Below are 52,567 nucleotides of genomic sequence, written 5' to 3'. Positions count from 1 at the left end.
CCCCACTGCTGCCTCCCGTAGGAGTCTGGGCCGTGTCTCAGTCCCAGTGTGGCCGGTCGCCCTCTCAGGCCGGCTACCCGTCGTCGCCTTGGTGAGCCGTTACCTCACCAACAAGCTGATAGGCCGCGGGCTCATCCCTCACCGCCGGAGCTTTTAACCCCCACCCATGCGAGTGGAAGTGTTATCCGGTATTAGACCCCGTTTCCAGGGCTTGTCCCGGAGTGAAGGGCAGATTGCCCACGTGTTACTCACCCGTTCGCCACTAATCCCCACCGAAGTGGTTCATCGTTCGACTTGCATGTGTTAAGCACGCCGCCAGCGTTCGTCCTGAGCCAGGATCAAACTCTCCGTGAATGTTTTCCCGTGATCGGGAGAGCACACACGAGAGCGGAACGGTCGGGCGGAATGGGCCCGGCCGTTCACAGCGTCCTCGCTGTGTTTGTTTCAAAGGAACCTCGTCCCGGCCGAACGGCCGGAGACGGGGTATCAACATATCTGGCGTTGATTTTTGGCACGCTGTTGAGTTCTCAAGGAACGGACGCTTCCTTCGTACTCACCCTCTCGGGCTTTCCTCCGGGCGCTTCCCTTCGGTCTTGCGTTTCCGACTCTATCAGATCTTTCCGATCCGATGTCCCCGGGGTTTCGCCTTCCGGGTTTCCGCTTTCACGTTTCCCTTTCCGGCGGCTCCGACTCTATCAGATCTTTTTCCTTCGATCTGACCCCCGGTCAGCGGGGTTTGTCTTTCCGGCTGTTGGGCCGTTCCGACGAGGTGAGACTCTAGCGGATTCCCGGCTCCCGAGCTAATCGGGGTCCTGCACCCTTTCGAGCGCGGATTCCTCATTTCGCGAATACACATGCCGATGAGACGACGACAGACAGAGGACTGCTGTCGATCAGGTGCGGTACTTGCGGAATGGCTGTCCGGGGCCGACCGGAGTCGGTGCTCACGTCGGACAACTCGGAGAACAGTACAGATCGCGGCAGGACGTGTCAACTCGCTCCCTCAATCACCACCCGGCCCCCGTCTCCAGGGCGTAGCCTGGCCCGCATGACGACGCCTGCGTACAGCCAGTCCTGGTGGGCCGCCTGACAGCGGCCGTCGTACGTATGCGCTCAACGGCCGCCGCCTCGGTGGCCGTTTTCGTTTCTCTCTCCAGGGCTCCGGCCCTCAGGACTCCGGGGCGGCCGGCCGGGGCGGCGGTCCCGACCAGGAGACGGAGACAGGAAGCGATGACACGGGTTTTCAGTGGGATCAAACCGACCGGGCATCTGACGCTGGGGAACTACCTGGGGGCCATGCGGCGGTGGGCCGCGGTCGACCAGCACCGGGCGGACGCGTTGTTCTGCGTCGTCGACCTGCACGCGCTGACCGTGGACCACGATCCGGCACGGGTGCGCAGACTGAGCCGGCAGGCGGCGACACTGCTGCTGGCCACCGGGGTGGATCCGGAACTGTGCACCGTGTTCGTGCAGAGCCATGTCGACGAGCACGCCCGTCTGTCGTACCTACTGGAGTGCGTGGCGACCGACGGCGAGATGCGGCGGATGATCCAGTACAAGGAGAAGGCCGCGCTGGAACGGCGGCGGGGCGGCAGTGTGCGGCTGTCGCTGCTGACGTATCCCGTGCTGATGGCGGCGGACATCCTGGCGTACGGGACGGACGAGGTGCCGGTGGGGGACGACCAGGCGCCGCACGTGGAACTCACGAGGGATCTGGCCGTGCGGTTCAACCAGCGGTACGGGCACACCTTCACCGTGCCCCGGGCCACGCATCCGGCGGTGGCCGCACGGGTGATGAATCTGCAGGACCCCCTGTCGAAGATGGGGAAGAGCGACGATGTCGGGCCGGGGATCGTCTATCTGCTGGACGAGCCGGACGTGGTGCGCAAGAAGGTCATGCGGGCCGTGACCGACAGCGGTACCGACGTCGTGTACGACCGCGGGGCGCGGCCCGGGGTGGCGAATCTGCTGGAGATCCTCGCGGCGTGCTCGGGTGGCGACCCGGAGACGCTCGGCGGTGCGTACGAGTCGTACGGGACGTTGAAGAAGGACACCGCGGAGGCCGTGGTCGAGGTGCTGAGGCCGTTGCGGGAGAAGCACAGGGAACTGTGCGCGGATCCCGGTTATGTGGAGGGGGTGCTGCGGGACGGCGCGGAAAGGGCTCGCGGCAGGGCACGGCCGATCGTGGATGCCGCTTATCGGGCCATCGGTCTGCTCCCGGCGGCTGAGGGGTAGCGCGGGCCGCCTCGCTCGGCAGTAAGCCGTCGGTGAATGGCATCCGCACCTCTGGGAGGCGGGGTGCGGAAGGCGACACGGTCGGGTCATGGACGGTGCGGAGAACGCTGGCCCTGGTGGTCGTCGACGTGCAGCAGGGTTTCGAGGACCTCGGGTTCCGGGGACGGCGCGACCACCCCGGGAGGTCCCGGGTTCCGGTTCCGGGACCCGGGACCTCAGTCCTTGGTGCCGGAGGCCAGTTCGCGGCTGCGGTCGCGGGCGGCTTCGAGGGCGGCGATGAGGGCGGCCCGTACCCCGTGGTTCTCGAGTTCGCGGATGGCATTGATGGTGGTGCCGGCGGGGGACGTGACGTTCTCGCGGAGCCGTACGGGGTGCTCGCCGCTGTCGCGGAGCATGGTCGCGGCGCCGATCGCGGACTGGACGATCAGGTCGTGGGCCTTGTCGCGGGGCAGGCCGAGCAGGATGCCGGCATCCGTCATGGCCTCGACCAGGTAGTAGAAGTACGCCGGGCCGGAGCCGGACAGGGCGGTGCAGGCATCCTGTTGCGACTCCGGGACGCGGAGCGTCTTGCCGACGGAGCCGAAGATCTCCTCGGCGTGGGCGAGGTGTTCCGGGGTGGCGTGGCTGCCGGCGGAGATGACCGACATGGCCTCGTCGACCAGGGCGGGGGTGTTCGTCATGACGCGGACGACCGGGGTGCCGGCGGCGAGGCGGTCCTCGTAGAAGGAGGTGGGGATACCGGCGGCGCCGCTGATGACCAGGCGGTCGGCGGGGACGTGCGGGGCCAGCTCGTCGAGGAGGGTGCCCATGTCCTGCGGTTTGACCGTGAGGATCAGGGTGTCGGCGGTCTTGGCGGCTTCGGGGTTGGAGACCGGAGTGACTCCGTGGCGGGCGCGGAGTTCGTCGGCCCGCTCCTGGCGGCGGGTGGTGACCAGGAGGTCGGCGGGGGCCCAGCCGGCGCGGATCATTCCGCTGAGCAGGGCTTCACCGATCTTGCCGGTGCCGAGGACTGCGACTTTCTGAGCCATGGCGGGGGATGACCTCCGGGGTGCGCGTCGTCCTGGTGCGTCGTCCCGGTCATCCTCGCACTCGGGGGGCGCGGGTGCGGGGCGGTGTCCGGTGGGCGGACGGTGCGCGGACGTGGGTGCCCGGGGCGCGTCAGACCGTCCTGCGGCGGAGGGTTGCCGCGCCGAGGCCGAGCACCAGCAGGGCGCAGCCGGCGACGATCAGGATGTCGCGTACGAAGGCGGTGGTCATGTCCGTGTGCCGGAGGACCTCGTTCATGCCGTCGACGGCGTAGGACATGGGCAGGACGTCGGAGATGGCCTCCAGGACGGGGTGCATGTTCTCACGTGCGGTGAACAGTCCGCACAGCAGGAGCTGAGGGAAGATCACTGCCGGCATGAACTGCACCGCCTGGAATTCCGAGGCCGCGAAGGCCGAGACGAAGAGGCCGAGGGCTGTGCCGAGGAGGGCGTCGAGCAGGGCCACCAGGAGCAGCAGCCACGGGCTGCCGAGGACGTCGAGTCCCAGGACCCAGACCGCCAGCGCGGTGGCCAGGGCGGACTGGACGATCGCGATCGCGCCGAAGGCGAGGGCGTAGCCGGCGATCAGGTCGCCCTTGCCGAGTGGCATGGAGAGGAGGCGTTCGAGGGTGCCGGAGGTGCGCTCGCGCAGGGTGGCGATCGAGGTGACCAGGAACATCGTGATCAGCGGGAAGATCCCGAGGAGCGAGGCGCCGATGGTGTCGAAGGTGCGCGGGCTGCCGTCGAAGACGTAGCGGAGCAGGAGCAGCATCAGGCAGGGGACGAGCAGCATCAGCGCGATCGTGCGCGGGTCGTGGCGGAGCTGGCGCAGGACCCGGGCGGCGGTGGAGAGGGTGCGCGAGGCGTTCAGGGCGCTCGTCGCGGCAGGCGGCGCGGTGGGGGGGAGCGTCGTCGTACGGGGGGTGCTCATCGCGAGGTCTCCTTTGTGCTGCTTGCCGCGACGGCCGCGTCCACCAGGTGCAGGAAGGCCGCTTCGACGGTGTCGGATCCGGTGCCGGTGCGCAGGGCGTCGGGGGTGTCGTCGGCGAGGATCTCGCCCGCGCGCATGAGCAGGAGGCGGTCGCAGCGCTCGGCCTCGTCCATGACGTGGGAGGAGATCAGCAGGCCGGCGTCCCGTTCGGCGGCGAGGGCGTGGAAGAGCTGCCAGAGGTCCCGGCGCAGGACGGGGTCGAGACCGACCGTGGGTTCGTCGAGGACCAGGAGCTCGGGGGTGCCGAGGAGGGCGACGGCGAGGGAGACGCGGCTGCGCTGGCCGCCGGAGAGGGTGCCGGCGAGGGCGTCGGCGTGGGTGGTGAGGTCGACGTCGGCGATGACCCGGGTGACGTTGTCCCGGCGGCGGTCTGCGGCGTTGGAGGTCCGCCCGCGCGAGCGGATGCGGGCGTGGGGGAGGCCGGGGTCGAGGATCGAGGCGAAGTAGTCGAGGTTCTGCCGGACCGTCAGGTCGTCGTAGACCGAGGGGGCCTGGGTGACGTAGCCGACGCGGGTGCGCAGGGTGGGGTGGCCCGCGGGGAGGCCGAGCACGTCCAGTGTGCCGGTGACCTTGGCCTGGGTGCCGACGATGGCCCGCATCAGGGTCGACTTGCCGCAGCCGGAGGGGCCGAGGAGGCCGGTGACCTGCCCGCGGGGGACGGTGAAGTCGAGGCCGCGCAGGACGGTGCGGGGGCCTCGGACGACGGTGAGGTCCTGGGCTCGGACGGCGGGACCGTGCACGTCGGCGCCGTCGCCCGCGCCCGGGTACGGGGGACCGGGGGAGTAATTCATCACATGATGAATAATGCTCTCGGAGGCAGGACACGTCAAGCGGGCCGGTGGACATGCCGAAGGGACCCGCGGGCACGGCGGCGGCGGGCGCGTGGCGGTGCCGCGTGGTGGCGAGAAGGTGGTGGAGGCGGGCGGCGTGGAGCGCACCGGGAGCGGCGACCTGTGCGGCCCGCCCCGCCGACGCGCGGTTACGGGCGGCGGCGCTTCCGGGGGTTGCCGGAGCGGCGGGACGTCCGGTTCTCGTACTGGGTGCGGGCCGTCTCGTACTCCTCGCGGTGCAGCCTCTCGCCGGGAGCCTCGGCGAGGGAGCGGAAGAAGTAGGCGAGGAGGGAGCCGACGAAGCCGATGGTGAGCAGGCCACGGAGGGACCGCAGGCGGTCCGGGTCGGGGCGCCGCTTGAACGCCTCCCAGGTGTGCCCGAACGCGAGGGCGCTGCAGACCGTGAACATCACGACCACGAGAAGGGTGACGAAACCGCCGACCTCGGCGATCCGGAGGCCCTGGTAGGCGATGCGCAGAACGAGGCAGGCGGCGCCCGCGGCGGCGAGCGAACCGACGGAGACGCCGATGCGGCGGGCCGGGTAGCCGTTGTCGTGGTCGACCCAGGTCGTCCCGAAGAAGCGGATGGGCTCGGGGCGGGGGCCGACGGGGGTTCCCGAGGAGCCCGCGGGGTGGTCCGGGGTGCCGTTCTCTGCGCTCACGCTCCGATTATGGCTCCGGCACCCGCACGGGCTCCGGGCAGGATCAGGTGGGATCAGGCGGGATCAGCCGCAGCGCGGGGCCACGTAGCCGTCGCTGCCGGTCTTCACGTAGGCGTCCGAGACGTACTGGCCGCTGCCGATGTTGCACCAGATGTTCGACGTGCCGTAAGGGCCGGTGACGGTCGTGCCCGGACTCTGGCAGAAGATCGGCACCTGCGCGCCCACGGGCAGGGTGCGGACGATGGCATAGTTCGTGCCCGGGCCGCTGCGGACGTTGAGCCGGTAGCCCGGCGCGACCGGGTAGTACTGCACGGCCGCCGCCGCGGCCGACTCCGCCGCTTCGGTGTTCCCTGCTTCTCCGACATGGTCGACATGGTCGACTGTCATGGAAATCCTCCCCCGTTGTGCGCCCCATGCCTGCCATGGGGCCCCGTTGATACCCCGAAAGCCCACCACGCACACATGTACGTTTTCTGAACGCCCGTCCTGGCCTGCCGCCTCGGCCCCGTACGTCTCATCGACTAGGGTCTGTGCGGCGCACACGCGGACGAACAGCACGGGGGTGGTCCCATGGCGCCACAGCGGAACGTCGGAGCGGGCGCGGAAGCGGAACTTCCCGAGTACGCCGGTCACTACCGTCTCGAGTCGTGCCTCGGCTCCGGCGGAATGGGCGTGGTGCATCTGGCCCGGAGTACGTCCGGGCTGAAGCTCGCGGTGAAGGTCGTGCACGCCGAGTTCGCGCGGGACCGCGAGTTCAGGGGACGTTTCCGGCAGGAGGTCGCGGCGGCCCGGCGGGTGAGCGGCGCCTTCACCGCGCCGGTCGTCGACGCCGACCCGGAGGCCGAACGGCCCTGGACGGCCACGCTGTTCATCCCCGGTCCGACGCTCGCCCAGCATGTGAAGCGGAACGGGCCCATGCCCCCACCGCAGTTGCGCAGGCTGATGGCCGGACTCGCGGAGGGACTGCGGGACATCCACCGGGTCGGGGTCGTGCACCGCGATCTGAAACCCAGCAACGTACTGCTCGCCGAGGACGGGCCGAAGGTCATAGATTTCGGCATATCCCGGCCGAAGGACAGTGAACTGCGGACCGAGACCGGGAAACTGATCGGCACTCCGCCCTTCATGGCGCCCGAGCAGTTCCGGCGTCCCCGTGAAGTGGGGCCCCCCGCCGACATCTTCGCGCTCGGCTCGCTCCTGGTTCACGCCGCCACCGGGCGCGGGCCCTTCGACTCCGACAGCCCGTACGTCGTCGCCTGCCAGGTCGTGCACGACGATCCCGATCTGACCGGCGTGCCGGACGGGCTCGCCCCCCTGGTGCTGCGCTGCCTGGCCAAGGAACCCGAGGACCGGCCCTCCCCCGACGCGTTGATGCGGGAGTTGCGGTCCGTCGCGGCCTCGTACGACACCCAGGCCTTCATGACCGCCCAAGCCTTCATACCGGCGCAGCGGACGGACCCGGAAGCGGACCCGGCGGGCGCCGTGGCCGACCGCCGGGAGGTGCCCGACGCGGAGGACGGGGAGGACGCGGAGGACGGGAACGGAAGCAGGGCCGACCCCGACCCCGGCGCCGTGCCCGCCGCCGCACCCGGCCCCGGTCCCGGCCGCCGCGGCAGCCCGTCGGCGGCCCGGCGTTCCGCGCGGCCGCCCCTCAGCAAGCGGGCTCTGGTCGGGGGCGGGGCACTCGCCCTCGCCGTGTTCGGCACGCTCTTCTCCGTCCAGTTGCTCGGCGACGAGCCCCCGGCCCGGCAGAGAACCGCCGGCGCACGGACCACACCGGACTCGTTCCGGGCATGGGAGACGGCGCCGTCGGGCAGGCCGGGCAGCCCGCAGTGCTCGTACGGGGCCGAACGGCTGGTGTGTGCCCAGGCGGGGTCGGTGTTCGCCCTCGACCCCGACGACGGCCGCCTGCTGTGGCGGCATACCACCGCGCGGACGTCGGTGAGCGGGCCGCCGGTCGTGTCGGGCGGGCTCGTGCAGCCCGCCCTGGAGCCGGGCAGCGGCCCGGAGGCACTCGACCCGGCCTCGGGGAAGCCCCGGTGGCGGCAGGACACCGCCGAGTACAACGGCCTGACCGGCGCCGGGGACATGCTGCTGCTCACCGGCGCCGACGGCACGGTCACCGGCATGGACAGCGCCTCGGGCGACGCGCTGTGGACCGGGCGGGTGCCGGGGCACGGCGCCCCGTACTTCCGCACGTTCGCGGGGGATCCGCTGGCCTACGTGGCGAGCACGTCGGACGACGGTTCCAGCACGCGGGTCACGGCGGTCGATCCGCGGTCCGGTGCGGTGCGCTGGGACGCCCGGCTGGAGGGGATGCTGACGCCGGTCGGCATCACGGGTGAGGCGGTCGTCCTCACCTCCGACGACCCGGTCCTCGGCGAGACCCGGGCCCTGGTCCGTTACACACCGGGCAGCGGACAGACGCGCCGGGTGACGCTGCCCGTACCGCTGGCCCAGGGGCACGGCACGGTGCACGGGGACGTCGCCCACCTGACGGGGACCGGCGGCAGGCTGGTGGCCGTCGACATGGCCGCGCTGCGGCAGCGGTGGAGCCTGGAGACGGGTGTCGCCCGCGGGTCCGCGCCGGTCGCGGACGGACGGCACGTCTACTTCACGGCGCCGGACGGCCGGCTGCTCGCCGTGGACGCGCGCGAGGGACGGCTGGCCGGACAGACGGCGCCCCGGATGGGCGACCACCCCGACCGCGTGGCCGCCACTCTGCCGGAACCGGTGATCGCCGACGGCCACGTCCACGCCACCGCCCCCGACGGCACGGTCTTCGCCGTGGACGCCGGCGACCCGGTGGACTGGTAGGACCCACGGAACACGGCGGGGCCCACGGAACACCATGGTTCCGTGGGCCCTGGGGGAACCGGGTGGTTCAGCCCAGCTTCGACACGTCCCGCACCGCGCCCTTGTCGGCGCTGGTGGCCATCGCCGCGTACGCCTTCAGCGCCGCCGAGACCTTGCGCTCACGGTTCTTCGGGGCGTAGGCGCCGTCCAGGGCCTGCTCGCGGCGGGCCAGCTCGGCGTCGTCGACCAGCAGCTCGATCGAGCGGTTCGGGATGTCGATGCGGACGCGGTCCCCGTCCTCGACCAGGGCGATGGTGCCGCCCGAGGCCGCCTCCGGGGAGGCGTGGCCGATGGAGAGGCCGGACGTGCCACCGGAGAACCGGCCGTCGGTGATCAGGGCGCAGGCCTTTCCGAGACCGCGGCTCTTCAGGTAGGACGTCGGGTAGAGCATCTCCTGCATACCGGGGCCGCCCTTGGGGCCCTCGTAGCGGATGACGACGACGTCGCCCTCCTTGACCTGCTTGGTGAGGATCTTCTCGACGGCCTCGTCCTGGGACTCGCAGACGACCGCCGGGCCCTCGAAGGTCCAGATCGACTCGTCGACGCCGGCCGTCTTGACCACGCAGCCGTCCACGGCGAGGTTGCCGCGCAGCACGGCCAGCCCGCCGTCCTCGGAGTACGCGTGCTCGGCGGAGCGGATGCAGCCGCCCTCGGCGTCCTCGTCGAGGGTGTCCCAGCGCTCGGACTGGGAGAACGCCTCGGCGGAGCGCACGCAGCCGGGGGCTGCGTGCCACATCTCCACGGCCTGGGGGGACGGGGAGCCGCCGCGGATGTCCCAGGTCTTCAGCCAGTCGGCCAGGGTGGGGCTGTGGACGGAGTGCACGTCCTCCTGCAGCAGACCCGCGCGGTGCAGTTCGCCGAGCAGGGCGGGGATGCCGCCCGCGCGGTGCACGTCCTCCATGTAGTACGTACGGCTCTTGGCGACGTTCGGCGCGACCTTCGCGAGGCAGGGGACGCGGCGCGAGAGGGCGTCGATCTCGGTCAGGCCGAAGGGCACCTCCGCCTCCTGGGCGGCGGCCAGCAGGTGCAGGATCGTGTTGGTGGAACCGCCCATGGCGATGTCCAGCGCCATCGCGTTCTCGAACGCGGCGACGGTGGCGACGCTGCGGGGCAGGACCGTGTCGTCGTCCTGCTCGTAGTAGCGGCGGGTGATGTCCATGACCGTGCGGGCGGCGTTCTCGTAGAGCGCCTTGCGGGCCGTGTGGGTGGCGAGGACCGAGCCGTTGCCCGGGAGGGACAGGCCGATGGCCTCGGTGAGGCAGTTCATCGAGTTGGCGGTGAACATGCCGGAGCAGGAGCCGCAGGTCGGACAGGCGTTCTCCTCGATGCGCAGGACGTCGGCGTCGGAGATCTTGTCGTTGGCGGCGTCCACCATCGCGTCGATCAGGTCCAGCGTGCGGACCGTGCCGTCGACCAGTGTCGCCCGGCCGGCCTCCATCGGGCCGCCGGAGACGAAGACCGTCGGGATGTTCAGCCGCAGGGCGGCGTTGAGCATGCCCGGGGTGATCTTGTCGCAGTTGGAGATGCAGATCAGGGCGTCCGCGCGGTGGGCCTCGACCATGTACTCCACGCTGTCCGCGATCAGGTCGCGGGAGGGCAGGGAGTACAGCATGCCGCCGTGGCCCATCGCGATGCCGTCGTCGACGGCGATCGTGTTGAACTCGCGCGGGATGCCGCCGGCCGCGACGACCGCCTCGCTGACGATCCGGCCGACCGGCGCGAGGTGGGTGTGGCCGGGGACGAACTCCGTGAAGCTGTTGGCGACGGCGATGATCGGCTTCCGGCCGATGTCCGCACCCGGTACACCGGAGGCGCGCATCAGGGCGCGCGCGCCCGCCATGTTGCGGCCGTGGGTGACTGTGCGGGACCTCAGCTCGGGCATCGTCGCTCGCTCCTTCAGACCTTCTCGGGGTGCCGTGTCAGGGACTTCTGGCTGTCGTCGAGCGTACGCCCGTCATCCACTGGGCGGGACGGGGTGTCCGTCATGCGGGATACGTATCTCAGTGCGAGGGGGGACGCGAGGACTGCGGTACGGGGGTGGGGCACGGTGCGTCAGCGGCCGGTGAGGTGGCCCTGGACCACCGGCGCCACCCGTCCGATGATCTGCTCGGGGTCGGCCGAGGCCAGCGGTTCCACCTTCATCACGTACCGGATCATCGCGATCCCGACCAGCTGGGCGGCGGCGAGCTCGGCCCTCAGCTCCGCGTCCGGCAGGTCCAGCTGCCCCGCGATACGGCGCAGCAGCTGGCCGGCGACCAGGCGACGGAAGACACCGGCGGCGGTCTCGTTGTTCACGGCGGACCGGATGATCGCGAGCAGCGGGGCCCGGGTCACCGGGTTCTCCCACAGCCCGAGGATCATCCGGGTCATCCGCTCCCCGACCTCCTCCAACGGAGCGTCGAGGACCGCCTGGCGGCCCTCGAGCGCCGGGGCGAAGGCGACCTCGACGGCAGCCTCGAACACCTGCTCCTTGGTGCCGAAGTAGTGGTGCACGAGCGCGGAGTCGACCCCGGCCGACTTGGCGATGCCCCGTACGGATGTCTTGTCGTACCCCCGTTCGGAGAACTCCTCGCGGGCCGCGTCCAGGATGCGGTCGCGGGTGCCGGCCGACTCCGTGCGCGGGGGCCGGCCGCGGCGCCGGGGGGCGGTGCCGTTGCGGCCGGGGGACGGGGCAGGGCCTGGCGCGTCCGGGCCGCCGGGAGACACCTCCGGGCCGCCGGGCACCCCGACGCCGGTCATCGGCGCGGCGTCCGCAGCGCCGAGGCCGCCGACGCCAGGTGCAGACGGGTGAACGCCAGCGCCTCCGCCAGGTCGGCCTCGCGCTCGGCGCCGGACATGGCGCGGCGGGTGTTGACCTCGATGACGACGTGTCCGTCGAAGCCGCCGAGGGCGAGGCGCTCCAGCACCTCGGCGCAGGGCTGGTCGCCGCGGCCGGGCACGAGATGCTCGTCCTTGGCCGAGCCCCGGCCGTCGGCGAGGTGGAGGTGACCGAGGCGGTCGCCCATGCGGTCGAGCATCCCGAGGGTGTCGGTGCGGGATGTCGAGGCGTGGCTGAGATCCATCGTGAAGTGGCGGTAGTCGTCCTTGGTGACGTCCCAGCCGGGGGCGTAGGCGAGCATCTCGCGGTCGCGGTAGCGCCACGGGTACATGTTCTCGACGGCGAACCGCACGTCCGTCTCGTCCGCCATCCGCCAGATTCCGTCGACGAAGTCACGGGCGTACTGGCGCTGCCAGCGGAACGGCGGATGGACGACGACCGTGGCGGCGCCGAGCCTCTCGGCGGCGGAACGGGCCCGCTGGAGCTTGGTCCAGGGGTCGGTGGACCACACGCGCTGTGTGATGAGCAGGCAGGGGGCGTGCACGGCGAGGACGGGAATGCGGTGGTAGTCGCTGAGCCGGCGCAGCGCCTCGATGTCCTGGCTGACCGGATCGGTCCACACCATGACCTCGACACCGTCGTACCCGAGGCGTGCGGCGATCTCGAAGGCCGTCGCCGTCGACTCCGGATAGACGGAGGCCGTCGACAGAGCGACCTTCGCATCCGGGATGCGCACCGCTGGATCTGCCACGAGGGACAGCGTACGGGGTGTGTTCGACGGGTGGGACGTGGACGGCGGGCCTCGGCCGGGGTCCGTACGGCGTGGCCGCGGCCACGTGTCCGCAGGGCACGGGGCGCTTCGGCCGTCCGACGGACCCGCGGGCCCGGACGGCCGCCGTGTGATCGAGCCCACCGCCGCACGGCCCGAACCGCCGCACGGCCCGACCCACCACCCGACCCACCGGCGCACACCACCGCACGGCCCACCGGCGCACGGCCCGGCCCACCTGCCACCGGCGAAGGCTCCGGCCCGCCGGCCCCGCGCGGTGGGTGTTCACCTCGCGCCGGTACGCCGCCCCCTCGCACGGAATGGCCCCTACGCGGGCCCCATGTGGTCCAGGCGGCGCAGGATGACGCCCTCGCGCAGCGCCCAGGGGCAGACCTCCACGGACTCCACCCCGAACAGGTCCATCGCGGCCTCCGCGACCAGCGCCCCGGCGACCAGCTGGCCCGCGCGCGCCTCGGAGACACCCGGCAGCTCGGCGCGCTCGGCGGTGGTCATCGCGGACAGCCTCGACACCCACCCCTCCAGTGACTGGCGCTTCAGCTCGCGCGGGACGTACGGGCCCTCGGCGGAGCGGGCGGCTCCCGCGATGCGGGCGAGCTGCTTGAAGGTCTTGGAGGTGGCCACCACGTGGTCCGGCGGGCCGAGGCGGCTGAACTCGCCGACCGTACGGGCGATCTCCGTGCGGACGTGCCGGCGCAGCGCCCGGACGTCGTCCGGCGCCGGCGGGTCGCCGGGCAGCCGGGTGCCCGTGAGACGGCCGGCGCCCAGCGGCAGCGACACCGCGGCGTCGGGTTCCTCGTCCATACCGAAGGCGATCTCCAGTGAGCCACCGCCGATGTCGATGACCAGCAGCTTTCCCGCCGACCAGCCGAACCAGCGGCGGGCGGCGAGGAAGGTCAGCCGGGCCTCCTCCGGGCCGGTGAGGACCTGGAGCTCGACTCCGGTCTCCCTCCGCACGCGTTCCAGGACCTCACCGGCGTTGCGGGCGTCGCGCACCGCCGAGGTCGCGAACGGCAGCAGTTCCTCGACGCCCTTGTCCTCGGCGGCCCGGAGCGCGTCGTGGATGACCCGGACCACCCGGTCCAGACCACCGGGGCCGATCGCGCCGTCGGCGTCCAGCAGCTGGGCGAGGCGCAGCTCCGCCTTGTGGGAGTGCGCGGGCAGTGGACACGCACCGGGGTGCGCGTCCACCACCAGCAGATGCACCGTGTTCGAACCCACGTCGAGGACACCGAGTCTCATGTGCGGAACGCTACTGCCCGTCGCACGGCCGGAACCCCGCTCCGGGGCACTTCGTCCGGTACGGGACAGCGATCCGGGCGACTTACCCTGGACAGGTGCCAAAGACGAAAAAGGCGAAGGCCGGGAAAACGGACAAGAAGACCGAACGGGCCAAGACCGTCCCATCGGTCGGCGGCCCGTCGGGGGTGCCGCCGAACGACGAGAAGGGTCTCGACTTCGCCCGGGCGTGGGTGGAGTTCCCCGATCCGGCGGACGAGGAGCAGGTGTTCCGCTGCGATCTGACGTGGCTGACCTCTCGCTGGAACTGTGTCTTCGGCAGCGGTTGCCAGGGCATCCAGGCGGGTCGTGCGGACGACGGATGCTGCACCCTGGGGGCGCATTTCTCGGACGAGGACGACGAGAAGCGGGTCGCGGCGCATGTGGCGAGGCTGACGCCTGACATCTGGCAGCACCACGCCGAGGGCACCCGGGGCGGCTGGGTCTTCGAGGACGAGGACGGCGACCGCCAGACGCGCCCCTTCGAGGGATCGTGCATCTTCCAGAACCGGCCGGGCTTCGCCGGCGGCATGGGCTGTTCGCTGCACATCCTCGCCGTACGGGAGGGCCGCGAGCCGCTGGAGACCAAGCCGGACGTGTGCTGGCAGCTGCCCGTCCGGCGGACCTACGACTGGATCGACCGGCCCGACGACACGCGCGTACTGCAGGTGTCGATCGGCGAGTACGACCGCCGGGGCTGGGGCCCGGGCGGCCACGACCTGCACTGGTGGTGCACGTCGGCGACCTCGGCGCACGGTGCGGGCGACCCCGTGTACGTGTCCTACCGGGCGGAGCTGACCGAGCTGATGGGCAAGGCCGGTTACGACCGGCTGGCCGAGCTGTGCGAGGAGCGGCTGGCCTCGCAGCTCCCGCTGCTGGCACCGCATCCGGCGGATCCCGCCTGATCCACCCGCCGACGCGCGGGACACGGATCGCCGGTCACGGGCGTGAAGGCCACGCCGGTCACGACGCGGACGGACTCGGACCGTCGCCGCCGTCCCTGTCACCACCGGCGTCGTCCCTCTCGTCCCCGGTGGGCGGGTGCGTCGAGTGCGCCGGGTAGGCGGGGACTGCCGGGACTCCGGGCACCGGTTCCGCCGGCGCCGGGCCGGGCGACGGGGGCGGGTCGCCCGGGGCGGGCTCCGACGGGGGCGGTGCCGCGGGCGTCGGAGCCGGGGACGACGGCACAGGGCCACCCGAGTCTCCGGGGCCCGGGCTCGGGCTGCCCGGGGGACCTGGGTGCACCGTTCCCGGGCTTCCCGGACTGCCGGGACTGCCGGGGCCTTCGGAGTGACCGGGGAGCGGGGAGTCCGGGAAGGACGGGCCGGGGGCGCCGCCGTGGCCGTCGATGGTCACCACGGCGCCGGTGGGCGAGAACGCCACCCGCGCGCTCCAGCGGCCGGACGGCTCGCGCAACCGGTCGACGTGCACCCTGACCGTCAGTGACTGCCCCGCCCGGAGCGTTCCCGACGACCGGTTCAGGTAGAGCCAGGGCACCCCCGTCGACGCGGACCAGCGGACCGGCGCGGCGCCCGCGGTGAGCGTGATCAGTGTCGTGTCGCCGCCGTGACCGGCGGTGACGGCCAGCACGGAGGCACCCCTGTGGCCGACGCCGGTGACCCCGACGACCTCCACGGACACGTCCGCCCTGCCGCTCTCGCCGCTCTCGCCGCTCTCGCCGCTCTTGCCGTCCCTGCCGAAGGGGCCCCCGGGCCGCGTGCCGGCGATGCCGGTGTTCTCGTAGCCGCCCGGGCCGTCGAGGCGGACGGGCGAGTCGTCCTCCCGCGCGGAGGCCGACCGGCCGTCCCGGGCCTCGCCGACAGGGGTGCTCCGGTAGGCGGCGTACAGCGCGAGCACAGGCGCGGCGACGACGGTGGCGACGACGGTCGTGGTGACCGCACGCGCGCGCAGCCGGTCCCGGCGGGCGACGCGGTCCTTGGGGTCCATCGGGAAGCCGCGCCGGTCGAAGCGCGGCGCGCCGCGCCGCGCGCGCGGATGGTGCGCGAGGGCGGTGCGCAGGGCCGCTTCGGGGGCCGGAAGGACGGGCAGGGCGTCGGGGGTGACGCAGTTGCCGGGCCAGCGGCCGGGGATGGCGCGGCCTGCGGTGCGGCGGCAGTGCGGGCAGTCGTCGACGTGCCGGACGAGTTCGCGGCGCAGTGCGCTGCTGAGTACGAGCCGGCTGTCGCCGGTGAGATGTGCCACTCCCCGGCAGGCGCCGGTCTCGACGACGGTGAGCGCCGCGCGGGTGCGCTCGACCTCGCAGGCGGCGGAGGCGAGGAGTTCGCGGGCTGCGCCCGGTGGCATGCCGAGCACGGCGGCGACCTCGTGGGCCCCGAGGTGGTGCCGGACGGCGAGTTCGAGCGCCTCGCGCTGCTCCGGCGTGGTGCCCGCGGCCTCCGGCCAGGCGAGCAGGGACAGTTCACGGCGGCGCTGCTCCCGCACCTCCTCGGAGACGACAGGGGCGGCCGCGGTTCGCGCCGCCCGCCGCCGGCCGGTCCGGCCCACCACGGGGGTGGCCTGACGTCTCTGCCGGGCCTCGGCCAGCTTGCGCAGGCAGGCCCAGCGGGCCAGCGCGTACAGCCACGCCCTGCGGTCCCCGGGCGCCTCCGGGACGTGCCGGCCGCGGCGCTCCGCGAGCGTGAGGGCGTCGGCCAGGGCGGCGGTCGCCGCGTCGTGGTCGCACAGCACCGACAGGCAGTAGGTGAACAGGCCGTCCAGATACGGTTCGTGGCAGGTGGACGGCCGGTGTGCCAGCGCGCGCGCGGCCCCGCGGTCGCGCACCTCCCGGTGCGTCCGGTGTGCGCCGGTCGTGCGGGTCGGGATCTCCGGGCCACTGCTCGTCATTCGGCGACCGTAGGCGGCCGGGGGCGGCCCCTTCCGGAGCCCTGCGCACTTTTAATCCGTACGGGTGAAACGATCCCTCAATCGAGGACGGAAACCCTTCGTTCCACGGGCGGGGCGGGGCGATCGGACCGGTCCCGGGCGCGGCGACCGGGCCGGTCACCGCGCCGGTCACCGGACTCCGGGCGCCGGACTGTCAGTGCCGGGCGCTACGGTTTTGACCATGGCTGCCCGTTCCAAGACCACCAAGGACCGACCGTCCTACCGCTGCACCGAGTGCGGCTGGCAGACGGCGAAGTGGCTCGGCCGCTGCCCCGAGTGCCAGGCCTGGGGGACGGTCGAGGAGTACGGCGTGCCCGCGGTCCGTACGACGGCGCCGGGGCGGGTCACCACCTCCGCCGTGCCCATCGGCCAGATCGACGGCCGGCAGGCCACGGCCCGTTCCACCGGCGTCCCCGAGCTGGACCGGGTGCTCGGCGGCGGGCTGGTCCCCGGCGCGGTGGTGCTCGTCGCGGGCGAGCCGGGTGTCGGCAAGTCCACGCTCCTGCTGGACGTCGCCGCCAAGTCGGCGAGCGACGAGCACCGCACGCTCTATGTCACGGGCGAGGAGTCGGCGAGCCAGGTCCGGCTGCGCGCCGACCGGATCCACGCCATCGACGACCACCTGTATCTCGCCGCCGAGACGGATCTGTCCGCCGTCCTCGGCCATCTGGACGCGGTGAAGCCGTCCCTGCTGATCCTCGACTCGGTGCAGACGGTCGCCTCCCCGGAACTCGACGGCGCGCCGGGCGGCATGGCCCAGGTGCGGGAGGTGGCGGGCGCGCTGATCCGCGCCTCGAAGGAGCGCGGGATGTCCACGCTGCTGGTGGGCCACGTCACCAAGGACGGCGCGATCGCGGGCCCGCGCCTGCTGGAGCACCTGGTGGACGTCGTCCTGCACTTCGAGGGCGACCGGCACGCGCGTCTGCGTCTGGTCCGAGGCGTCAAGAACCGCTACGGCACCACCGACGAGGTGGGCTGCTTCGAACTGCACGACGAGGGCATCACGGGCCTGGCCGACCCCAGCGGGCTGTTCCTGACCCGCCGCGCGGAGCCGGTGCCGGGCACCTGTCTGACGGTGACGCTGGAGGGCCGCCGCCCCCTGGTCGCGGAAGTGCAGGCGCTCACCGTCGACTCGCAGATCCCCTCCCCCCGCCGCACCACGTCCGGGCTGGAGACCTCGCGCGTCTCGATGATGCTCGCCGTGCTGGAACAGCGCGGCCGTATCAGCGCCTTGGGCAAGCGGGACATCTACTCCGCGACGGTCGGCGGGGTGCGGCTCTCCGAGCCGGCGGCGGATCTGGCGATCGCGCTGGCCCTGGCGTCGGCGGCGAGCGACACCCCGTTGCCCAGGAACCTGGTCGCGATCGGCGAGGTCGGTCTCGCGGGCGAGGTCAGGCGGGTGACGGGGGTGCAGCGCAGGCTCTCCGAAGCACACCGTCTGGGCTTCACGCACGCGCTCGTGCCGGGCGATCCGGGCAAGATCCCGTCAGGCATGAAGGTTCTGGAAGTCGCGGACATAGGGGATGCTCTGCGCGTCCTTCCGCGCTCGCGTCGCCGGGACGCCCCACGGGACGAGGAGGACCGCCGGTAGACTTTGCCCTGGTCTCGCCCGTCCGTACGAACCGAGTGCGCGGGGGTCTCCCGTTCGGACCAGGCCGGACAGGGAGCGGGGCATGATCCAAGCGGGAGACCCCGGACAGGGGCGCCCCAGACACCGCGACCGGAGGAGTGCAGTGGCAGCCAACGACCGGGCAGCAACTCCCGGAAAGTCCGGCGGGAGTACCGGCTCCGATCGCCTGATGCGCGCCTCCCTGAGCGCCGTGGCACCCGGTACCGCCCTGCGTGACGGCCTGGAGCGGGTCCTCAGGGGCAACACCGGCGGCCTCATCGTGCTCGGTTCCGACAAGATCGTCGAGACACTGTGCAGCGGCGGTTTCGTCCTGGACGTCGAGTTCACCGCGACCCGGCTGCGCGAGCTGTGCAAGCTCGACGGCGGCATAGTCCTGTCGTCCGACCTGTCGAAGATCCTGCGGGCGGGCGTCCAGCTGGTGCCGGACCCGACGATCCCGACCGAGGAGACGGGCACGCGGCACCGTACCGCCGACCGGGTCTCCAGGCAGGTCGGCTTTCCGGTCGTCTCGGTCTCCCAGTCGATGCGCCTGATCGCGCTCTACGTCGACGGCCACCGCCGCGTCCTGGAGGACTCGGCGGCGATCCTGTCCCGCGCCAACCAGGCACTCGCGACGCTGGAGCGCTACAAGCTCCGACTCGACGAGGTCGCCGGCACGCTGTCGGCACTGGAGATCGAGGACCTGGTGACCGTGCGGGACGTCTCGGCGGTCGCACAGCGGCTGGAGATGGTGCGCCGCATCGCCACCGAAATCGCCGAGTACGTGGTGGAACTGGGCACCGACGGCCGCCTCCTCTCCCTTCAGCTGGACGAGTTGATCGCGGGGGTGGAGCCGGAGCGCGAGCTGGTCGTGCGGGACTACGTGCCCGAGCCCACCGCCAAGCGCGCCCGCACGGTCGACCAGGCCCTGCACGACCTGAACGGCCTCCCCCAGGCGGAACTGCTGGACCTGCCCACGGTCGCCCGGGCCCTGGGCTACACCGGCTCCCCCGAGACCCTGGACTCGGCCGTGTCCCCGCGCGGTTTCCGGCTCCTCGCCAAGGTGCCGAGGCTGCCCGGCGCGATCATCGACCGCCTGGTGGAGCACTTCGGCGGTCTGCAGAAGCTGCTGGCCGCCAGCGTGGACGACCTCCAGGCGGTGGACGGCGTCGGCGAGGCCCGCGCCCGCAGCGTCCGGGAGGGCCTGTCGCGGCTCGCGGAGAGCTCGATCCTGGAACGGTACGTCTAGGGCCTGGGGGGGGCGGAAGCGGCGGCGGCGCCCGGAGGGCGACCGCGCGGGGCCACGGGGTTCCCCCTGCTCGAGCAAAGCCGAGAGCTCGGAGGAGCGTGCTCGGGGCGTGCCGCCCGGAGGCCCTCGTACCGGGCGGGCGTACCCGGGCTTCCGGGCGGTGCGGCGGGAGCGCGTACCGGGCGCCGCGCGGCAGGCACCCCTTCGCCACAGCCCCCTGGGGCCTGTGGCACGGCCTCCGGCCTGCCGGCGGACCGTGCCGGACCGGCCCCGCGACTTCGGCTCGGACGGGTGTCAGGCGCTCTTCAGCACGAAGGAGGTCTGCACCTTCGTGAATCCCGGTGTCTTCGCCTCCACCAGGTACGTCCCCGCCTCGGCCGCCCCGGCCGGCGGCGTCGCGCACTGCGGGGCGCTCGGCTTGCGGTCCCACTTCACGGTGTACGTGATGCTGTCGTCCGCGGGCACCCGGAACACCAGGCGCCCCGCGCCCTTGGGGCAGTCGTCCGACGCCCAGTACGTGTCGTCGGCGGTCGCCTGAGTAATCGTCAGCACCGTGCTCTTCGGACCGAGGTCGACCTTGCAGTCGCTGCCGGAGATGTTCCGCGCGGTCAGTCGGAAAGTGGGCGTCCCGTCGGGCTCGTAGGAGTTGCGGACGCTGCTCAAGCTGAACTTGACGGCGGTCGCCGTGCAGGTGGGGAGCCCGGAGCCGGCCGGCAGCGCGTCGCTCGCACCGACCCCCGCCGTACCGCCCCCGGAACCGCCGCCGCCCCCGGCCTCGCCGTCACCGTCCGCACCCTCCCCGTCCGAACCACCGGAGTCCGGACCACCGGAGTCACCGGGGTCGCCGTTCGCCCCGTCGTCCCCGGTGCCCGTGCCGGACGAGGAGCCGCCCGAGTCCTCGTCACCGGACTCGTCACGGCCGCCCGGCGCCTGGCTGATCGCCGGCCCCGAACTCGACGGTCCCGGGGTGATGGTGGAGGGCGTGGGATTCTTGCCGTTGGCCCCGTTGTCGTGCCCGCCGCCGTCCCCGCCGCCGGAGACGACGACCCAGGTGACCAGCAACGCCAACACGCCCAGCAGGGACAGCAGTACGGCCCTCCTACGCCAGTAGATGGAGGAGGGAAGCGGCCCGACCGGATTGCGCAGAGATCCCACGGCGCAAACTGTACGAGAAATCCGGGCCTTCGCTGGTCCCACCCGCCGCCGAGAGCCCAACTTTTCCGGATCATCATCCCGGAAACCGCCGCTCGTTCCCGCTCTTCGTCAGGCACGACACGCGAGGGTCGCGGAGTGTGATCACGGGGGCGCCCATCTCACGGTCCGTGACCGAGGGATTCGGGGGCACCCCGGCCGCCGCGGGCTCCGCGCTTCGGCATCCCCGCGTTCGCGATCGCGTCCCTTGCAGCTCTGGCCACGGATCGGACCGCCAGGCGGCACGACGGGGTGGCGGTGTCGCCGTTCGCGGCGGTGGTCATGGCAGGATCGAGAGGCCATGACTGCTCTCACGAAGCCCCAGCCCGACGACACCGCCGACCCCTCGTCCGAGCGCGCCCCCGGAGCGGCGCTCCACTCCCCCGTCATCGACTGGTTCGACGAGCACGCCCGGGATCTGCCGTGGCGGCGCCCGGAGGCCGGCGCGTGGGGGGTGATGGTCAGCGAATTCATGCTCCAGCAGACCCCGGTGAACCGGGTCCTGCCCGTCTACGAGCAGTGGCTGGCCCGCTGGCCGCGCCCCGCCGACCTCGCCGCCGAGGCGCCCGGTGAGGCCGTCCGCGCCTGGGGCCGGCTCGGCTACCCGCGTCGTGCGCTGCGGCTGCACGGCGCCGCGGCCGCCATAACGGAACGGCACGGTGGCGACGTACCCGCCGACCACGCGCAGCTCCTGGCGCTGCCCGGCATCGGCGAGTACACGGCCGCCGCCGTGGCGTCGTTCGCGTACGGGCAGCGGCACGCCGTGCTGGACACCAACGTGCGCCGGGTGTTCGCCCGTGCGGTGACCGGTGTCCAGTACCCGCCGAACGCCACCACGGCTGCCGAGCGCCGGCTCGCCCGGGCGCTGCTGCCCGAGGGCGAGTCGACCGCCGCGCGGTGGGCCGCCGCCTCCATGGAGCTGGGGGCCCTGGTGTGCACGGCGAAGAACGAGTCGTGCCATCGCTGCCCCATCGCCGCGCAGTGCGCCTGGCGGCTCGCGGACAAGCCGGCGCACGACGGCCCGCCGCGCCGGGGGCAGACGTACGCCGGCACGGACCGTCAGGTCCGCGGGCGGCTGCTGGCCGTGCTCCGGGAGGCGCACGGCCCCGTACCGCAGGCGGCCCTGGACCGGGTGTGGCAGGAGCCGGTGCAGCGCGCCCGCGCACTGGACGGCCTGGTCGCCGACGGTCTGGTCGAACCGCTGCCCGGCGGGCTCTACCGGCTGCCGCTGACCTGACCGCCACCGCCCCGGCTCCGGCTCCGGCTCCGGCTCCGGCTCCGGCCCGACTGTCCCGCGTTCCCGCCCGGACGGCACACATCTCCCCGTGAGCCGTCCCCCCACCCACCCACCGCTTTACCTCGTTCCTACTTCCGTTACACAACCGACGGACAGCCGAGGGCAGGCCGCAGGCTGCTCCGCACAGTGCCGTGACAACGCCTCCGTACCTTCGTTCCCGTGCCCCGCACGCGACGCAGGACGCAGCGCACAGCGCACCGGGGCGCGACCACCACGGATCACGGCAGTGGACCGGGCCGCACGGGCGGGCCGGTACGGGGAGCGGAAGGCGGTTCACCATGGCGCAGGGCGAGGTGCTCGGGTTCGAGGAGTACGTCCGCACCCGGCAGGACGCGCTGCTGCGCAGCGCACGCCGTCTGGTGCCGGACCCCGTCGACGCGCAGGACCTGCTGCAGACCGCGCTGGCCCGGACGTACGGGCGTTGGGACGGGATCGCCGACAAGCGGCTGGCCGACGCCTACCTGCGCCGCGTCATGATCAACACCCGGACCGAGTGGTGGCGCGCCCGCAAGCTGGAGGAGGTGCCCACCGAGCAGCTCCCGGACGCCTGCGTGGACGACGCCACCGAGCAGCACGCCGACCGCGCCCTCCTGATGGACGTACTGAAGGTGCTCGCCCCGAAGCAGCGCAGCGTGGTGGTGCTGCGACACTGGGAGCAGATGTCCACGGAGGAGACGGCCGCCGCACTCGGCATGTCGGCCGGAACGGTCAAGAGCACGCTGCACCGGGCGCTCGCCCGGCTCCGCGAGGAGCTGGAAGCCCGCGAGCTGGACGCACGCGCGCTGGAGCGTGAGGAGCGGGAGCGTTGCGCGGCCTGACCGGCGCGGGACCCACGCGGTTCCGGAGAACCGCCCAGGCGGCGACCACGGCGACGTCCGTGCTCGTCGCCCTCGCCCTCTTCGTCACCGCCTGCGGTACGGGCGGCACCGGCGCCCGTGACGAGGGCCCCGCGCACGCGGACTCGGTGGTCAGCCCGCTGCCCACCTCCTCGTTCTCCTCCCTGCCCGCGCCCTCCCGGGCGGAGGCCGCGACCGGGGCCGGGGGCCGGGTGGACGCGGTGCGGCTGATCAAGGAGGACCCGGCCGTCTCGGCGGCGGTCAAGCGGGAGCTGGAGCCCTGTGTGGGTGACGAGTACCCCGTCGACGTGAGCTACGGCAACCTCACCGGGGGCACCTCGAACGACGTCGTCGTCAACGTGCTGACCTGCGGAGACGCGGTGGGCGTCGGTTCGTACGTGTACCGCGACCGAGACGGCGCGTACGTGAACGTGTTCCAGACCGAGGAGCCCCCCGTGTACGCGGAGATCGACCGCGGGGACCTGGTGGTGACGATGCAGGTGTACGACCGGGGCGACCCGGTGTCGAGCCCGTCCGGCGAGAACGTGATCACCTACCGCTGGACCGCGGGCCGGTTCACCGAGGAGTTCCGCACCCACAACGACTACGGCACGGTGTCCGGCACGGAGCCGACACCGATGCCGGACAGCTGAGATCCGGGCCCGGCGCCGGCACGTGGGTCCCGCACCAGAGGTGAGGGCGCGCGGCGTGAACCGGCGGGCCGCGTGATCCGATGAAGGGGATGAACCCTCCGCGCGGTCCCCGCGTCCGTCCGGTGGGCGGGGCGGAATCCTTCCACCGGTCCGACACCGCTCAGAGACCGCGCAGAGACCGATCACTGATCACCGAGCACGGGACCTGAGCACCGAGCACGAGAACTGAGCACGAGAACTGAGAGCTGAGATCACCGGGATGGCAGACCAGACCCACGTCCTGTTCGTCGAGGACGACGACGTCATCCGTGAGGCCACCCAACTCGCCCTGGAGCGGGACGGCTTCGCGGTCACCGCGATGCCCGACGGGCTGTCGGGCCTGGAGGCGTTCCGCGCCGACCGGCCGGACATCGCGCTGCTCGACGTCATGGTGCCCGGCCTCGACGGCGTCAGCCTGTGCCGGAGCATCCGCGACGAGTCGATGGTGCCGGTGATCATGTTGTCGGCGCGGGCGGACGCCATCGACGTGGTCCTGGGACTGGAGGCGGGCGCCGACGACTACGTGACCAAACCGTTCGACGGTGCCGTCCTGGTCGCCCGTGTCCGGGCGGTGCTGCGCCGGTTCGACCGGGTGAACGGCAGCCGGGAGGAAGCGGAGGCCGGGGTCCTTGCCCGCGCACTGGCCTTCGGCGAACTGGAGATCGACACCGTGGGCATGGAGGTGCGTCGGGCCGGGAGCCCGGTGGCGCTGACCCCGACCGAGATGCGGCTGCTGCTGGAGTTCTCCTCGGCGCCGGGCACCGTCCTCTCCCGCGACCGGCTGCTCGAACGTGTGTGGGAGTACGGGTGGGGCGGCGACACCCGCGTCGTCGACGTCCATGTGCAGCGGCTGCGCGGGAAGATCGGCCAGGACCGCATCGAGACGGTCCGCGGCTTCGGCTACAAACTGAAGGCCTGAGCACGGACATGCGGCGACACGTCGGACGGCTGGTGCGTGCGGGGCTCGAGCGGGCGGGCGTCCTCACCGGGCTGAGATGGAAACTCAGTGCCGCCATCGCCCTGGTCGGCGTGCTGGTGGCGGTCGCGCTGAGCCTGGTCGTGCACAACGCGGCCCGGGTGTCGATGCTGGACAACGCGCGCGATCTCGCCGACGAGCGCATCATGATCGCCCAGCGCAACTACGAGCTGTCCGGGCGGCTGAACTTCCCCAACACCAAGGTCGACGACCCCGAACTGCCGGCGGAGCTGCGGGCGAAGGTGGAGGAGGGCCGGCGGGCCACCTACGTGGCCGACCGGCCGGGCGGGGCGCCGGACATCTGGGCGGCCGTACCGCTGAAGAACGGCCACGTGATGTCCCTGCACTCAGGCTTCACGGACCGCAGCTCGGACATCCTCAAGGACCTCGACCAGGCCCTGGTGATCGGCTCCATCGCGGTCGTCCTGGGCGGCAGCGCGCTCGGGGTGCTGATCGGCGGGCGCCTGTCCCGCCGGCTGCGCAAGGCGGCGAGCGCCGCCAACCGGGTCGCCAAGGGGGAGACGGAGGTCCGGGTGCGCGAGGCCATCGGCGGGGTCGTCCGGGACGAGACCGACGACCTGGCCAGCGCGGTGGACGCGATGGCGGACGCGCTGCGTCAGCGGCTGGAGGCCGAACGCCGGGTCACCGCCGACATCGCGCACGAACTGCGCACCCCGGTCACCGGTCTGCTGACCGCCGCCGAGCTGCTGCCGCCCGGCCGGCCCACCGAACTGGTGCTGGACCGGGCGAAGGCCATGCGCACCCTGGTCGAGGACGTCCTGGAGGTGGCCCGGCTGGACGGCGCGTCCGAGCGGGCCGAGCTGCAGGACATCCTGCTGGGCGAGTTCGTCGCCCGGCGGGTCGCGGCGAAGGACCCGGACGTCACGGTGCGCGTGGTGCACGAGTCGGAGGTCACCACCGACCCGCGGCGCCTGGAGCGGGTGCTGTTCAACCTGCTGGCCAACGCCTCCCGGCACGGCAGGCCGCCCGTCGAGGTCTCCGTCGAGGGGCGGGTCGTCCGGGTCCGCGACCACGGGCCCGGCTTCCCCGCGGACCTGCTCGCCGAGGGACCGAGCCGGTTCCGCACCGGCAGTACGGACCGGGCCGGACGCGGTCACGGTCTGGGCCTGACCATCGCGGCCGGGCAGGCCCGGGTGCTGGGGGCACGGCTGACCTTCCGCACCGTGCGGCCGGCCGGCGCCTCCGAGGACGCGCCGGCCGAGGGGGCGGTCGCCGTGCTGTGGCTGCCGGAACACGCGCCGACGAACACCGGGAGTTATCCGGCACTTCCCTAGGGTGTCCGGCCGGGGGACCCGGAGCCGGGACCCGGCTGCGGGGCCGGAGCCCTCAGAACTGCACGCCCTTGCCGCGCAGGAACTTGACCGGGTCGATCGCGGAGCCGTAGTTCGGGCTGGTCCGGACCTCGAAGTGCAGGTGGGGACCGCTGGAGTTGCCGGTGTTGCCGGACGCGGCGATCTTCTGGCCGGTCTTGACGACCTGACCGGGCCGCACGTTCACCTCGGAGAGGTGGGCGTACTGGGAGTACGTCCCGTTGCCGTGGTTGATGACCACGGCGTTGCCGTAGGCCGGGCCGTCACCGGCGCCGTTGCCACCCGCCTTGGCGACCGTGCCGCCGTGCACGGCCACGACCTTGGTGCCGTTCGGGACCGCGTAGTCCTGCCCGCTGTGGGCGGACTGCCACATGCCGCCGGCCTGGGCGTAGCTGGCGGAGATCTTGTACTTCTTCACCGGGTCGACCCAGGACGCCTTCTTCTTGGCGGGCTGAGCCGGCTTCTCGGCCTTCACGGCCTTCTTCGCCGCGGCTGCCTTCTTGTTCTCGGCGGCCTCGGTCTTCGCGGCCTCGGCCTGGGCGTCCGCCTGAGCCTGCACGGCCTTGGCGGTGTCGCTGCCGACGACCGTGGTGTCGGCGGCGGCCGCGATCCCGGCTCCCACGACGGCCGTGACTCCCATGCCGGCGGCCATGACGGCCGCACGGGTGCGGAGGTGGGACGTGAGGAAGGAACGGGGCGTGACGCGCTGGGACATCTGAACCTCGCGAGGAAGGGAGCAAAGGAAAACCACCGGGCGAACAGGTCCACTCCGAAGTGGCCATCCCTTGGTAACCCCTCCGCCCACAAAGGCACAAAAAGGGTTATCTACGACAGTCCTTCGTACTTCCCCAGTGAGATGGACGTCTCTTGACACCTCGCCCGTACCGGATGAAAGCCCCATTCAGGACCGACCGATCGAGGTTTCACCTTAAATGTCCGTTTTGCGTTTCGGCGCTTCGCCACTATTCCGGCTAGTACCGGACGAAACGCCTGTGGAGCATGTCACCGGGGGCGGGGTTCGGCCATTCCGTAAATGTGGCGTGCGCCTCTCTGGCTGCCTACCGCGCGGTAACCCTACGGTTCACCTCGCGTCACCCTCCACCACGAACATGCACACGACACATCGCCCCGTTGGCAGCGTTACGAGCCCGAGAGGACCCCCACCACATGAGAAGCCGACGCCCCTGGCTGCGCCGCGCATCGGTCACCGCCGTCTCCACCGCTGCCCTGGTGGCCCTGGCCGTGCCCGCCCAGGCAGCGACCGACACCGGCACCTCCGCGGCGGCCGCCGTGACGGCCACGGCGGCCGCCGCAGACGTCGACTACGACACCTGGCAGCGGGACTGCCAGGCGGTCATGGATCAGGCCCTGCCGCAGTTGCAGCAGCGGATCGCGAACCCGCGGCCGGGCGAGAAGCAGGCGATCGTCCTCGACATCGACAACACCGCCCTGGAGTCCGACTTCGGCTTCAGCTTCCCGGCACCGGCCAACGAGCCGGTCCTGGAGGTCGCGCAGTACGCCCAGGAGCGCGGGGTCGCGGTGTTCTTCGTGACCGCACGGCCGGGCATCATCGAGGCCTTCACCGAGTACAACCTCGACCACGCCGGATACGAGTCCGCCGGGCTGTACGTCCGCAGCCTCACCGACCTGTTCCGGAACGTGGCCGCGTACAAGACGGCCAAGCGCGTCGACATCGAGTCGAAGGGCTACACGATCATCGCCAACATCGGCAACAACGACACCGACCTCTCGGGCGGCCACGCCGAGAGGACCTACAAGCTGCCGGACTACGACGGCCAGCTCTCGTAACCCGGGACACGACATGCGAAAGGGGCCGGTGCCCCTCCCGGGCACCGGCCCCTTTCGGCTGCCGTGACGCTGACGCGTTACGCGCTGACGCGCTTACGCGTCCTTGCTGAGGTTCGGGCCGGCTCCGCCGGCCGCCTGCTCGATCGGCGGGACGTCGGGCAGGGCCGCCTTCTCCTCACCGCGGAAGGTGAAGGTCGCGCTCTCGCCCTCGCCCTCGGTGTCCACGACCACGATGTGGCCGGGACGCAGCTCGCCGAAGAGGATCTTCTCCGACAGCGAGTCCTCGATCTCGCGCTGGATGGTCCGGCGCAGCGGCCGGGCGCCCAGCACGGGGTCGTAGCCCCTCGTGGACAGCAGCTCCTTGGCGGACTGGGAGAGCTCGATGCCCATGTCCCGGTCCTTCAGCCGCTCGTCCACCTTCTCGATCATCAGGTCGACGATCGCAAGGATGTCCTCCTGGGACAGCTGCGGGAACACGACCACGTCGTCGACACGGTTGAGGAACTCGGGACGGAAGTGCTGCTTCAGCTCGTCCGACACCTTGTTCTTCATGCGCTCGTAGTTGGACTTCTTGTCGCCGGCGGCGGCGAAGCCCAGGTTGAAGCCCTTGGAGATGTCCCGGGTGCCGAGGTTGGTCGTCATGATGATGACCGTGTTCTTGAAGTCCACGACCCGGCCCTGGGAGTCGGTCAGGCGACCGTCCTCCAGGATCTGCAGCAGCGAGTTGAAGATGTCCGGGTGGGCCTTCTCGACCTCGTCGAAGAGGACGACCGAGAACGGCTTGCGGCGCACCTTCTCCGTCAGCTGACCGCCCTCCTCGTAGCCCACGTAGCCGGGGGGCGAACCGAAGAGGCGCGAGACCGTGTGCTTCTCGCTGAACTCCGACATGTCGAGGGAGATCAGCGCGTCCTCGTCACCGAACAGGAACTCGGCGAGGGCCTTGGACAGCTCGGTCTTACCGACGCCGGACGGGCCGGCGAAGATGAACGAGCCACCGGGACGCTTCGGGTCCTTCAGACCGGCACGTGTACGGCGGATCGCCTTCGACAGCGCCTTGACGGCGTCCTTCTGGCCGATGACCCGCTTGTGGAGCTCGTCCTCCATGCGCAGCAGACGCGAGGACTCCTCCTCGGTCAGCTTGAAGACCGGGATGCCGGTGGCCGTGGCGAGGACCTCGGCGATCAGGTCGCCGTCGACCTCGGCGACGACGTCCATGTCGCCGGCCTTCCACTCCTTCTCCCGCTTGGCCTTGGCGGCGAGGAGCTGCTTCTCCTTGTCGCGCAGGGAGGCGGCCTTCTCGAAGTCCTGCGAGTCGATCGCGGACTCCTTGTCCCGGCGGACACCGGCGATCTTCTCGTCGAACTCGCGCAGGTCCGGCGGCGCGGTCATCCGGCGGATGCGCATCCTCGAGCCGGCCTCGTCGATCAGGTCGATCGCCTTGTCCGGGAGGAAGCGGTCCGAGATGTACCGGTCGGCCAGGGTGGCGGCCTGCACCAGCGCCTCGTCGGTGATCGAGACACGGTGGTGCGCCTCGTACCGGTCACGCAGACCCTTGAGGATCTCGATGGTGTGCGGCAGCGACGGCTCGGCGACCTGGATCGGCTGGAAGCGGCGTTCGAGGGCCGCGTCCTTCTCCAGGTGCTTGCGGTACTCGTCCAGCGTGGTCGCGCCGATGGTCTGGAGCTCACCACGCGCCAGCATCGGCTTCAGGATGGAGGCCGCGTCGATGGCGCCCTCGGCGGCTCCCGCACCGACCAGCGTGTGCAGCTCGTCGATGAACAGGATGATGTCGCCGCGGGTGCGGATCTCCTTGAGCACCTTCTTCAGGCGCTCCTCGAAGTCACCGCGGTAGCGGGAGCCCGCGACCAGGGCGCCGAGGTCCAGGGTGTAGAGGTGCTTGTCCTTGAGGGTCTCGGGCACCTCGCCCTTGACGATGGCCTGGGCGAGGCCCTCGACGACGGCGGTCTTGCCGACGCCGGGCTCACCGATCAGCACCGGGTTGTTCTTGGTGCGGCGGGACAGCACCTGCATGACCCGCTCGATCTCCTTCTCGCGCCCGATGACCGGGTCGAGCTTGGACTCACGGGCGGCCTGGGTGAGGTTCCGGCCGAACTGGTCGAGGACCAGGGATGTGGAGGGGGTGCCCTCGGCAGGACCGCCGGCAGTGGCGGTCTCCTTCCCCTGGTAACCGGAGAGCAGCTGGATGACCTGCTGCCGCACGCGGTTCAGATCTGCGCCCAGCTTGACCAGGACCTGGGCGGCGACGCCCTCGCCCTCACGGATCAGGCCGAGCAGGATGTGCTCCGTGCCGATGTAGTTGTGACCCAGCTGCAGCGCCTCGCGGAGCGACAGCTCGAGCACCTTCTTGGCACGGGGGGTGAAGGGGATGTGACCCGACGGGGCCTGCTGGCCCTGGCCGATGATCTCCTCCACCTGCTGGCGGACCGCCTCGAGCGAAATCCCGAGGCTCTCAAGGGCCTTGGCGGCGACACCCTCACCCTCGTGGATCAGGCCCAGGAGGATGTGCTCAGTGCCGATGTAGTTGTGGTTGAGCATCCGGGCTTCTTCCTGAGCCAGGACGACAACCCGCCGCGCGCGGTCGGTGAACCTCTCGAACATCGTTAATCGCTCCTCAGAGCGGTCAGGCAGTGGGGGGAACTTCCCCTCCCTGTCCTTCCGCAGCTTAGTCCCGCAAGCGGGGACCGCTCATTCCAACTGCCGACACCGTCGATGGCCTCCTGACCCCGAACGCCGACATATGCTCCAACCCGATGGTGCGAGACGATGTTCCCGCAGACCAGGCAGTTACCCCTATCGCCAGTACGCCGATGGCGAACGCGAGATGTGCCACCCCGTGTGTCGCCCCTCTCCCACTAGGGATGTCCTACCCGCTGCGACCGACAGTCCATGCCGAATACAGGAGTTCCCTCCGCTACGGGCGAACAACTTCGCGCCTCCCCGGGTCCGCGCACGCCCCCACGTTCGACACTCTTCGCATGCGAGTGAGAACTCGGCGTGACCGGAACGGTCTTACGGAGGTTGCGCCTGGCATGACCGACACCGCCCCCTCCGCCCTCCCCGCCACCTCGGACCCGTCCGCCCCCGCGCACCGCTCCGCCACCACGGCCGAAAAGGCCCAGGGCCGCCCTCGGCCGACCGGACCGCGTGATCCGGCCCGGACGAACGAGACGGGCGGTCCCGGCGATCCGAGCGATCCGGGCAGTCCCAGCGGTCCCGGCAGTCCCGGCGGTCCGAGTGATCCGGGCGATCCGGTCCGGCGTTGGTACGAGGACGAACAAGGGTGGCCGACGCTGCCCGGTTCCCCGGTGCGCCTCCCGGTGGGGGTGCGCTTCGACATCCTGGACGTCCCCGCCGAAGCCGGCCGTGCGGCACTGGAGCGCCTGGAACTCCCGGGGCCGGTGGCCCTGCAGGGCGGCCGGATGCGGCTGCTGGTGGCCGCGGGCAGCGCGGAGGAACTGCCGGGGCTGCTCGCCTGGCTGGAGTGGGGCACGCTGGCCCTCGACCTGGCCGCGGTCGGCGCGGGCGGGTTCATCGACGCTCCGTCGCCCCCGGGGCCCGTCGGCCACGGTGCGGTCCGGCCGCTCCCACCGGACCACCCCGGTCCACAGGGGGCCGCCGTGTGGCTGCGGCCCCCCGAGCCGGGGCGCGAGGTCGAGGCCTCGCTGCCGACACTGTCGGCGACGGGGGGCCGTGCGGGCGCCCCCGATCTCGTACGGCTGGTGAACACGGTGGCCACGCAGTGCCACCGGATCCGGCTCCTGCGCGCCCGTGCCCGGCCGCCGGCCGGGGTGCGCGAGGCGGGACGGACCGACAGTCAGCCGTTGGCCTGCTCGTAGGCCTCGCGAATGGCCGCGGGGACCCGGCCGCGGTCGTTGACCTCGTGGCCGTTCTCCTTCGCCCAGGCGCGGATCGCCGCGGTGTCCTGGCCACCGCCGGAAGCGGCACGCGCCTTTCCACGCCCGCCCGAAGCACGGCCTCCCGTACGACGGCCGCCCTTCACGTAAGGCTCGAGAAGGCCGCGGAGCTTGTCCGCATTGGCGGTGGTGAGATCGATCTCGTATGTCTTGCCGTCCAACGCGAACGTCACGGTCTCGTCCGCTTCGCCGCCGTCGAGGTCGTCGACAAGAAGGACCTGAACCTTCTGTGCCACCGGATTTCCTTTCGTCGATAACGTCAGGGCCTGGGTGTACCGGCGTCCGCCGTATCGCCGTCCCCTGTTATATCCACTACTGCAGTACGTCGGAAAGCAAACCGCTTTTGCCGGAAAAACACAAACCCCGGGGAGTGACACGTTGCCCGCGCGCGGTCCGGAAACGTGCGCGTTTCGGACATAGGGAACCTGGCAAGGCCACGGCGGCGAAGCGCCCACGGAAGCGGGTGCGCAATATGCCATGGCGTCGCCCGCCGAGGGCCTCCGCCGCAAGGTGCCGGGTACGGAACGCAGACGATCACAGATGCAGAAGCATCCGACTGTTGCCCAGGGTGTTCGGTTTCACTCGTTCGAGACCGAGGAACTCCGCGACACCCTCGTCATAGGAACGCAGCAGCTCGGCGTACACATCGGTGTCGACGGGCGTCTCACCGATCTCCACGAAGCCGTGCTTGCCGAAGAACTCGACTTCGAAGGTCAGACAGAAAACACGGCGAACACCGAGCCGGCGGGCGGTCTGCAGCAGCTTCTCCATCAAGCGATGCCCCACACCGGCGCCCTTCAGCCCGGGCTTCACCGCGAGAGTGCGGACTTCCGCGAGGTCTTCCCACATCACGTGCAGCGCGCCGCAGCCGACGACCTCCCCGTTGTCGTCCCGTTCCGCGATCCAGAACTCCTGGATGGCCTCGTAAAGCGTCACCGTTGCTTTGTCGAGCAGGATGCCCTTGTGGACGTAGGCGTCAAGGAGGCGGCGCACGGCGGGGACATCGCCGGTGCGGGCCCGTCGGACGGTGATGGCTTTTGCGGGGACATCCGGGCTGTCTGCTGACATGAGCGGACGCTATCGCCCGCGCGGACCCTCGGCCGAGGCGGGGTTCTCGACGGAGGGTTCCGCGGGCGTGGGTTGTTCGGGCGATCCGGCCTGTTCGGCCGTTCCCGGCCCTTCCGCCGTTCCCGGCTGTTCGGCCGGCCGGCGTTGTTCCGTGGTTTCCGGAAGAGGTGCGACGCGTACGGCATCCGTGAGGGCCTGGCGCTGTTCCTCGCTCATCATCCCGAAGAAGGCGACGAGCGCGGCGGCGGCGTTGTCGCTCTGCGACCAGGCCTCGTTCATCAGCGCGGCGGCGTACGCGGCACGGGTGGAGACCGCCTCATACCGATAGGCCCGGCCTTCCGCCTGGCGGCGCACCCAGCCCTTCTGGTGGAGATTGTCCAGAACGGTCATCACCGTGGTGTAGGCGATGGACCGTTCCTTCTGCAGGTCTTCGAGGACTTCTCTGACAGTGACCGGGCGGTTCCACTTCCACACCCGCGTCATGACCGCGTCTTCGAGTTCTCCCAATGGGCGAGGCACACCTCGTAACAATAGTGCGAAATCCACACCACGGCGTGCCGATCATGCATGAAGAGCGGCGAAGGCGAACAAAAAGGGCGTACAACTCTCGCTCGGTCGCGCTCGACTCGTACGCCGGGCCCGCCTCCGTGCCGCCCGCCTCAGTACCACCCGCGGCCGGCCGGGCGGCGGGCGACCGAGCAGCCGCCGGTCAGGCCTCGGTCTTGGCGGGGGCCTGCCGGGGCGCCTCCGCGCGGGCCAGGGCCGCGTCCACGGCGGCGTCCTCCTTGGTCTTGTTGGCGCCGCCCTGGGTCTTCACGATCACCCGGATCACGCCGATGAAGAGGACGGCCATGACGGCCGGGGGCAGGAGCGCGGAGACATAGTCCATGGATCCAGGGTAGCCAGGACCCGGCCGACGGCCGGGCGGGGGTGGGTGTGCGACGGACGGGCGGGCGGCGGCTCCGCGGCAGGCCCCTCAGCCCACGGCGAGCCGCCGGCCCTGCGGGGGCGGGGCCGGCTTGCGACGGGGGAAGACCTCTCCCGGGGTGGGGACGGGACGGCCCGGTTTCGGGTTGCCGGGTGCGGGGGCTGCGGGGTCCCGCGCGGGTTCGGGCCGGGGAGCGGACGGCTTGCGCTCCGGCTCCTCCTCCGGGTCCTCGGCGGCCTGGCCGCCCGGCAGGGCGAGGAGGTGGGTGCGGGAGGCGGGGACGACGGACAGGGGGCCCCGGGACAGCGGGCCGGTGGACGGGCCGCCGGACGGGGACCCCACGGAGCCCACGCGGACCGTACGGCCGGCGAGGCGGGCGCGTACGTCCTCCTCGGCGAGGAGCCGGCAGCGGTCCAGGAGAGCGGCGGCGGGGGTGCCGCGCAGTGCCCGGAGGGCGGCGAGGTCGTCGGCGTCGGGACGGTAGCCGGCACCCAGCGCCTCCTCCAGAAGCCTGAGGTAGCCGACGACGGTGCCGGGGAGGGCTGCGCGGTAGCGGCCGAGGTCGGCCACCAGGAAGGCGCGCAGCCGGACGCCCTCCCGCGTCGCCTCGTCGAGGGATTCGGCGAGGCGGAGGCAGTCCTGGACGTCTTCGGCCGAGGCGGACGTGGGGTGCAGGGCGAGGGCGAGGGCGCGGCGGAGCACACGCAGCTCCTCCGCACCGAACGCCATGCCGCCGCGGGATCCGTAGGGCGTGGGCATGCGGCGACGATACGCGCTAATCGGACAAACAACGCATAGCGTACGGGTGTGGCGTGCGGGTACGGCGTGCGGGTCCACCCGGGTGGGGGCCGCGGACCGGCTCCGCGGCCCGCGGCGCTTTCCGGGAATGGGTCACGGGCCGCGGCCGGAACACCCGGGGCCGCAGGGCGCGGGGCGCGGGCTCACGGGCCCCGGCCCGCTCCACGAGGCGTTGCACGGGCCGGTCGCCCCCGTACGGCCCGGGGCCGGCCACCCGTGACCCGCGCGGCCTGGTCCCGGAGCGCCGCGCCCGGGAGGCGCTACAGCCGCGACGCGTTCCGTTCGTAGACCAGGCGCAGGCCGACCAGGGTCAGCCAGGGCTCGTGCTCGTCGATGACGGTGCTCTCGCCCAGGACCATCGGCGCGAGTCCGCCGGTCGCGATGACGGTCACCTCGTCGGGGTCGTCGGAGAGCTCTCGGGCCATCCGGCGGACGACGCCGTCGACCTGGCCGGCGAAGCCGTAGACGATGCCGGACTGCATCGCCTCGACCGTGTTCTTGCCGATCACACTCCGGGGCCGGGCCACCTCGATCTTGCGGAGCTGCGCACCGCGGACGCCGAGCGCCTCGACGGAGATCTCGATGCCGGGGGCGATGACGCCGCCGACGTACTCCCCGCGCGCGCTGACCGCGTCGAAGGTGGTGGCGGTGCCGAAGTCGACGACGACGGCCGGCCCGCCGTAGAGCTCGACGGCGGCGACCGCGTTGATGATGCGGTCCGCGCCGACTTCCTTGGGGTTGTCGGTGAGGATCGGCACGCCGGTCTTGACGCCCGGCTCGACCAGGACCGCGGGGACGTCGCCGTAGTAGCGGCGGGTCACCTCGCGGAGTTCGTGCAGGACGGAGGGGACGGTCGCGCAGATGGCGATGCCGTCGATGCCGTCGCCCAGTTCGTCGCCGAGCAGGGGGTGCATGCCCATCAGGCCCTGGAGGAGGACGGCGAGCTCGTCGGCGGTGCGGCGCGCGTCCGTGGAGATCCGCCAGTGCTCGATGATGTCCTCGCCGTCGAACAGGCCCAGGGTGGTGTGCGTGTTGCCCACGTCGATCGTCAGCAGCATGGCCGGCCCCTACTCAGCCGCTCGCAGGTCCAGGCCGATGTCCAGGATCGGCGAGGAGTGGGTGAGGGCGCCCACGGCGAGGTAGTCGACCCCCGTGTCGGCGTACGCCCTGGCGTTGTCGAGGGTGAGCCGGCCGGACGCCTCCAGGGCGGCGCGGCCGGCGACGAGAGCCACCGCCTCCTCGCACTCGCCGGGGGTGAAGTTGTCCAGCAGGATCAGGTCGGCGCCCGCGTCCAGGACCTCGCGGAGCTGGTGCAGGGTGTCGACCTCGACCTCGACCGGTACCTCGGGGAAGCGTTCCCGGACGGCCTGGAAGGCCTGGGCGACACCCCCCGCGGCGACCACGTGGTTGTCCTTGACCAGGGCGGCGTCGGAGAGCGACATGCGGTGGTTGACGCCGCCGCCGCAGCGCACGGCGAACTTCTCCAGGGAGCGCAGGCCCGGGGTGGTCTTGCGGGTGTCGCGGACCTCGGCCTTCGTTCCTTCCAGGACGTCCGCCCACGCGCGCGTGGCCGTCGCGACACCCGAGAGGCGGCACAGGAGGTTCAGGGCGCTGCGTTCCGCCGTGAGGAGGTCGCGGGTACGGGTGGTGACGGAGAGGAGCTTGTCGCCGGCTTCCACCCGGTCGCCGTCCTCCACGTGCCGTTCGACCTCGAACTCCGCCGTGCAGACCACCGAGACGACCGCCTCGGCGATCCTGAGGCCCGCCACGACGCCCGCCTCCCGCGCGGTGAAGTCGGCGGTGGCGACGGCGTCCTCGGGGATGGTCGCGACCGTCGTGACGTCCACGCCGTGGGCGAGGTCCTCCTGGAGGGCGACGTGGGCGATGTCCTCGATCTCCACCGGGTCCAGACCGGCGTCGGCCAGGAGCTGGGCGAGCGTGGGGTCGAGGCCGCACTCCAGGTAGGTCTCGTCGTAGCTCTCGTCGCCGTCCGCGCCGCAGGCGCAGCCGTCGCCGCAGCCGCCGGACGGGGCGAGGGGAAGGTCTGGTGTGGTCACTGCTGTCACTGCTCCTGAGGGGCCTGGGGCGGGAGGTTCGGGGCGTTCGGGGCGTCGGGGAGAGTCGGGGGGAAGTCCGTGGCGTCGGTGGTGTGCGCCGCCAGCGTGCGGTCCGGGTTCAGCCGTACGACGACGTGGCGGCGCCAGGCGGCGTCGTCGCGCTCGGGCCGGTCCTCGCGCCAGTGGCAGCCCCGGGTCTCCTCGCGCCGCAGCGCGGCGGCGACCAGGACGCGGGCGACGCACAGGAGGTTCGTCGCCTCCCAGGTGTCGACGCCGGGCTCGGCGGTCTTGCCCTGCTCGTCGAGGGCGTCGCGGGCGTCGGCGTGCAGCCGCTGGAGCCCGTCGGCGGCCTGCTCGAGGGATGCGGCGGAGCGCAGGACCCCGGCCCCCCCGGTCATGATCCGCTGGATGGTGAAGCGGGCCTCCGCGGGAAGGAGGGGGTGCCCGGGGCGCCCGGCGCCCGGGAGGGGCTGCGGCGCACCTGCGCGGAGGGCGTTCCCGGTGCGGCTCGCGGCGATGTCGGCGGCGATGCGCTCCGCGTAGACCAGACCCTCCAGGAGCGAGTTGGAGGCGAGCCGGTTGGCTCCGTGCACGCCGGTGCAGGCGACCTCCCCGCAGGCGTAGAGGCCGGGGACGGTGGTGCGGCCGTGGGAGTCGGTGCGGACTCCGCCGGAGGCGTAGTGGGCGGCGGGGGCGACCGGGACCGGCTCGGTGACCGGGTCGATGCCGTGGGCGCGGCAGGCCGCGAGGATCGTCGGGAAACGGTGCTCCCACATGTCGGCGCCGAAGTGCCGGGCGTCGAGGTACATGTGCTCGGCGTCCCGCTCCCGCATCCGGCGCATGATGCCCTTGGCGACGATGTCCCGCGGGGCGAGCTCGGCGAGCTCGTGCTGCCCCACCATGAAGCGCACGCCGTCGGCGTCGACCAGGTGGGCGCCCTCACCGCGTACCGCCTCGGAGACCAGGGGCTGCTGGCCCTCCGCGTCCGGGCCGAGGAACAGGACGGTCGGGTGGAACTGCACGAACTCGAGGTCGCTGACCTCGGCACCCGCGCGCAGGGCCAGGGCCACCCCGTCGCCGGTCGAGACGGAGGGGTTCGTGGTCGCGCTGAAGACCTGCCCCATGCCACCGGTGGCGAGCACCACCGCGGGAGCGTGCACGGCCCCCACGCCGTCGTGCTGGCCCTCCCCCATGACGTGCAGGGTCACGCCCGCGCTGCGCCCTTCGGCGTCGGTCAGCAGGTCCAGGACGAGCGCGTTCTCGATCGTGCGCAGTCCCGCCCGTCGCCCGCCGCCGCCCTTGCCCGAGAGCGTTTCGCGCTCCCCCCTCCGGACCGCCCGTACGGCCTCGACCAGGGCGCGGGAGATCTCCGCGCCGGTGGCGTCCCCGCCCGCGTGCGCGATGCGCCGGCGGTGGTGACCGCCCTCACGGGTGAGTTCCAGGCTGCCCTCCTCGGACTCGTCGAAGTGGGCGCCGGTGGCGATGAGACGGCGTACGGCGTCGGGGCCCTCGGTGACGAGGAGGCGGACCGCCTCCTCGTCGCACAGGCCCGCCCCGGCGACCAGGGTGTCGTCCCGGTGCTGTTCGGGGGTGTCGCCCTCGCCGAGGGCCGCGGCGATGCCGCCCTGGGCCCAACGGGTGGAACCGTCGTCGAGCCGGGCCTTGGTCACGACGACCGTGGCCAGCCCGGCGGCCTCGCAGCGCAGCGCGGCGGTCAGTCCGGCCACGCCCGAGCCGACGACCACGACGTCCGCCTCGATGGACCACCCGGGCGCGGGGGCGTGCAGTCGTATGCCGGTGCTGGTCACGAGGCGGCTCCGAGGGTGCCGAAGGTCAGGGGGATGTTGTCGATCAGGCGGGTCGTGCCGACCCGGGCGGCCACGGCGAGGACGGCCTCGCCGGTGAAGCCGTCGCCGATCTCGGTGAAGTCCGAGGGGTCGACCAGAGCCAGGTAGTCCAGGGTGAGCGGCGGGGTGAAGCGGGCGGCCGCGTCGAGGACCTGGCGGGCTGCGGCGCGGACGGCGCCGGGGCCGCCGGCCGTGGCGACGGCGTGTGCGTCGGCCGCCGCGCGGGACTCCCCGAGCGCGCTCAGCGCCTCGGCGCGCGCACGCGTGGCGGGCACTTCGCGGGCCCGCGCGTGCAGCGCCTCCTGCGCGGCGTGCCGGGCCCGTCCGGCGAACAGGGCTCCGGACAGGGCGAGCGCGGTGCGCCGCTCCGTGGCGGAGAGGTAGCGGTTGCGGCTGGAGAGGGCCAGCCCGTCGGCCTCGCGGACGGTGGGGACGCCGACGATGTCGACGCCGAAGTCCAGGTCACGCACCATGCGACGGATCAGCGCGAGCTGCTGGGCGTCCTTCTGGCCGTACAGGGCGACGTCGGGACGGGTGAGGTGCAGCAGTTTGGCGACGACGGTGAGCATGCCGTCGAAGTGACCCGGGCGGGCGGCGCCCTCCAGACGTGCGCCCATGGGGCCGGCGTTGACCCGGACCTGGGGCTCGCCGCCCGGATAGACCTCGTCGGCCGACGGGGCGAAGACCACGTCCGCGCCCGCCTGCCCGGCGAGCCCGAGGTCGGCGTCCAGGGTGCGCGGGTACCGGTCGAGGTCCTCGCCCTCGCCGAACTGCAGCGGGTTGACGAAGACGGTGACCACGACCTCGCCCGCGGGGCCCGCGAGGTCGCGCGCGGCGCGGATCAGGGTGGCGTGGCCCTCGTGCAGGGCGCCCATGGTCATCACGACGGCGCGGCGGCCCGTGCGCGCGCGTGCGTGCAGGTCGTCGGTGGTGCGCAGCAGGGTGGTGGTCATCGGGGGTTCCCTTCGCCGTCGCCGGTGGTGCCCGTTTCGCCGGTGGTGCCCGTGGTCCCGTCGGCGAGTACCTCGAGGAGGTCCTCGGCGAGTTCCGGCTTCAGCAGGCCGTGGGCGAGGGCGCGGTCGGCGGTCGCGCGGGCCATCGCCAGATAGCCGGCGACGGTCTGCGGGGCGTGCCGGCGCAGCTCGGTGACATGGGCGGAGACGGTGCCGGCGTCACCGCGCGCGACGGGGCCGGTGAGGGCCGCGTCGCCGGAGCGCAGGGCGTTGTCCAGGGCGGCGCCGAGCAGCGGGCCGAGCATCCGGTCGGGGGCCCCGACCCCGGCGGTGCGCAGCAGCTCCAGGGACTGGGCGACCAGGGTGACCAGATGGTTGGCGCCCAGGGCGAGGGCCGCGTGGTAGAGCGGGCGGCTCTCCTCGGCGATCCACTCCGGTTCGCCGCCCATCTCGATCACCAGGGCCTCGGCGGCCAGCCGCAGTTCCTCCGGCGCGGTGACGCCGAAGGAGCATCCGGCGAGCCGCTGCACGTCGACGGGGGTGCCGGTGAACGTCATCGCCGGGTGCAGGGCCAGCGGCAGCGCGCCGGCCCGCAGGGCGGGGTCCAGCACCTTCGCGCCGTACCGGCCGGAGGTGTGCACGAGGAGCTGGCCCGGCCGTACCGCACCCGTCTCGGCGAGCCCGGCCACCAGCCCCGGCAGCGCGTCGTCCGGGACGGTCAGCAGCACCAGTTCGGCCCGCTCCAGCACCTCGGCGGGCGCGACCACCGGCACGTCGGGGAGCAGTTGCCCGGCGCGCCCTCGGGAGGCGGCGGAGACGGCGGACACGGCCACCGGACGGTGGCCGGCGAGCCGCAGGGACGCGGCCAGGGCGGGGCCGACGCGCCCGGCGCCGACCACACCGACGCTGAGCCGCGCGGGGCGGTCCCTGGGATCCGGCTGTGGGCTTGTGTTCACGCGGCGACGGCCTTCCCGTTCCAGTCCGCTCGGGGTACCGGACGATTTCTCGTCATGTTAACGCGAAACGCGGGCGGCTCCCGGGCGCACACGTGTCCACGGCACGTGTCCACAGGGTGTGGGTTCCGCGGGGAAAACCCGGGTGCCCGGGCCCACCCGTACGCGGGATGATCCCGGGCATGGGCGATACGGCGGAGAACCGCACCGCGGCACAGGACGGACGGCGGACCGGGCCAGGCCCGGGACCGGGACCAGGAGCGGGACCAGGACCGGGACCGGGACCAGGACCGGGACCAGGAGCGGGACCAGGACCGGGACCAGGACCGGGACCAGGACCGGGACCAGGAGCGGGACCAGGACCGGGACCAGGACCGGGACCAGGAGCGGGACCAGGACCAGGAGCGGGAGCGGGACCAGGACCAGGAGCGGGACCAGGACCAGGAGCGGGAGCGGGACCGGGTCCGAGCCCGGACCCGGACCGGGAGACAGAACGGGAACCGGGTCAAAAGCTCCGGGAGCGGCGGATCGCCGCCTGGCGCAGCGCCCCGCGCGTGCTCGCGCGCCTCGGTTTCCTCGGGCCGCTCCGGGAGCGGCTGGCCCTGCTGGAGGCGGCGGGCAGCGTGTACGACCTGGACGAGGCGGCCGACCTCTACGGCGGCGGCGTCGTCGAGGCGCTGGAGGAACGGGTCGCCGGGCTTCTGGGCACCGAGGCAGCCGCGTTCTTCCCGACCGGAACAATGGCCCAGCAGGTGGCCCTGCGCTGCTGGGCGGGCCTCAGCGGCAGCCCCGTGGTCGCGCTGCACGGGCTCAGCCACCCCGAGGTCCATGAACGGAACGCGTTCAGCCGGGTCGGCGGCCTGCGTCCGGTGCGGGTGACCAGCGAGCCCCGGATGCCGACCGCCGCCGAGGTGCGGGACTTCGACGAGCCCTTCGGCGCGCTGATGCTGGAACTTCCCCTCCGGGACGCCGGTTTCGTCCTGCCCACCTGGGAGGAGCTGACCGAGGTGGTGGACGCCGCGCGGGAACGCGAGGCCGTGGTCCACTTCGACGGGGCCCGGCTGTGGGAGTGCACGACGCACTTCGGCCGTCCACTGGAGGAGATCGCCGCCCTGGCGGACAGCGTCTACGTGTCGTTCTACAAGTCCCTCGACGGCTTCGGCGGCGCGGCGCTCGCCGGTCCGGCGACGCTGGCCGAGGAGGCGAAGGCCTGGCGGCACCGGTACGGCGGCAACGTCTTCCAGCAGTTCCCGACCGCGCTGTCGGCGCTGATCGGCCTGGAGCGGGAGCTGCCCCGGCTGCCCGAGTACGTCACCCACGCGCGCGTGGTGGCCGCCGCGCTGCGCGAGGGCCTGGAGGCGGGAGGACTGCCCTGGTCCCGCGTCCACCCCGAGGTGCCGCACACCCACGACTTCCAGGTCTGGCTGCCGTACGACGCCGGTGTCGTCGCGGAGGCGGCGATCCGGGCGGCCGAGGAGACGGGAACCGTCCTGTTCGCCAACCACTGGGACCCGAAGGGGCCGGGCCTGTCGTCCACGGAGGTGTACGTGCGGGCCGCGGCCCTGGAGTGGACGGCCGACGACGTGCGGGCCGCGGCCTCGGACTTCGCGCGACGGCTGACGGCTGACGAAGCCGTGAGGACGTGAGGACGTGAGGGGCCGGGAACCCGTCGTAGGGGCGTCGGCCCCCTTCAGCGTCCCCGGTCGGCCGCGGCCGGTCCGTGTACGACGGTGCCTCGGTCGAAGCGGATGTGCCGGATGCCGACACGCGCCTGCCGCAGCCGGGTCCGGAGCCGCCCCCCCGTGGTGGTGGGGGGACGGCTCCAGCCCGGCCAGTACGGCGATGCGGTCCGCCGTCTTCGGGACGGTCGTGTGGTCCGTCCACAGATGCTCGGTGAACTTCGGCCCGACGAGCCGCTCCGGACAGTGGTCGAGCCGGTCCACGGCCCAACCGTCCCGGCTCGGGTCCGCTTTCTTTCCGACGGCGCGGCGCAGGAGGCGCCCGAGGCCGCGTCCACGCAGCCGCCTCAGCACCGTCTCCCGTTCGTCGAGGAGGGTGAAGTGGTGGACTTCGTGGCCGCGTTCGCGCAGCCGGCCGACGGTCGCGGCGAAGCAGCGGGAGTCCGTGACCGTCATGGGCGCGATCACGACGCCGTCGTGCCGGGTCGGCGCGAGGTCGAGGACCTCGACGACACCCTGCCGCCAGGAGGCCGGTTCCCGGAAGTCCCCCCGCAGTTCTGGCGGCAGCATGCGGCGCAGCCCGAATCCGGCGTGCTCCGGATCGCAGACGACACTGCCCGGGAGACGACGCCGCACCTCGTACACGGTCTGCGTCCTGCCGCCCCCGAAGGGGCCGTTGATCCACAGCAGCATGCGCAGCCCCTACCGACGCGGGGACTCCCGGTCGGCCCGGTGCGCAGGGTCAGTCCTGCCCGCCGGCCCGGACCAGTCCCGTCTCGTAGGCGAGGACCACCACCTGCACCCGGTCCCGCAGTCCCAGCTTGGTCAGGATGCGGCCCACGTGGGTCTTCACGGTCGCCTCCGACAGCACCAGGCGGGCCGCGATCTCACCGTTGGACAGGCCCTGCGCGACCAGCACCATGACCTCCCGTTCCCGCCCGGTGAGCCGCTCCAGCTCCTTGTGCTGGGGCTGCTCGGTGGTGCTCGGCAGCATGGGGGCGAAGCGGTCCAGGAGCCGGCGGGTGGTGGACGGGGCGACCACGGCGTCGCCGCTGTGCACCGCGCGGATCGCGGTGAGCAGTTCGCCGGGCGGCACGTCCTTGAGCATGAAGCCGCAGGCTCCCGCCTTCAGGCCGGAGAAGGCGTACTCGTCGAGGTCGAAGGTGGTCAGGATCAGCACCTTCGGCGGGTCGGTGTCCGCGCAGATCCGGCGGGTGGTCTCCACCCCGTCCAGCTTCGGCATCCGGACGTCCATGAGCACCACGTCGACGGCGGTGGACCGCAGCACCTGGAGGGCCTCCACGCCGTCGCCCGCCTCCGCCACGACCTCCATGTCCGGCTGGGCGTCGAGCACCATCCGGAACCCGGTGCGCAGCAGCACCTGGTCGTCGACGAGCATCACGCGGATCGCCATCGGGGCCTCTTCCGTCTCAGAAGGTGTTACAGGTGTCAATAAAGGGCGTGCGCAAGCGTTCAGGTGTCAATGAACGGGTTTGAGGGGCAACAGGACACTGATCCGGAATCCTCCGCCGGGCCGCGGACCCGCGTCCAGGGTGCCGCCGACCATACCGACCCGCTCGCGCATGCCGATCAGACCGTGGCCCTGGCCGTCGAACCCGCCCTCCTCGTACAGCTCGTGCGGGGCGCCCTTGCCGTCGTCCTCGACGAGCAGGCCGAGGCCGTCGTCGAAGTACACCAGGCGCACGCTGGCGCCCGTGTTGGGCCCCCCGTGCTTACGGGTGTTGGTGAGCGCCTCCTGCACGATGCGGTAGGCGGTGAGTTCGAGGCCGCTGGGCAGCGGACGCGGGGTGCCCTCGATTTTGAAGTCCACCGGCAGTCCGGACCCCCGGCACTGCTCGACGAGGTCCTCGATCTGCCGCACGTCGGGCTGCGGTACGTACTCCCCGGCCTCCTGGTGCTCACCGGTGCGCAGCACGCCGAGCAGGCGGCGCATCTCGGCCAGTGCCTGGCGGCCGGTGGAGGAGATCGTCTCCAGGGCCTTCTTCGCCTGGTCGGGGGCCGCGTCGAGGACGTAGGCGGCGCCGTCGGCCTGCACCACCATCACCGACACGTTGTGCGCGACGACGTCGTGCAGTTCGCGCGCGATGCGGGCGCGTTCGGCGGCGACCGCGACCTTCGCCTGAGCCTCGCGCTCCTTCTCGAGCCGCGCGGCGCGCTCCTCGAGCTGGGCGAAGTAGGCACGCCGGGTGCGTATGGAGTCACCGAGCACCCAGGCGAGGACGAAGGGCACGGTCTGGAATATCACCATGGCGATGTTGCCCGCCACGCTCACGTCGTCGAGCGGCCAGCGTGCCTGCGCGACCGGCGCCGCGCACAGACCGGCGCCCAGCGCGAGACGGGACGCCCAGCGGGCCCCGACGGCCGCGACCGTGTAGGCGATCACCAGCATTGCGAAGTCGGCCGGCACCGGCGCCATGTCCAGGACCACCTGGAGGACGCCCACCACGACGGCCAGGACCAGCATCCGCTCCGGCATCCGGCGGCGCAGCGCGACGACCAGCGACAGCAGCAGCATGACCGGCACGGTCACGGCCGCCGGAGCGGTCCCCTCGGCCTCCTCCACGGCCGATCCGCCGACCACCGAAATCCCGAACAGGACGAGGGCCCAGAAGCCGTCGACCCATGCCGGGTGTCTGCGGAGAAAATCGTAGAGGCGCTGCACGTGACCCAGCGTAGGGAAGCCACATGCGTGCAGGGGTCAACCGGAGGGTCGATCCCCGGTCCGCACACGTACTCCGCAAGGTGGAGGCCCGGCACGGCCTCGCACGTAACCTGGGCCGATGACGACGGCGACGGCGGAGGCGGGGGCACACGGCGGCCCGCGCGGGTGGCGGGCGGCGACCCGGGCGGCTCTGTACGGGCCGGACGGCTTCTACCGCAGGCCGGAGGGCCCCGCCGGGCACTTCCGTACGTCGGTGCACGCCTCCCCGTTGTTCGCGGGGGCCGTGGCGCGTCTGCTGTGCCGGGTCGACGAGGCGCTGGGCCGGCCCGCGGTGCTCGATTTCGTGGACATGGCGGCGGGCCGGGGCGAACTCGCCACCGGTGTGCTCGCCGCACTGCCCGCCGACGTGGCGGCACGCACGCGTCCGTACGCCGTCGAACTCGCCGGCCGTCCCAGCGGTCTCGACCGGCGGATCGAGTGGCGGGCCGAGCCACCGGAGCGGATCACGGGGCTGCTGTTCGCCAACGAGTGGCTGGACAACGTGCCGCTGGAGGTCGCCGAGGTCGGCCCGGCGGGCGTCTTGCACCTGGTCCTGGTGGCCGACGACGGAACGGAGCGGCTCGGGCCGCCGGTCACGGGCCCGGAGGCGGAGTGGCTCGCCCGGTGGTGGCCGCTGACGGCCGAACGATCCGCGGGGGGCGGCGAGGAGGCCGTGGCGGACGGGGAGGCCGCCCCGGAGACCGCCGCCGAGGCCGCGAGCGAAGTGGGGCTGCGGGCGGAGATCGGACTGCCCCGGGACCTGGCCTGGGCGTCGGCGGTCGGGGTGCTCGCGCGCGGGCTCGCCGCCGCCGTGGACTACGCGCACACGGCGGACGCGCGCCCGCCGTTCGGGACGCTGACGGGATTCCGGGAAGGGCGGGAGACGACACCCGTGCCGGACGGGTCGTGCGACATCACCGCGCATGTCGCCCTGGACGCCTGCGCGGCGGCCTGCGCGCTCCCCGGCGCACGCCTGCTCCCGCAGCGGGCCGCCCTGCGCGCCCTGGGTCTCACCGGCTCGCGTCCACCGCTCACCCTCGCGTCCACCGACCCCGCCGGCTACGTGCGGGCCCTGGCGGCCGCCTCGGAGGCCGCCGAACTCGTCGCGCCGGGCGGACTCGGCGACTTCGGGTGGCTGCTGCAGCCGGTCGGGATCCCGGACGTGCTCGCGGCCCCGGGCCCCGTCTGACCCCCTGCGGCTCCCCGTTCCCGCGCCCCGCCTGCCCGCTCCCGCGCCCCGCTCCCCCTCTCGTCGACTGCTCCTCGTCGACCACTTGTCGTCGACTACTTGTCGTCGACTACTTGTCGATGTCCCCCACGACGAAGAACATCGACCCCAGGATCGCCACCATGTCCGAGACCAGCGTCCCCGGCAGCAGTTCGGTGAGCGCCTGGACGTTGTTGTAGGACGCCGAGCGCAGCTTCAGCCGGTACGGCGTCTTCTCGCCCTTGCTGACCAGGTAGTACCCGTTGATGCCGAGCGGGTTCTCGGTCCACGCGTACGTGTGCCCCTCGGGCGCCTTGAGCACCTTGGGGAGCCGCTGGTTGACGGGGCCGGGGGGCAGGTCGGCGAGCCGGTCGAGGCAGGCCTCGGCGAGGTCGAGGGCGTGGTACGTCTGCTCCAGGAGGCATTCGAAGCGGGCGAGGCAGTCGCCCTCCTCTCGGGTCACGACCTTCAGGACGTCCGCCAGCTCTCCGTAGGCGAGATACGGCTCGTCGCGGCGCAGATCGAGGTCGACGCCCGAGGCACGGGCGATCGGCCCGCTCACCCCGTACGCGTGCACGGCCTCCGGGGACAGGACGCCGACACCGCGCGTGCGGCCGCGGAAGATCTCGTTGCCGAGCACCAGGTCGTCGAAGCGGTCCATGCGGGAGCGCACGTCGGCGACGGCGCCGCGCGCGCGTGCGGTCCATCCCGCCGGAAGGTCCTCCTTGAGGCCGCCCACGCGGTTGAACATGTAGTGCATGCGCCCGCCGGAGACCTCCTCCATCACGTGCTGGAGCTCCTCGCGCTCCGTGAAGGCGTAGAACATCGGGGTGATGCCGCCGAGTTCCAGCGGATAGGAGCCGAGGAACATCAGGTGGTTGAGCACCCGGTTCAGCTCCGCGAGCAGCGTGCGCAGCCACACCGCGCGCTCGGGGACCTCCATGCCGAGCATCCGCTCCACGGCGAGGACCACGCCCAGCTCGTTGGAGAACGCCGACAGCCAGTCGTGACGGTTGGCCAGCATGATGATCTGCCGGTAGTCCCGCGCTTCGAACAGCTTCTCCGCGCCCCGGTGCATATAGCCGATCACAGGCTCCGCGCTGGTGATCAGCTCACCGTCCAGGACCAGCTTCAGCCGCAGCACGCCGTGCGTGGACGGATGCTGGGGCCCGATGTTGAGCACCATGTCGGTGCTCTCCGCGGCACCGCCGATGCCGACCGTGGTCTCCGTCGTAGGAGTCATGGGCACAGTCTCCCCTACGTACGCTGGGGCCATGGAGACGGGCAACCCGCACGACACGGGTACAGCGGGACCGCGACAGCCGCGACAGCCGGAACAGCCCGCCGAGGCGGCGGTGACCGTCGGCGCGCCGGCGGCCCCCGGTGACGAGCCGCGGTGGATCGCGCTGCCGCCGGGGTTGTTGAAGGTGCGCCGGCTGATGCTGGTGGTGTGGCTGGGGCTGCTCACCCTGGCCGCCGGGCTGGGCCCGGGTCTGCTGGCCGGGCCCGGCTGGGCGGCCTTCGCCCTGCTGCCGCTGGCCGTGACGGTCTGGGGCTGGGTGATGCTGGAGCGCAACTGGCGTTCCTGGCGGTACGCCGAGCGCTCCGACGACCTGCTGATCAGCCGGGGCGTCCTGTGGCGTCAGGAGACGGTCGTGCCGTACGGGCGGATGCAGCTGGTCGAGGTCACGTCCGGGCCCGTCGAACGGCACTTCGGGCTGGCCAGCGTGCAGTTGCACACGGCGGCCGCGGCGACCGACGCCACCATCCCCGGTCTCGTCCCGGCCGAGGCCGAACGACTGCGCGACCGGCTCACTGAGCTGGGCGAGGCCCGATCGGCGGGGCTGTGACCGCCCAGGAGACCCCCGGGGAGGTACGCGAGCGGCGGCCCGTGATCGAGCGCCGGCTGCACCCCGTCACACCGCTCAGGCGGGCGTGGGCGCCCGTCGCGGTCGTCATCGGGTGGGCGCTGCACGACCCGGACCAGGCGCAGCGCCAGCTGACCCGGCTGACGACGACCACACTGCTCGTCGGTATCGGCGTCCTGATCCCGGCCGCCGCCCTCTACGGCTTCTTGACCTGGTGGTTCACCCACTTCGCGGTGACCGACAGCGAACTGCGCATCCGCACCGGTCTGCTGTTCCGGCGCACCGCGCACATCCGGCTGGAGCGGATCCAGGCCATCGACGTCACCCAGCCGCTGCTCGCGCGGGTCGCGGGCGTGTCGAAGCTCAAACTCGACGTCATCGGGACCGACAAGAAGGACGAGCTGGCCTTCCTGGGGGCCGACCACGCCCGCGCGCTGCGGGCCGAACTGCTTGCGCGGGCGGCCGGTTTCGCGCCCGAGACGGCGCACGAGGTGGGCGAGGCGCCGTCCCGGCAGCTGTTGCGCGTGCCGCCCGGCGTCCTCGCCCTGTCCCTCGTGCTGACCGGCACGACCTGGGTGTGGCTGATCGTCGCCGCCGTCGTGCTGCCGCCGCTGTGGATGGTCACCGACAGCCTGTGGACGATCCTCGCCACCGCCGTGCCGCTGCTCGGCGCGGCGGGCGCGAGCAGCGTCGGCCGGTTCGTCTCCGAGTACGACTGGACGCTGGGCGAGTCGCCCGACGGGCTGCGCATCGACCACGGGCTCCTCGACCGGGCGCACGAGACGGTGCCGCCGGGGCGGGTGCAGACCGTGCGGATCGTGGAGCCGTTGCTGTGGCGGCGCCGGGGCTGGGTACGGGTGGAGCTCGACGTGGCGGGCTCGTCCAACTCCCTGCTGCTGCCGGTCGCCCCGCGCGAGATCGCCGAGTCCGTCGTCGCGCGGGTGCTGCCCGGCGTCGGTGTGCCGTCGCACGCGGAGCTGTCCCGGCCGCCGCGGCGCGCGCGGTGGTGCGTGCCGGCGTGGTGGCGTGGCTACGGACTCGCCGTCACCGACACCGTGTTCGCCGCCCGGCACGGCCGGCTGACCCGGACCGTCGCCCTGGTGCCGCACGCCAAGGTGCAGAGCGTACGGCTGGTCCAGGGGCCCTGGCAGCGTGCCAGGGGCGTCGCGGACGTCCATGTGGACACCGGGGCCAACAAGTCCGTGGTGGCCCGGCTCCGGGACGCCGGCGAGGCGGCTGAGCTGCTGCGGGCCCAGGCCGAACGGTCCCGGACCGGCCGCCGGGACGCCCGCCCGGACCGGTGGATGGCCTGACCCGGCCACCGGGCGCTCGGGGTCAGGCCCGGCCACGTGAACGGGGTCCCGCACGTCTTCCGTGCGGGACCCCGTTCACGTGGCCACGTCGTGGTGCCGTGTGCTCTCGCCGCCCTCCGTCAGGAGACCGCGCTGCGCAGCCCCTTCGTGCCGGTCTCGGTCCGCGTCTCGGTCCCGGCCCCGGCCCCGGTCCGCGTCTCGGTTCCGGCCCCGGCCCCGGTCTCCTCGTCTGCAGGCTCCGGCTCGTCGTGCGCCGTCAGGTCGATGACCCGGCCGACGCCCCGTGCGTCGCCGGCCGGCCCGGACTCCGGCTCGTCCTGGGCCGTAGGGAGGCCGGCGCCTCCTCGGCCGCGTCGGCGTCGTCCTCCGCCTCCTTCTGCGTACCGAAGAAGTCGAAGGTGCCGTCGGACACCGGGCGCCGCACGGGCTCCGTCTGCGGTACCACCGCGACCGCGGTCGGCACGGTGAAGTGTCCGGAGGGCCTCCGCACGGAACTTCCGGGCGGGGCCGACGGGGCGGGCTGGGCGGACTCCGCGGACTCGGCCGGCCGGCCCGACTGCTCGGGCGTGGTGCCGGTGTCCGGGCCGAGGGAGGCGGTCGCGCTCCCGTCCTCGGCGACCGCCTCGGGCCGCCCCTGGGCCTCGTCCTCCGGCGACTGCTCCGGCTTCCCCGACGTGGTGGGCTCGGGGTCGTCGTCCTCGGGGGTGCTGCCGCTCCGGAGGGAGCCGGCGGTGCGACGGGGCCGGGTGTCGTCCTCGGCCGGTGCGGAACCGCCCCCGGCCACGTGGCCGCCCCGGGGGGTGCCGGCGTCGGCCGGCACCCCGTCGGCCGGCGTCGCCACGGCCTCCGTGGCGACCTCCCCGGCCGCGGCACCGGCACCGGCGACGTCCCGCGCGGGGCGGTCGTCGCCGGCTCCGTCCGCGTCGCCCGCACCGTGGCCGGCGAGCCGTGCCAGCGCCTCGTTGGCCCGCATGAACAGCGTGGCCCCTGCCTGCGAGAAGGCCCGGGAAGCCGTGGTCCGGCCGGCCTCCTCCGCACCGTCCGCGGTCGCCTCGGGCCCGGTCGTCGTCCCGCCCCCGGTTCCGGTCCCGCTCCCGAGCCCGGTCCTGGCCGCCGGCACGGTCGCCTCGTCGTCGGGCCCGGCACCGGTCCCGGCGGCCGACGGTCCCGCCGTCAACGCGCGGGCCGGAACCGCCGCCTCGATCTCGAGCACCCGGCGCTCCTCCAGGACGGTCGCCCGGTCGGTCTCCGCCGCGGCGTACCGCCTGAGCAGTGCCGCGTGCTCGTTGCGCAGTCCGGCGAGCTCCGCACGCTTGGCGCGCAGCCGCTGCTCCAGCTTGACGCGCAGCTCGCGCGACTCGTCGAGTTCGGACTCCAGTTCGGCGACCCGTTCCTCGAAACGCCACTCGTCACTGGCACGCGCGCGCGCGAGTTCGGCGACCTGCTTGCCGGCCTGGGCGTCCCAGTGCCGCATCACGACCGCACCGAGGACCGCCGTGGCCGCCGCCGCGGCGGCCAGGAGGCGAAGCGTCATCGGTTGTGTGAACACCCAGGGCCCCAGGGCGCAGACGAGTGAGACGCCTGCGATCGCCGACGGGGGCAACATCCTGTGCAGGGGCGGGGAATGGCGGTGACGTCCACGTGACATGGCCAGAAACTTACCGCGCGGAGGCGAATGATGGAGCCCCGCCCCGTAAAAACAAAGCCACACCAGGGCTTTCACAGGGCATCAGGGAACTCCACCGAACCGTGAATAGACCCGCGCCGCAATTATCAAGATCATTTTCGGGCGGTAAGCCGCTTCCGGTACACCCCCGACCCTCCCCGGGCCGCCTCCCGCACCGGCTGCCGAGCCCGCCCCGGGCACCGCCCGCACCGCTCCCTCGGCACCCGCCGGCCCCCTCCGGCTTCCGCCCGGAAAACCTGCTTCCGGGTGAGGAAGTCGCGCCCGGGGCGCATCCCCGGGCACATCCCGAGGCGCCCGAATCGCCCCGCCGCTTTCCGGGACGACCGCCGGGATCGCGATACACCCGCCACCCGTCCCACCCTTGCCGGAAATACCGGACCGCAGTCCGGGCCCCGTCCCCGGGCTCCCGGCTCCCGGCTCGGACTCCGGACTCGGATTCCCGGCTCCCGACTCCCGACTCGGAGCCGGCTTCCGTCCGTGCCCCCTGATCCAGGTGCTCCCCCTCCCCGCCCAACGCCTACGCTGAACATATGAGCAACAGCAGCGGACACCTTCACGTCTCGGGCCTCCCCCACTGGGACCGCTGCGCGGTCATGGGCGTCGTGAACGTGACGCCCGACTCCTTCTCCGACGGTGGCCGCTGGTTCGACACGACGACCGCCGTCAAGCACGGCCTCGACCTGGTCGCCCAGGGCGCCGACCTGATCGACGTCGGCGGCGAGTCCACCCGTCCCGGTGCCACGCGTGTCGACGAGGCCGAGGAACTCAAACGCGTCATACCCGTGGTCCGGGGCCTCGCCTCCGAGGGCGTCACGATCTCCGTCGACACCATGCGCGCCTCCGTCGCGGAGCAGTCCCTCGCGGCGGGCGCCGCGCTCGTCAACGACGTGAGCGGCGGTCTCTCCGACCCCGGCATGATCCCCGTGGTCGCCGACGCCGGCGCCCCCTTCGTCGTCATGCACTGGCGCGGCCTGCTGGAGGGCGGCAACGTGCAGGGCACCTACGACGACGTCGTCACCGAGGTCGTCGACGAACTCCGCGCGCGCGTGGACGCCGTGCTGGAGGGCGGCATCGCCCCCGGCCGCGTGATCGTCGACCCCGGGCTCGGCTTCTCCAAGGGCGCCGACCACGACCTCGCCCTCCTGGCCCGGCTCGACCGCCTCCGGGCGCTCGGCCACCCGCTGCTCGTCGCCGCGTCCCGCAAGAGGTTCCTCGGTCACGTCCTGGCCGGTCCCGACGGCGCGCCCCCGCCCGCCCGGGAACGCGACGCGGCCACCGCCGCCGTCTCCGCGCTCGCCGCCCAGGGCGGCGCCTGGGCGGTCCGCGTGCACGAGGTGCGCGCCACCGCGGACGCCGTACGCGTCGCCCGCGCCGTCGCACTGGCCCGTACCCCGGACGGCACACCCCCCGTGCCCCCCGTGCCCCCCGTACCCGGCTCACACGGCTCAAAGGGAACCCGGTGAGCGCCCCGCACACCGATGTCGAGCAGGTCGAAGCCACCAACGCCGCCTTCTACGAGGCACTCGAGCAGGGCGACTTCGAAGAGGTCGCGTCGCTCTGGCTGACCCCGGCCGACCTGGGGATCGACGAGACCTACCACGACCCGGCGGACGCCGGAGTGATCTCCTGCGTGCACCCCGGCTGGCCGGTGCTCACGGGACGCGGCGAGGTGCTCCGGTCGTACGCCCTGATCATGGCGAACACCGACTACATCCAGTTCTTCCTCACCGACGTGCACGTCTCCGTCACCGGCGACACCGCCGTCGTGACCTGCACCGAGAACATCCTCAGCGGCGGCCCCGCCCCGAAGGCCGGCGAGGAGCTCGGCCCCCTGCTGGGCCAGCTGGTCGTCGCCACCAACATCTACCGGCGCACTCCCGGGGGCTGGAAGCTCTGGTCCCACCACGCCTCTCCCGTGCTCGCCGAGAACGACGAGACCGACGACTCCGAAGCCCCCGACGACACCGGGGCCCCCTCCTGAGCGAACGGGCCGGCCGCGGGCCCCGTCCTCTTCTCCCGCACCCGGAGGGCGATTGGCATCACCCCCGTGCGGGTAGGGGCCGCTACCTGTCCGTGAGCCCCGGGCCTTCCCGGGGAAAACGCACGGTGAAACCTCCCGGCCCTGACCGACCCGCCCGGCTCGGGGCCCGCCCGGTCGGCACCCGCGGGTAGATTCGACCGGGGCAGGGGTGCCGTC

44 protein-coding genes, 1 rRNA gene and 2 pseudogenes are annotated in these 52,567 nt (G+C 72.6%); 18 read left to right on the top strand and 29 right to left on the bottom strand.

Annotated features, from left to right (window positions below; all coding sequences use genetic code 11):
* Positions 1-354, bottom strand: a 16S ribosomal RNA gene (locus TU30_RS26170); the annotation flags it as partial.
* Positions 355-1,230: 876 nt separating this feature from the next.
* On the opposite strand from TU30_RS26170, the gene trpS reads away from it, so the two are divergent.
* Positions 1,231-2,235, top strand: coding sequence for a tryptophan--tRNA ligase (gene trpS / locus TU30_RS26165; protein ID WP_042174338.1), 1,005 nt, complete (start codon positions 1,231-1,233; stop codon positions 2,233-2,235).
* Between the two features lie 215 nt (positions 2,236-2,450).
* Here trpS and proC read toward each other — a convergent pair whose 3' ends face one another.
* The 5 genes from proC to TU30_RS26140 form a co-directional block, all read right to left on the bottom strand.
* Positions 2,451-3,263: a pyrroline-5-carboxylate reductase gene (gene proC / locus TU30_RS26160; RefSeq protein WP_042174336.1), complete on the bottom strand. Its 813-nt coding sequence runs from the start codon at positions 3,261-3,263 to the stop codon at positions 2,451-2,453.
* 130 nt (positions 3,264-3,393) lie between these two features.
* Positions 3,394-4,191: an ABC transporter permease gene (locus TU30_RS26155; RefSeq protein WP_042174334.1), complete on the bottom strand. Its 798-nt coding sequence runs from the start codon at positions 4,189-4,191 to the stop codon at positions 3,394-3,396.
* Positions 4,188-5,045: an ABC transporter ATP-binding protein gene (locus TU30_RS26150; RefSeq protein WP_042174332.1), complete on the bottom strand. Its 858-nt coding sequence runs from the start codon at positions 5,043-5,045 to the stop codon at positions 4,188-4,190. The genes TU30_RS26155 and TU30_RS26150 overlap by 4 nt, the downstream gene beginning before the upstream one ends.
* 185 nt (positions 5,046-5,230) lie before the next feature.
* Complete coding sequence (locus TU30_RS26145; RefSeq protein WP_042174330.1) at positions 5,231-5,743, bottom strand: hypothetical protein; 513 nt, start codon at positions 5,741-5,743, stop codon at positions 5,231-5,233.
* Positions 5,744-5,806: 63 nt separating this feature from the next.
* Complete coding sequence (locus TU30_RS26140; RefSeq protein ID WP_042174328.1) at positions 5,807-6,130, bottom strand: SH3 domain-containing protein; 324 nt, start codon at positions 6,128-6,130, stop codon at positions 5,807-5,809.
* Positions 6,131-6,313: 183 nt separating this feature from the next.
* Between TU30_RS26140 and TU30_RS26135 the strand changes: the two genes are divergently transcribed.
* Positions 6,314-8,560 carry a serine/threonine-protein kinase gene (locus TU30_RS26135; RefSeq protein ID WP_042174326.1) on the top strand — a complete coding sequence of 749 codons (2,247 nt, stop codon included), beginning with the start codon at positions 6,314-6,316 and terminating at the stop codon, positions 8,558-8,560.
* Positions 8,561-8,627: 67 nt separating this feature from the next.
* Here TU30_RS26135 and ilvD read toward each other — a convergent pair whose 3' ends face one another.
* The 4 genes from ilvD to TU30_RS26115 form a co-directional block, all read right to left on the bottom strand.
* On the bottom strand, positions 8,628-10,481 hold the full coding sequence (ilvD, locus tag TU30_RS26130; protein ID WP_042174324.1) for a dihydroxy-acid dehydratase: 1,854 nt from the start codon (positions 10,479-10,481) through the stop codon (positions 8,628-8,630).
* Positions 10,482-10,651: 170 nt separating this feature from the next.
* Positions 10,652-11,338: a TetR/AcrR family transcriptional regulator gene (locus TU30_RS26125; RefSeq protein WP_078878520.1), complete on the bottom strand. Its 687-nt coding sequence runs from the start codon at positions 11,336-11,338 to the stop codon at positions 10,652-10,654.
* Complete coding sequence (locus TU30_RS26120) at positions 11,335-12,168, bottom strand: sugar phosphate isomerase/epimerase (protein WP_042174321.1); 834 nt, start codon at positions 12,166-12,168, stop codon at positions 11,335-11,337. The genes TU30_RS26125 and TU30_RS26120 overlap by 4 nt, the downstream gene beginning before the upstream one ends.
* Positions 12,169-12,513: 345 nt before the next feature.
* Entirely contained in the window at positions 12,514-13,446 is a 933-nt protein-coding gene (locus TU30_RS26115) for a Ppx/GppA phosphatase family protein (RefSeq protein ID WP_042174319.1), read from the bottom strand.
* A 95-nt stretch (positions 13,447-13,541) separates the two neighbouring features.
* Between TU30_RS26115 and TU30_RS26110 the strand changes: the two genes are divergently transcribed.
* Positions 13,542-14,387: a hypothetical protein gene (locus TU30_RS26110; RefSeq protein WP_042174317.1), complete on the top strand. Its 846-nt coding sequence runs from the start codon at positions 13,542-13,544 to the stop codon at positions 14,385-14,387.
* Between the two features lie 58 nt (positions 14,388-14,445).
* Here TU30_RS26110 and TU30_RS26105 read toward each other — a convergent pair whose 3' ends face one another.
* Positions 14,446-16,326, bottom strand: coding sequence for a hypothetical protein (locus TU30_RS26105; RefSeq protein WP_078878519.1), 1,881 nt, complete (start codon positions 16,324-16,326; stop codon positions 14,446-14,448).
* A 220-nt stretch (positions 16,327-16,546) separates the two neighbouring features.
* On the opposite strand from TU30_RS26105, the gene radA reads away from it, so the two are divergent.
* Both radA and disA read left to right on the top strand, forming a co-directional pair.
* Complete coding sequence (radA, locus tag TU30_RS26100; RefSeq protein ID WP_042174316.1) at positions 16,547-17,956, top strand: DNA repair protein RadA; 1,410 nt, start codon at positions 16,547-16,549, stop codon at positions 17,954-17,956.
* Between the two features lie 142 nt (positions 17,957-18,098).
* The gene (gene disA / locus TU30_RS26095; protein ID WP_042174314.1) at positions 18,099-19,223 is read left to right on the top strand and encodes a DNA integrity scanning diadenylate cyclase DisA; all 1,125 of its coding nucleotides are present in this window, start codon (positions 18,099-18,101) and stop codon (positions 19,221-19,223) included.
* A 294-nt stretch (positions 19,224-19,517) separates the two neighbouring features.
* On the opposite strand, the gene TU30_RS35645 is transcribed toward disA, so the two are convergent.
* Positions 19,518-20,378 (bottom strand): hypothetical protein, encoded by an 861-nt coding sequence (locus TU30_RS35645; RefSeq protein ID WP_107068578.1) that lies wholly within the window; start codon positions 20,376-20,378, stop codon positions 19,518-19,520.
* Positions 20,379-20,715: 337 nt separating this feature from the next.
* Here TU30_RS35645 and TU30_RS26085 point away from each other — a divergent pair, with 337 nt between their 5' ends.
* The 5 genes from TU30_RS26085 (at position 20,716) to cseC (ending at position 25,510) form a co-directional block, all read left to right on the top strand.
* Positions 20,716-21,651, top strand: coding sequence for an A/G-specific adenine glycosylase (locus TU30_RS26085; RefSeq protein ID WP_042174312.1), 936 nt, complete (start codon positions 20,716-20,718; stop codon positions 21,649-21,651).
* Between the two features lie 338 nt (positions 21,652-21,989).
* A complete protein-coding gene (locus tag TU30_RS26080; protein ID WP_042174309.1) occupies positions 21,990-22,529 on the top strand; it encodes a SigE family RNA polymerase sigma factor in 540 nt (179 codons plus the stop codon).
* Positions 22,517-23,200 carry a hypothetical protein gene (locus tag TU30_RS26075; protein ID WP_042174307.1) on the top strand — a complete coding sequence of 228 codons (684 nt, stop codon included), beginning with the start codon at positions 22,517-22,519 and terminating at the stop codon, positions 23,198-23,200. Before TU30_RS26080 ends, TU30_RS26075 begins: the two co-directional genes overlap by 13 nt.
* Positions 23,201-23,459: 259 nt before the next feature.
* Positions 23,460-24,158, top strand: coding sequence for a two-component system response regulator CseB (gene cseB, locus TU30_RS26070; protein WP_042174305.1), 699 nt, complete (start codon positions 23,460-23,462; stop codon positions 24,156-24,158).
* Entirely contained in the window at positions 24,047-25,510 is a 1,464-nt protein-coding gene (gene cseC, locus TU30_RS26065) for a two-component system sensor histidine kinase CseC (protein WP_370626712.1), read from the top strand. Before cseB ends, cseC begins: the two co-directional genes overlap by 112 nt.
* A 52-nt stretch (positions 25,511-25,562) precedes the next feature.
* Here the strand turns inward: cseC and TU30_RS26060 are convergent, their stop codons facing one another.
* The gene (locus TU30_RS26060) at positions 25,563-26,261 is read right to left on the bottom strand and encodes a M23 family metallopeptidase (RefSeq protein ID WP_042174300.1); all 699 of its coding nucleotides are present in this window, start codon (positions 26,259-26,261) and stop codon (positions 25,563-25,565) included.
* Positions 26,262-26,713: 452 nt separating this feature from the next.
* On the opposite strand from TU30_RS26060, the gene TU30_RS26055 reads away from it, so the two are divergent.
* A complete protein-coding gene (locus TU30_RS26055; protein WP_042174297.1) occupies positions 26,714-27,355 on the top strand; it encodes an HAD family acid phosphatase in 642 nt (213 codons plus the stop codon).
* A 93-nt stretch (positions 27,356-27,448) separates the two neighbouring features.
* Here TU30_RS26055 and TU30_RS26050 read toward each other — a convergent pair whose 3' ends face one another.
* Positions 27,449-29,974, bottom strand: a complete 2,526-nt coding sequence (locus TU30_RS26050; RefSeq protein WP_042174295.1) for an ATP-dependent Clp protease ATP-binding subunit — start codon at positions 29,972-29,974, stop codon at positions 27,449-27,451.
* A gap of 431 nt (positions 29,975-30,405) precedes the next feature.
* On the opposite strand from TU30_RS26050, the gene TU30_RS26045 reads away from it, so the two are divergent.
* Complete coding sequence (locus TU30_RS26045) at positions 30,406-31,212, top strand: SCO3374 family protein (RefSeq protein WP_234307992.1); 807 nt, start codon at positions 30,406-30,408, stop codon at positions 31,210-31,212.
* On the opposite strand, the gene TU30_RS26040 is transcribed toward TU30_RS26045, so the two are convergent.
* From TU30_RS26040 to TU30_RS25995, 10 genes are all read right to left on the bottom strand, one after another.
* Positions 31,191-31,526: an Lsr2 family protein gene (locus TU30_RS26040; protein ID WP_042174292.1), complete on the bottom strand. Its 336-nt coding sequence runs from the start codon at positions 31,524-31,526 to the stop codon at positions 31,191-31,193. The genes TU30_RS26045 and TU30_RS26040 overlap by 22 nt on opposite strands.
* A 298-nt stretch (positions 31,527-31,824) precedes the next feature.
* Positions 31,825-32,358 (bottom strand): amino-acid N-acetyltransferase, encoded by a 534-nt coding sequence (locus TU30_RS26035; RefSeq protein WP_042174290.1) that lies wholly within the window; start codon positions 32,356-32,358, stop codon positions 31,825-31,827.
* A gap of 9 nt (positions 32,359-32,367) precedes the next feature.
* A complete protein-coding gene (locus TU30_RS26030; protein ID WP_078878518.1) occupies positions 32,368-32,877 on the bottom strand; it encodes a BlaI/MecI/CopY family transcriptional regulator in 510 nt (169 codons plus the stop codon).
* 190 nt (positions 32,878-33,067) lie between these two features.
* Positions 33,068-33,247, bottom strand: a complete 180-nt coding sequence (locus TU30_RS26025) for a hypothetical protein (protein ID WP_042174289.1) — start codon at positions 33,245-33,247, stop codon at positions 33,068-33,070.
* An 87-nt stretch (positions 33,248-33,334) separates the two neighbouring features.
* Positions 33,335-34,015 carry a hypothetical protein gene (locus TU30_RS26020; protein ID WP_042174287.1) on the bottom strand — a complete coding sequence of 227 codons (681 nt, stop codon included), beginning with the start codon at positions 34,013-34,015 and terminating at the stop codon, positions 33,335-33,337.
* Between the two features lie 329 nt (positions 34,016-34,344).
* The gene (locus TU30_RS26015; RefSeq protein WP_042174284.1) at positions 34,345-35,142 is read right to left on the bottom strand and encodes a type III pantothenate kinase; all 798 of its coding nucleotides are present in this window, start codon (positions 35,140-35,142) and stop codon (positions 34,345-34,347) included.
* 9 nt (positions 35,143-35,151) lie between these two features.
* Positions 35,152-36,141: a carboxylating nicotinate-nucleotide diphosphorylase gene (nadC, locus tag TU30_RS26010; protein ID WP_042174282.1), complete on the bottom strand. Its 990-nt coding sequence runs from the start codon at positions 36,139-36,141 to the stop codon at positions 35,152-35,154.
* A 5-nt stretch (positions 36,142-36,146) separates the two neighbouring features.
* Positions 36,147-37,949, bottom strand: coding sequence for an L-aspartate oxidase (locus tag TU30_RS26005; protein ID WP_042174280.1), 1,803 nt, complete (start codon positions 37,947-37,949; stop codon positions 36,147-36,149).
* Positions 37,946-38,941 carry a pantoate--beta-alanine ligase gene (panC, locus tag TU30_RS26000; RefSeq protein WP_042174278.1) on the bottom strand — a complete coding sequence of 332 codons (996 nt, stop codon included), beginning with the start codon at positions 38,939-38,941 and terminating at the stop codon, positions 37,946-37,948. The genes TU30_RS26005 and panC overlap by 4 nt, the downstream gene beginning before the upstream one ends.
* Positions 38,938-39,897, bottom strand: coding sequence for a Rossmann-like and DUF2520 domain-containing protein (locus TU30_RS25995; RefSeq protein ID WP_042174275.1), 960 nt, complete (start codon positions 39,895-39,897; stop codon positions 38,938-38,940). Before TU30_RS25995 ends, panC begins: the two co-directional genes overlap by 4 nt.
* 434 nt (positions 39,898-40,331) lie before the next feature.
* Between TU30_RS25995 and TU30_RS25990 the strand changes: the two are divergent.
* Positions 40,332-41,540, top strand: a pseudogene (locus TU30_RS25990) (low specificity L-threonine aldolase); the annotation flags it as partial.
* A 44-nt stretch (positions 41,541-41,584) separates the two neighbouring features.
* Here TU30_RS25990 and TU30_RS37645 read toward each other — a convergent pair.
* The 3 genes and pseudogenes from TU30_RS37645 to TU30_RS25980 all read right to left on the bottom strand — a co-directional run bounded on the left by TU30_RS37645 (position 41,585) and on the right by TU30_RS25980 (position 44,256).
* Positions 41,585-42,266: pseudogene (locus TU30_RS37645) on the bottom strand (ATP-binding protein).
* 49 nt (positions 42,267-42,315) lie between these two features.
* Positions 42,316-42,987 carry a response regulator transcription factor gene (locus tag TU30_RS25985; protein ID WP_042174273.1) on the bottom strand — a complete coding sequence of 224 codons (672 nt, stop codon included), beginning with the start codon at positions 42,985-42,987 and terminating at the stop codon, positions 42,316-42,318.
* Positions 42,988-43,053: 66 nt separating this feature from the next.
* Positions 43,054-44,256: a sensor histidine kinase gene (locus tag TU30_RS25980; RefSeq protein ID WP_042174271.1), complete on the bottom strand. Its 1,203-nt coding sequence runs from the start codon at positions 44,254-44,256 to the stop codon at positions 43,054-43,056.
* A gap of 118 nt (positions 44,257-44,374) precedes the next feature.
* On the opposite strand from TU30_RS25980, the gene TU30_RS25975 reads away from it, so the two are divergent.
* Positions 44,375-45,484, top strand: a complete 1,110-nt coding sequence (locus tag TU30_RS25975) for an SAM-dependent methyltransferase (protein ID WP_042174269.1) — start codon at positions 44,375-44,377, stop codon at positions 45,482-45,484.
* Between the two features lie 109 nt (positions 45,485-45,593).
* Here the strand turns inward: TU30_RS25975 and TU30_RS25970 are convergent, their stop codons facing one another.
* Positions 45,594-46,745: an NADH-quinone oxidoreductase subunit D gene (locus TU30_RS25970; protein WP_042174267.1), complete on the bottom strand. Its 1,152-nt coding sequence runs from the start codon at positions 46,743-46,745 to the stop codon at positions 45,594-45,596.
* A 31-nt stretch (positions 46,746-46,776) separates the two neighbouring features.
* Here TU30_RS25970 and TU30_RS25965 point away from each other — a divergent pair, with 31 nt between their 5' ends.
* Both TU30_RS25965 and TU30_RS25960 read left to right on the top strand, forming a co-directional pair.
* On the top strand, positions 46,777-47,352 hold the full coding sequence (locus TU30_RS25965) for a PH domain-containing protein (protein WP_078878517.1): 576 nt from the start codon (positions 46,777-46,779) through the stop codon (positions 47,350-47,352).
* Positions 47,349-48,683, top strand: a complete 1,335-nt coding sequence (locus TU30_RS25960) for a PH domain-containing protein (RefSeq protein ID WP_042174262.1) — start codon at positions 47,349-47,351, stop codon at positions 48,681-48,683. Before TU30_RS25965 ends, TU30_RS25960 begins: the two co-directional genes overlap by 4 nt.
* 256 nt (positions 48,684-48,939) lie before the next feature.
* Here the strand turns inward: TU30_RS25960 and TU30_RS36600 are convergent, their stop codons facing one another.
* Positions 48,940-50,217 carry a hypothetical protein gene (locus TU30_RS36600; protein WP_063837660.1) on the bottom strand — a complete coding sequence of 426 codons (1,278 nt, stop codon included), beginning with the start codon at positions 50,215-50,217 and terminating at the stop codon, positions 48,940-48,942.
* A 683-nt stretch (positions 50,218-50,900) separates the two neighbouring features.
* Here TU30_RS36600 and folP point away from each other — a divergent pair.
* Both folP and TU30_RS25945 read left to right on the top strand, forming a co-directional pair.
* On the top strand, positions 50,901-51,833 hold the full coding sequence (gene folP / locus TU30_RS25950) for a dihydropteroate synthase (protein ID WP_042174259.1): 933 nt from the start codon (positions 50,901-50,903) through the stop codon (positions 51,831-51,833).
* Entirely contained in the window at positions 51,830-52,351 is a 522-nt protein-coding gene (locus TU30_RS25945; RefSeq protein ID WP_042174257.1) for a nuclear transport factor 2 family protein, read from the top strand. The genes folP and TU30_RS25945 overlap by 4 nt, the downstream gene beginning before the upstream one ends.
* Positions 52,352-52,567: the final 216 nt, after the last annotated feature.

It is taken from the genome of Streptomyces sp. NBRC 110035 (assembly GCF_000829695.1).
Taxonomy (GTDB): Bacteria; Actinomycetota; Actinomycetes; order Streptomycetales; family Streptomycetaceae; genus Streptomyces.
Note: the sequence above shows the minus strand (reverse complement) of the source record. Positions and strands in the feature narration are given on the sequence as shown.

What these genes read in the sequence shown, in the direction of transcription:
- TU30_RS26155 (WP_042174334.1), bottom strand. Translation starts at nt 4,191, where the DNA reads ATGAGCACCCCCCGTACGACGACGCTCCCCCCCACCGCGCCGCCTGCC.
- TU30_RS26055 (WP_042174297.1), top strand. Translation starts at nt 26,714, where the DNA reads ATGAGAAGCCGACGCCCCTGGCTGCGCCGCGCATCGGTCACCGCCGTC.
- cseB (WP_042174305.1), top strand. Translation starts at nt 23,460, where the DNA reads ATGGCAGACCAGACCCACGTCCTGTTCGTCGAGGACGACGACGTCATC.
- TU30_RS25975 (WP_042174269.1), top strand. Translation starts at nt 44,375, where the DNA reads ATGACGACGGCGACGGCGGAGGCGGGGGCACACGGCGGCCCGCGCGGG.
- TU30_RS25985 (WP_042174273.1), bottom strand. Translation starts at nt 42,987, where the DNA reads ATGGCGATCCGCGTGATGCTCGTCGACGACCAGGTGCTGCTGCGCACC.
- folP (WP_042174259.1), top strand. Translation starts at nt 50,901, where the DNA reads ATGAGCAACAGCAGCGGACACCTTCACGTCTCGGGCCTCCCCCACTGG.
- ilvD (WP_042174324.1), bottom strand. Translation starts at nt 10,481, where the DNA reads ATGCCCGAGCTGAGGTCCCGCACAGTCACCCACGGCCGCAACATGGCG.
- TU30_RS26140 (WP_042174328.1), bottom strand. Translation starts at nt 6,130, where the DNA reads ATGACAGTCGACCATGTCGACCATGTCGGAGAAGCAGGGAACACCGAA.
- TU30_RS26020 (WP_042174287.1), bottom strand. Translation starts at nt 34,015, where the DNA reads ATGGCGTTCGGTGCGGAGGAGCTGCGTGTGCTCCGCCGCGCCCTCGCC.
- TU30_RS26085 (WP_042174312.1), top strand. Translation starts at nt 20,716, where the DNA reads ATGACTGCTCTCACGAAGCCCCAGCCCGACGACACCGCCGACCCCTCG.
- TU30_RS26125 (WP_078878520.1), bottom strand. Translation starts at nt 11,338, where the DNA reads ATGACCGGCGTCGGGGTGCCCGGCGGCCCGGAGGTGTCTCCCGGCGGC.
- proC (WP_042174336.1), bottom strand. Translation starts at nt 3,263, where the DNA reads ATGGCTCAGAAAGTCGCAGTCCTCGGCACCGGCAAGATCGGTGAAGCC.
- TU30_RS26080 (WP_042174309.1), top strand. Translation starts at nt 21,990, where the DNA reads ATGGCGCAGGGCGAGGTGCTCGGGTTCGAGGAGTACGTCCGCACCCGG.
- panC (WP_042174278.1), bottom strand. Translation starts at nt 38,941, where the DNA reads ATGACCACCACCCTGCTGCGCACCACCGACGACCTGCACGCACGCGCG.
- TU30_RS25970 (WP_042174267.1), bottom strand. Translation starts at nt 46,745, where the DNA reads ATGACTCCTACGACGGAGACCACGGTCGGCATCGGCGGTGCCGCGGAG.
- TU30_RS26060 (WP_042174300.1), bottom strand. Translation starts at nt 26,261, where the DNA reads ATGTCCCAGCGCGTCACGCCCCGTTCCTTCCTCACGTCCCACCTCCGC.
- trpS (WP_042174338.1), top strand. Translation starts at nt 1,231, where the DNA reads ATGACACGGGTTTTCAGTGGGATCAAACCGACCGGGCATCTGACGCTG.
- radA (WP_042174316.1), top strand. Translation starts at nt 16,547, where the DNA reads ATGGCTGCCCGTTCCAAGACCACCAAGGACCGACCGTCCTACCGCTGC.
- TU30_RS26115 (WP_042174319.1), bottom strand. Translation starts at nt 13,446, where the DNA reads ATGAGACTCGGTGTCCTCGACGTGGGTTCGAACACGGTGCATCTGCTG.
- TU30_RS26050 (WP_042174295.1), bottom strand. Translation starts at nt 29,974, where the DNA reads ATGTTCGAGAGGTTCACCGACCGCGCGCGGCGGGTTGTCGTCCTGGCT.
- TU30_RS26105 (WP_078878519.1), bottom strand. Translation starts at nt 16,326, where the DNA reads ATGACGAGCAGTGGCCCGGAGATCCCGACCCGCACGACCGGCGCACAC.
- TU30_RS26035 (WP_042174290.1), bottom strand. Translation starts at nt 32,358, where the DNA reads ATGTCAGCAGACAGCCCGGATGTCCCCGCAAAAGCCATCACCGTCCGA.
- TU30_RS36600 (WP_063837660.1), bottom strand. Translation starts at nt 50,217, where the DNA reads ATGACGCTTCGCCTCCTGGCCGCCGCGGCGGCGGCCACGGCGGTCCTC.
- TU30_RS26015 (WP_042174284.1), bottom strand. Translation starts at nt 35,142, where the DNA reads ATGCTGCTGACGATCGACGTGGGCAACACGCACACCACCCTGGGCCTG.
- TU30_RS25965 (WP_078878517.1), top strand. Translation starts at nt 46,777, where the DNA reads ATGGAGACGGGCAACCCGCACGACACGGGTACAGCGGGACCGCGACAG.
- TU30_RS26025 (WP_042174289.1), bottom strand. Translation starts at nt 33,247, where the DNA reads ATGGACTATGTCTCCGCGCTCCTGCCCCCGGCCGTCATGGCCGTCCTC.
- TU30_RS26045 (WP_234307992.1), top strand. Translation starts at nt 30,406, where the DNA reads ATGACCGACACCGCCCCCTCCGCCCTCCCCGCCACCTCGGACCCGTCC.
- TU30_RS26135 (WP_042174326.1), top strand. Translation starts at nt 6,314, where the DNA reads ATGGCGCCACAGCGGAACGTCGGAGCGGGCGCGGAAGCGGAACTTCCC.